General features: G+C 48.6%; 49 protein-coding genes (1 of these 49 cut by a window edge). 3 read left to right on the forward strand and 46 right to left on the reverse strand.

Annotation, left to right across the window (positions count from 1 at the left end):
- From ybeY to rsgA, 13 genes are all read right to left on the reverse strand, one after another.
- Positions 1–163, reverse strand: the beginning of a protein-coding gene (gene ybeY / locus ACKTT9_RS24370) for an rRNA maturation RNase YbeY (RefSeq protein ID WP_127452390.1). 365 nt of this gene lie to the left of the window's left edge; 163 of the gene's 528 nt are visible here — the first part of the coding sequence; it begins with the start codon at positions 161–163; its stop codon lies off the left edge, out of view.
- Positions 164–196: 33 nt separating this feature from the next.
- On the reverse strand, positions 197–2425 hold the full coding sequence (locus ACKTT9_RS24375) for an HD family phosphohydrolase (RefSeq protein ID WP_407873105.1): 2229 nt from the start codon (positions 2423–2425) through the stop codon (positions 197–199).
- A gap of 40 nt (positions 2426–2465) precedes the next feature.
- Positions 2466–3431: a PhoH family protein gene (locus tag ACKTT9_RS24380; RefSeq protein WP_407867933.1), complete on the reverse strand. Its 966-nt coding sequence runs from the start codon at positions 3429–3431 to the stop codon at positions 2466–2468.
- A 6-nt stretch (positions 3432–3437) separates the two neighbouring features.
- Entirely contained in the window at positions 3438–4631 is a 1194-nt protein-coding gene (yqfD, locus tag ACKTT9_RS24385) for a sporulation protein YqfD (RefSeq protein ID WP_407867934.1), read from the reverse strand.
- Between the two features lie 28 nt (positions 4632–4659).
- Entirely contained in the window at positions 4660–4938 is a 279-nt protein-coding gene (gene yqfC, locus ACKTT9_RS24390; protein ID WP_145656990.1) for a sporulation protein YqfC, read from the reverse strand.
- 159 nt (positions 4939–5097) lie between these two features.
- Positions 5098–5556 carry a hypothetical protein gene (locus ACKTT9_RS24395; RefSeq protein WP_407867935.1) on the reverse strand — a complete coding sequence of 153 codons (459 nt, stop codon included), beginning with the start codon at positions 5554–5556 and terminating at the stop codon, positions 5098–5100.
- 15 nt (positions 5557–5571) lie between these two features.
- The gene (floA, locus tag ACKTT9_RS24400; RefSeq protein ID WP_407867936.1) at positions 5572–6564 is read right to left on the reverse strand and encodes a flotillin-like protein FloA; all 993 of its coding nucleotides are present in this window, start codon (positions 6562–6564) and stop codon (positions 5572–5574) included.
- Positions 6565–6576: 12 nt separating this feature from the next.
- Entirely contained in the window at positions 6577–7251 is a 675-nt protein-coding gene (locus ACKTT9_RS24405) for an NfeD family protein (protein WP_407867937.1), read from the reverse strand.
- A gap of 137 nt (positions 7252–7388) precedes the next feature.
- On the reverse strand, positions 7389–7832 hold the full coding sequence (locus ACKTT9_RS24410; protein WP_127451853.1) for a GatB/YqeY domain-containing protein: 444 nt from the start codon (positions 7830–7832) through the stop codon (positions 7389–7391).
- Positions 7833–7840: 8 nt separating this feature from the next.
- Positions 7841–8014, reverse strand: coding sequence for a 30S ribosomal protein S21 (gene rpsU, locus ACKTT9_RS24415; protein ID WP_029195880.1), 174 nt, complete (start codon positions 8012–8014; stop codon positions 7841–7843).
- Between the two features lie 114 nt (positions 8015–8128).
- Positions 8129–8479, reverse strand: a complete 351-nt coding sequence (locus tag ACKTT9_RS24420) for a histidine triad nucleotide-binding protein (protein WP_127451851.1) — start codon at positions 8477–8479, stop codon at positions 8129–8131.
- A gap of 162 nt (positions 8480–8641) precedes the next feature.
- The gene (locus tag ACKTT9_RS24425; protein ID WP_407867938.1) at positions 8642–8953 is read right to left on the reverse strand and encodes a hypothetical protein; all 312 of its coding nucleotides are present in this window, start codon (positions 8951–8953) and stop codon (positions 8642–8644) included.
- Positions 8954–9035: 82 nt separating this feature from the next.
- On the reverse strand, positions 9036–10097 hold the full coding sequence (gene rsgA / locus ACKTT9_RS24430) for a ribosome small subunit-dependent GTPase A (RefSeq protein WP_407867939.1): 1062 nt from the start codon (positions 10095–10097) through the stop codon (positions 9036–9038).
- A gap of 191 nt (positions 10098–10288) precedes the next feature.
- Here rsgA and ACKTT9_RS24435 point away from each other — a divergent pair, with 191 nt between their 5' ends.
- Entirely contained in the window at positions 10289–12211 is a 1923-nt protein-coding gene (locus tag ACKTT9_RS24435) for an FAD-dependent oxidoreductase (protein ID WP_407867940.1), read from the forward strand.
- A gap of 64 nt (positions 12212–12275) precedes the next feature.
- Here ACKTT9_RS24435 and ACKTT9_RS24440 read toward each other — a convergent pair whose 3' ends face one another.
- From ACKTT9_RS24440 to ACKTT9_RS24480, 9 genes are all read right to left on the reverse strand, one after another.
- Entirely contained in the window at positions 12276–14222 is a 1947-nt protein-coding gene (locus ACKTT9_RS24440; RefSeq protein ID WP_407867941.1) for a stalk domain-containing protein, read from the reverse strand.
- Positions 14223–14351: 129 nt separating this feature from the next.
- Positions 14352–15449 (reverse strand): hypothetical protein, encoded by a 1098-nt coding sequence (locus ACKTT9_RS24445; protein ID WP_407867942.1) that lies wholly within the window; start codon positions 15447–15449, stop codon positions 14352–14354.
- 152 nt (positions 15450–15601) lie between these two features.
- Positions 15602–19075 (reverse strand): AAA family ATPase, encoded by a 3474-nt coding sequence (locus ACKTT9_RS24450; protein WP_407867943.1) that lies wholly within the window; start codon positions 19073–19075, stop codon positions 15602–15604.
- The gene (locus ACKTT9_RS24455; protein ID WP_407867944.1) at positions 19062–20249 is read right to left on the reverse strand and encodes an exonuclease SbcCD subunit D; all 1188 of its coding nucleotides are present in this window, start codon (positions 20247–20249) and stop codon (positions 19062–19064) included. The genes ACKTT9_RS24450 and ACKTT9_RS24455 overlap by 14 nt, the downstream gene beginning before the upstream one ends.
- 15 nt (positions 20250–20264) lie before the next feature.
- The gene (gene addA, locus ACKTT9_RS24460; RefSeq protein ID WP_407867945.1) at positions 20265–24227 is read right to left on the reverse strand and encodes a helicase-exonuclease AddAB subunit AddA; all 3963 of its coding nucleotides are present in this window, start codon (positions 24225–24227) and stop codon (positions 20265–20267) included.
- Between the two features lie 25 nt (positions 24228–24252).
- A complete protein-coding gene (addB, locus tag ACKTT9_RS24465) occupies positions 24253–27780 on the reverse strand; it encodes a helicase-exonuclease AddAB subunit AddB (RefSeq protein WP_407867946.1) in 3528 nt (1175 codons plus the stop codon).
- A 178-nt stretch (positions 27781–27958) separates the two neighbouring features.
- On the reverse strand, positions 27959–29077 hold the full coding sequence (locus tag ACKTT9_RS24470; RefSeq protein WP_407867947.1) for a citrate synthase: 1119 nt from the start codon (positions 29075–29077) through the stop codon (positions 27959–27961).
- Positions 29078–29168: 91 nt separating this feature from the next.
- Complete coding sequence (locus tag ACKTT9_RS24475; RefSeq protein WP_407867948.1) at positions 29169–29414, reverse strand: hypothetical protein; 246 nt, start codon at positions 29412–29414, stop codon at positions 29169–29171.
- A gap of 617 nt (positions 29415–30031) precedes the next feature.
- A complete protein-coding gene (locus tag ACKTT9_RS24480; RefSeq protein WP_407867949.1) occupies positions 30032–31408 on the reverse strand; it encodes a class I SAM-dependent rRNA methyltransferase in 1377 nt (458 codons plus the stop codon).
- Positions 31409–31526: 118 nt separating this feature from the next.
- Here ACKTT9_RS24480 and ACKTT9_RS24485 point away from each other — a divergent pair, with 118 nt between their 5' ends.
- On the forward strand, positions 31527–32531 hold the full coding sequence (locus tag ACKTT9_RS24485; RefSeq protein WP_407867950.1) for a Na/Pi cotransporter family protein: 1005 nt from the start codon (positions 31527–31529) through the stop codon (positions 32529–32531).
- On the opposite strand, the gene deoC is transcribed toward ACKTT9_RS24485, so the two are convergent.
- From deoC to prmA, 5 genes are all read right to left on the reverse strand, one after another.
- Positions 32494–33174 (reverse strand): deoxyribose-phosphate aldolase, encoded by a 681-nt coding sequence (deoC, locus tag ACKTT9_RS24490; protein ID WP_407867951.1) that lies wholly within the window; start codon positions 33172–33174, stop codon positions 32494–32496. The two genes, ACKTT9_RS24485 and deoC, sit on opposite strands and share 38 nt — an antisense overlap.
- Positions 33175–33293: 119 nt before the next feature.
- Positions 33294–34634, reverse strand: a complete 1341-nt coding sequence (gene mtaB, locus ACKTT9_RS24495; RefSeq protein ID WP_315952248.1) for a tRNA (N(6)-L-threonylcarbamoyladenosine(37)-C(2))-methylthiotransferase MtaB — start codon at positions 34632–34634, stop codon at positions 33294–33296.
- Between the two features lie 5 nt (positions 34635–34639).
- Entirely contained in the window at positions 34640–35407 is a 768-nt protein-coding gene (locus ACKTT9_RS24500; protein ID WP_157322307.1) for a 16S rRNA (uracil(1498)-N(3))-methyltransferase, read from the reverse strand.
- 117 nt (positions 35408–35524) lie between these two features.
- Positions 35525–36196: a site-2 protease family protein gene (locus tag ACKTT9_RS24505; RefSeq protein WP_407867952.1), complete on the reverse strand. Its 672-nt coding sequence runs from the start codon at positions 36194–36196 to the stop codon at positions 35525–35527.
- Between the two features lie 10 nt (positions 36197–36206).
- On the reverse strand, positions 36207–37181 hold the full coding sequence (gene prmA / locus ACKTT9_RS24510) for a 50S ribosomal protein L11 methyltransferase (RefSeq protein WP_127449803.1): 975 nt from the start codon (positions 37179–37181) through the stop codon (positions 36207–36209).
- A gap of 237 nt (positions 37182–37418) precedes the next feature.
- Here prmA and ACKTT9_RS24515 point away from each other — a divergent pair, with 237 nt between their 5' ends.
- On the forward strand, positions 37419–38225 hold the full coding sequence (locus ACKTT9_RS24515; protein ID WP_407867953.1) for a glycerophosphodiester phosphodiesterase: 807 nt from the start codon (positions 37419–37421) through the stop codon (positions 38223–38225).
- Positions 38226–38296: 71 nt separating this feature from the next.
- On the opposite strand, the gene ACKTT9_RS24520 is transcribed toward ACKTT9_RS24515, so the two are convergent.
- From ACKTT9_RS24520 to ACKTT9_RS24610, 19 genes are all read right to left on the reverse strand, one after another.
- On the reverse strand, positions 38297–38572 hold the full coding sequence (locus ACKTT9_RS24520; RefSeq protein WP_407867954.1) for a hypothetical protein: 276 nt from the start codon (positions 38570–38572) through the stop codon (positions 38297–38299).
- A 1-nt stretch (position 38573) separates the two neighbouring features.
- Positions 38574–38723, reverse strand: a complete 150-nt coding sequence (locus tag ACKTT9_RS24525) for a YfhD family protein (RefSeq protein ID WP_127449809.1) — start codon at positions 38721–38723, stop codon at positions 38574–38576.
- Positions 38724–38801: 78 nt separating this feature from the next.
- Positions 38802–39590 (reverse strand): hypothetical protein, encoded by a 789-nt coding sequence (locus ACKTT9_RS24530; protein ID WP_407867955.1) that lies wholly within the window; start codon positions 39588–39590, stop codon positions 38802–38804.
- Positions 39591–39607: 17 nt separating this feature from the next.
- On the reverse strand, positions 39608–40831 hold the full coding sequence (locus ACKTT9_RS24535; RefSeq protein ID WP_407867956.1) for an ABC transporter permease: 1224 nt from the start codon (positions 40829–40831) through the stop codon (positions 39608–39610).
- A complete protein-coding gene (locus ACKTT9_RS24540; protein WP_407867957.1) occupies positions 40828–41505 on the reverse strand; it encodes an ABC transporter ATP-binding protein in 678 nt (225 codons plus the stop codon). The genes ACKTT9_RS24535 and ACKTT9_RS24540 overlap by 4 nt, the downstream gene beginning before the upstream one ends.
- Positions 41506–41588: 83 nt before the next feature.
- On the reverse strand, positions 41589–43319 hold the full coding sequence (locus ACKTT9_RS24545; RefSeq protein ID WP_309491763.1) for an alkaline phosphatase: 1731 nt from the start codon (positions 43317–43319) through the stop codon (positions 41589–41591).
- A gap of 243 nt (positions 43320–43562) precedes the next feature.
- On the reverse strand, positions 43563–44675 hold the full coding sequence (dnaJ, locus tag ACKTT9_RS24550) for a molecular chaperone DnaJ (protein ID WP_127449817.1): 1113 nt from the start codon (positions 44673–44675) through the stop codon (positions 43563–43565).
- Positions 44676–44783: 108 nt separating this feature from the next.
- Positions 44784–46628, reverse strand: a complete 1845-nt coding sequence (gene dnaK / locus ACKTT9_RS24555) for a molecular chaperone DnaK (protein WP_407867958.1) — start codon at positions 46626–46628, stop codon at positions 44784–44786.
- Positions 46629–46704: 76 nt separating this feature from the next.
- Positions 46705–47280 (reverse strand): nucleotide exchange factor GrpE, encoded by a 576-nt coding sequence (grpE, locus tag ACKTT9_RS24560; RefSeq protein WP_157321707.1) that lies wholly within the window; start codon positions 47278–47280, stop codon positions 46705–46707.
- 60 nt (positions 47281–47340) lie between these two features.
- Positions 47341–48882, reverse strand: coding sequence for a TCP-1/cpn60 chaperonin family protein (locus ACKTT9_RS24565; RefSeq protein WP_157321709.1), 1542 nt, complete (start codon positions 48880–48882; stop codon positions 47341–47343).
- Entirely contained in the window at positions 48879–49907 is a 1029-nt protein-coding gene (gene hrcA, locus ACKTT9_RS24570; RefSeq protein WP_407867959.1) for a heat-inducible transcriptional repressor HrcA, read from the reverse strand. The genes ACKTT9_RS24565 and hrcA overlap by 4 nt, the downstream gene beginning before the upstream one ends.
- A 111-nt stretch (positions 49908–50018) precedes the next feature.
- Positions 50019–50492, reverse strand: coding sequence for an N-acetyltransferase (locus tag ACKTT9_RS24575; protein ID WP_246068928.1), 474 nt, complete (start codon positions 50490–50492; stop codon positions 50019–50021).
- A gap of 159 nt (positions 50493–50651) precedes the next feature.
- Positions 50652–51803: a radical SAM family heme chaperone HemW gene (gene hemW / locus ACKTT9_RS24580; protein ID WP_407867960.1), complete on the reverse strand. Its 1152-nt coding sequence runs from the start codon at positions 51801–51803 to the stop codon at positions 50652–50654.
- A gap of 133 nt (positions 51804–51936) precedes the next feature.
- Positions 51937–53751, reverse strand: a complete 1815-nt coding sequence (gene lepA / locus ACKTT9_RS24585; RefSeq protein ID WP_407867961.1) for a translation elongation factor 4 — start codon at positions 53749–53751, stop codon at positions 51937–51939.
- Positions 53752–53827: 76 nt separating this feature from the next.
- A complete protein-coding gene (locus tag ACKTT9_RS24590; protein ID WP_407867962.1) occupies positions 53828–54241 on the reverse strand; it encodes a hypothetical protein in 414 nt (137 codons plus the stop codon).
- Between the two features lie 59 nt (positions 54242–54300).
- Positions 54301–55527 carry a stage II sporulation protein P gene (spoIIP, locus tag ACKTT9_RS24595; protein WP_407867963.1) on the reverse strand — a complete coding sequence of 409 codons (1227 nt, stop codon included), beginning with the start codon at positions 55525–55527 and terminating at the stop codon, positions 54301–54303.
- 461 nt (positions 55528–55988) lie between these two features.
- Positions 55989–56150, reverse strand: a complete 162-nt coding sequence (locus ACKTT9_RS24600; protein ID WP_407867964.1) for a hypothetical protein — start codon at positions 56148–56150, stop codon at positions 55989–55991.
- Positions 56122–57099 (reverse strand): TIR domain-containing protein, encoded by a 978-nt coding sequence (locus ACKTT9_RS24605; RefSeq protein WP_407867965.1) that lies wholly within the window; start codon positions 57097–57099, stop codon positions 56122–56124. Before ACKTT9_RS24605 ends, ACKTT9_RS24600 begins: the two co-directional genes overlap by 29 nt.
- Positions 57096–57569: a TIR domain-containing protein gene (locus ACKTT9_RS24610; RefSeq protein WP_407867966.1), complete on the reverse strand. Its 474-nt coding sequence runs from the start codon at positions 57567–57569 to the stop codon at positions 57096–57098. Before ACKTT9_RS24610 ends, ACKTT9_RS24605 begins: the two co-directional genes overlap by 4 nt.
- Between the last annotated feature and the right edge of the window lie 102 nt (positions 57570–57671).

The raw sequence follows: 57671 nt of genomic DNA on the forward strand, positions 1-57671 counted from the left end.
GCTCTTGGATCGCTTCATCATCTACGAATGTAAGGGCAACTTCACCGGCTGTAACGCCTTCAAGCTCACCAGCTAAACGCAGCAGTTCCTCAATTTTCTCTATAAAAGCCGGTGTGATCTCTTTCACTTCCTGCTCGCTGCTCCATTCAAGCGTTAAATCCATACTTGCCATATGCGGCACCCTCCTGTCAATTCATTATGTCCCTGTTTTCTTAGGCGACAGTTCGTTTGGATACTCGATCCTCGCATGGAAAATACCCAGCAAGGTCTCGTTCAACGTTTTGGCGATTTTATCCAGTTCCTTGAGCGTGATGTCACATTCATTGAATTGGCCATCATCCAATCTGGATTTGATGATTTTGTGCACCATGGAATCGATTTGCTCCAATGTTGGATTGCGCAATGAACGAACGGCTGCCTCAACACTGTCAGCAATTCCCACAATCGCGGCTTCCTTGGACTGTGCTTTCGGCCCCGTATAACGGAAATCCTCTTCGCGGATCTCCTTCTCGCTGCCTTCTTCTTCGGCTTGTTTTACTGCTTTGTGATAGAAAAAATGCAGCAGCGTTGTGCCGTGATGCTGTTCCGCAATATCTCTGATCGCTTTGGGCATTTTGTAATCCTTCAGCATCTCAACGCCATCACGAGGATGGGCGATAATGATGGATTTGCTTAAATTCGGATCAATGCGGTCATGCGGGTTCTCAATATTGGTCTGATTTTCGATAAAATAACTTGGTCTCTTCGTCTTGCCGATATCGTGATAATAAGAGCCGACTCTGCAGAGAAGTCCGTCTGCACCGATGGATTCAGCAGCCGCCTCAGATAAATTGCCGACCATGACACTGTGATGGTACGTTCCAGGTGTCTCCGTAAGCAGCTTCCGCAGCAAGGGATGATTCGGGTTCGAAAGCTCCACCAGTTTAAGCGGTGAAAGAATGCCGAAGGCAACCTCGAAAAACGGCAGCAAGCCAATAACGAAAACAACCGTTAATAATCCGCCTGCAGCGGCAAAAGAAAGCGAAAAGATCGCTTCGCGCTGCTGGAAATGATCTTCCAGAAGCAGCATGGAAGTGATTGTAAGCATTGCGAAAAAGGCAATCATCAGGCCTGCTTTCAAGATTGTAGCGCGCTGACTGGCTCGTTGAATCGTAAATACCGCACTGAAACAAATAACCAAGGACACTAATCCGTACCGGAAGTCAAAAAGAAGCGTATGCTCCGCATTAAAAATAATACTTGCCATTAGAGAGAATAAGACCGATGAAATAAAAGCCAACGGAGAATCCAATAAAATGGCAATCAGAATACTTCCTAATGCAGTCGGTGCCAGGTAACCGATAAACGGATAGTCCAAGTTTTGGACAAGTGAGATGATTTTCATACACGTGATATTGATTAAAAAAATCAAAATCAGCATCAGAAGCTGAGAGTTATTGTATTTAATAGCTAGCTGGCTCTGCCGAACGAACATAGAAACAACAAAAGACAATAAAGCGGAGAGAATCGCTAAACCAATTTGGGGCAAGTGATTCGCTTTACTTTTGAGCAATTCCAGTTTGTCCAGTCTTGCATAAATCTCTTCGGTGATGACATCTCCGACCTTCACGAGCACATCATTTTTGTTGATGTACACCGGCTTAACATTCTCCCTAGCTTGTCCTTTGGCATCATCGGTACCCTTCTGATCAAAGAACTTATTCGGCGTAATAACGGCCCGGGCAATCTCTGTAACCATTTCGCGCATCGTATTTTTCGCCAGGTTCGACGTATTCACCATCTCGGCAACTTTGGCCCTTGCCGTCTGAGCGTCAAGAATTTGATCGTTCATCAATTTCGCAACGATATCCTTGGTTACAGGGAGCATCGCCGTCAAGTCATCCTTCGTTAATCGGGGAAGCTTGAAGTAAGACTCCTCAGGCAGCGGATACTGCTGCTCAGCTAAGCTCTGTTGAATCTGCTCAATCAGCGTTTCATTGTACTGAGCGCTTGTGCTGAGCGATTTGATCGACTGATTCTCCAAATCACTGATCAACTGCGGAATGACACGACGGAAAATGCTTACTTTGTCATCGAACTTTACTTCATCATCGGCATTAATTTGTAATAATTTATCATAAATGGCGTCAATCATCGCATCATTCTTGAGATTTACGATGCGATAAACAGGCTGAACCCGCTTAGCCGCATCTTCTTTCGCTTGTTCCGTTGCAATCGCGTTCTCAATTTGCCTTGGCGCATAAATCGTGGTTTCACTGGTAGTTCCCAGCTCAATGTCATAGACCTGAGGAACAAGCTTTGCATAAAGAGATATATAGAAAACTAAAGCCAGCAAGAGAAACAACAGTATCCGAATGCCCGTACTGTATTTCCATCCGTTCAGCTGGTAATGAAATTTACCTTTCATTTGCACTTCATTTTTCATCACGGAAGGTCATTCCTCTCTACCTGACAAACCAGCACAGTTACTTTTCCTTCTCAGCATTGTAGGCCACAATGATCTTCTGAACGAGTGAATGTCTCACAACGTCCTGCTCATCAAAGTAAATAAAGCCAAGCTCCTCAATCCCATCAAGAATTCGAGCAACTTCTACAAGTCCTGATGACTTGCCGCGGGGCAAATCGATTTGCGTTACGTCACCGGTAATGACCATTTTGGATCCGAAACCGAGCCGTGTCAGAAACATTTTCATTTGTTCAGGTGTCGTATTTTGGGCTTCATCTAGGATAATAAATGAATCGTCCAGAGTTCTCCCGCGCATATACGCCAGAGGAGCAATCTCGATCAGACCGCGCTCTAAAGATTTCGCTACCTGATCAGGTCCCAAGACATCATTAAGAGCATCATACAATGGGCGCAAATAGGGGTCAACTTTTTCCTGTAGATCGCCGGGCAAAAAGCCCAGACTTTCTCCTGCTTCAACCGCCGGCCGTGTTAAAATGATTCTTTTGACAGCGCCTTCTTTCAGACGCGTAACGGCGAGTACGACAGCCAAATAGGTTTTGCCTGTACCGGCAGGTCCAATCCCAAATACGATATCCTTCTTCTTGATCGTCTCTACGTATTTCCGCTGTCCAATCGTTTTGACGCGAATCGGTTTACCGCGGTGCGTAGTCGTAATCTCACCTTTGAACAAATCCAGCAATTGATCCGCTTTCATCTGCTTGGCGAGCTCAACGGCATACAGCACATCCCGCTCTGTCAACGTGTAGTTATTGCGGATAAGCTGCAGAAGAACCTCAAAAAGCTGCTGAAGCGAATTCACTTCCGCAGCCGGACCTTGAATCGTTATTTCGGCTTCACGCGTAAAAATTTGCGCGTTAATCTCTCTCTCAATCACATGCAGAAACTTGTCCTGGGGACCAAACAATGCCAGCCCTTCGTTCGGGTTTTTCAATGTTAGTTTTACGGATTGTGCGTTTTCTACCAACAGGTCTCATTCTCCTCGTATGACAATTGGTTGCTCTTCGGCGATATTTTCTTCGACTTCAAAATGCACGTCTATATAAATTTTACCATTCTCTGATTTTTCATGCAAAATTTTTTCACCTACGAGTCTAGCATCTGGCCCAGTAGCGCCGAGTAACTTCGCTCTAGCCTGCTCCAGGCCTGTCTTTTTCGCGATCGCGGGATCAATGGGCTCTTCTACGATTTCAACCTCCATGACCTTTTCATGCAGCCAACCGATAGGCAATGTAAAAGAGCGCCAGGCCAAAGTTTTACGTTCCGGAATCGTTTCAAAATGCTCATATCCCAGTTTTCCATAACCGCTAACTTGTAAAGCTCTCGTACCGAAAACAAGATAATTGCGATTAGTCGCTTCTCCCGTATATGCTTTATAGGTTTTCGTAAGCGGCGATTCGATTCGGGAGGTATACCAAACGACGCCTCTTACCTTCCCGCTAGCAACGACCACTTGGCTATTCTGCTCATCTCCGATCGTGCCCGAAATAAGCACGTCCCCTTTTTTCACATACGTATTGGGCTTGACCATCGGTTTGCCTTTCTCAGATAAAATCTCTGTCACAAGCGCGTTTTTAGTGGCAACGAGATTTCGCGGATTCTTAAGACCCGGTTTATCCGGTATCGTCGCTTCGACGACTTTAATGGTGATATGAGTACCGCGTATTTCGACGCCAACCCATGCTGTTCCAGGCAGCATCCCTTGTATCTCTCGCGACAAATCCTCCGCCTTTTTCAGCCGGAATTTCCACTGATACATATGAATGCCTTGTTTGGAGGCCGCTTGCAAAATTTCCGCTTCCGAGATCCGGTCATTGCCCTCCACGGTAATTTGCCAGACGAGGGAGGTCAATACGTATAGCCCGATAATAAATGCGGCTATCCCGCCAAGAAAGACCTTCCTGCGTCCCAATCTCTCCATGAAAAAAGGAAGCCCGTACCGCTCTAGGACATGCACCCGGCAGCCTGTCCGTTTGAGCAGCGGCTTAAGCTTGAAGAAATCTTTAATCAGAATATTAAGTTCGAGCTTGCCGTCCTCGGCAGCTTGAATATCCCAAATGGAGAACGCCTTCTCCATCATGGGATTAATCAACTTTTCACATCCAGTTCCCCGAATTTGAATGCGCACATACCCGCGCAAACGGGCAATGAACATCGATTGTTTCATAACCCAGCTCCCCTTCCTGGTCTTTCATCTATGGTATATATCTGACATCATCGATCAAGCCTTCAATAAAAACTTCCTCCGAGAGAATCGCTCGAATGACCAAGTTTTTACCGAACACTTCTAGCGTCCCTTTCGTTAATTCAAGCTTTAAGTTTTCACTGGAAAAATGGAGTACGCCCCGGTGATTCTCCACATAAAGCTGCACGTTGCCGATCATCGTGATTCGCGGCAAGTCCTGCACCACATCCTGGGGAAGATCCAGAATTTTGGCCGTGAACTGGTTCCATTTGCGGCTCAAGCGACGCATAGCTGGGCACTACCCCCTCTGACTGGATGATCATAACGACAGAAAAGTCGCATAGCTTTCTACCAAATTATGCGGTTTGCCCGGGATTTATGTGAAAAAACTGGAAAACAAAAAGCACCTTTCCCGAATGCTCGAGAGAGGTGCCTGCTGCTTTGGCTGCTATCTGCGATAAGGCTTTTTTGACCGTGGAGGGCCCAGAATTTCGGCCCACACTACACCTTGCAGAAGCTGATCTTGGTTAGGTGACTCTGGAAATGGAGCTGGTGCTGTAAGATCACCAGCATATACGGACGAGCCGCCTATTTCCGCCTGCTTGGGAGAACTGAAAGGAGAACCTTTCGTCTTCGGATTAGACGATGGATTTTGAGACGCGCTAGGACGACGGAGTTCGTCTCGTAAGCCTCCAGAAGGCTGGGATGGAGCATTGACCTTCCGCTCCAGCTCCCTGGCCTCAGGACGCCTCTGAGCTTGGCCAGGGGACTCCCCAAATGTCGGCATGCCCATTCGCTGCCCTTTTTGACTCGCTCGGCGCCCTTTGTTCTGAAGTTGATACAAAAAAGTAATCGCAATAATAACCAAATACCAATGTTTAAATAAAAATACAATGAGCTGTTCCACGCAATCACCTCATGCCTAGGAGTCTTTCTCGCTCTTCCCGTCGTTAATTTTACCGAGCGTTGCGCGCATTTGGGTGTCTGCATCAATATTTTTGAGATTCATATAGTCCATGACCCCGAGTTTGCCGCTACGCAGTGCTTCTGACATCGCAAGAGGCACCTGCGATTCCGATTCAACTACTTTCGCACGCATCTCTACGACCTTAGCTTTCATCTCCTGTTCAGCCGCAACCGCCATGGCCCGTCTTTCCTCGGCTTTCGCTTGGGCGATACGCTTGTCAGCTTCCGCTTGTTCCGTTTGCAGATGTGCACCGATGTTTTTCCCAACATCAACGTCTGCAATATCGATAGACAGAATTTCAAAAGCCGTACCGGCATCCAATCCTTTGCCAAGAACCGTGCGGGAAATCAGATCCGGATTCTCAAGAACATCTTTATGTGAATCGCTGGAACCAACCGTGGTAACAATCCCCTCGCCGACACGGGCAATGATGGTTTCTTCCCCGGCGCCGCCGACTAAACGTTCGATATTAGCGCGTACCGTTACTCTGGCAATAACCTTGACTTCAATCCCGTTCTTGGCAACTGCTGAAACATTCGGAGTTTCAATGACACGTGGATTGACACTCATCTGTACGGCTTGCAGCACATCACGGCCCGCCAAATCGATTGCTGCCGCACGTTCAAACTCCAAATGGATTTTGGCCCTATGGGCGGCAATCAGAGCGTTCACAACTCTGTCGACATTACCGCCGGCAAGGAAGTGGCTTTCCAACTGATTAATGCTTAAATCAAGACCGGCTTTGGTCGCTTTAATCATCGGGTTCACGATTCTGCTTGGTGTAACACGGCGCAGTCTCATGGCGATTAAAGTAATAATGCTAATCCGCACTCCTGATGCTAGGGCTGAAATCCACAACATAACCGGAACAACACTGAGCAGTATTGAAAGCGCAATAATGATGATAGCTGCAAGCAGTACCAAATATAACCCTGGTTCAATATTCATTCATTTTACCTCCTAAAGATGATTTGCATGATTAGTTTCAATCTCTCGCACAACAACACGGGCTCCTTCAACCTCTACAACGATAATTTCCTTGGCATTCGAAATAAAGCTCCCGTCCGTCACGACATCTACGCGTTCTCCATGAATGATCGCTGTGCCAGCCGGCCGCAATGGCGTTACCGCTTGCCCGGTAAGCCCTATTAAATGCGTTCTGTCCGGGCTGGACGTAAAGCCCTTGTCCGTTGTCAGCTGCTCCTTCAAAATAAAACGATTCCACACCCCGCGGTGTTTAAAAGTTTTAATGGCAAAGGCAATGACAACGATGGCAACCAATAACGCGATTCCCAGCATGACCGCGGCATCCATAGGGTTCGAAGAAGCGAGCAGCACCCCGCCAAAAAGGCATATGGCACCCAGCACACTCAGAATCCCGAAACTGGGAACGACCAGTTCCAAGATAAGAAGCACTAAGCCAATCCCAAACACGGCCAAGTCGCCGAACCCGGCAAACCCCGCCAAGTAAAACCCGAGAAAATAAAGTGCAAAACCAGCTACCCCTGCTAACGCAAGTAAACCGCTGCTGAAAAAAAGAAGCTCTAAAGCAATTCCAATAATACCGACCATCAATAACACGGTCGCAGTAACGGGATGGGTCAGAAAGGCCGATAAGTTTTCTGCAAACATCATCTTCCACTCCTTTCCTGATTGTTCCTTATCATTAATATGTACGTCTTACCCAATAAACTGTTTCGTTTTGCCGGAAAATAAAAAGACCGAGAGGATATTGTATCCGCTCGGTCTTGTCATTCAAACATAATTAAGTATTATCCCAATAATTGTTGGACCAACTGATTTATAAGCTTACCATCAGCGCGTCCTTTAACCTGTGGCATCAATGCCGTCATCACTTTGCCCATATCCGCTTTGGAAGAAGCACCAATTTGCTGGATGGTCTGCTGTACAATGGCTTTCACTTCTTCCTCAGAAAGCTGTTGCGGCATGTACTCAGCTAGAATGACAAGTTCTGCCTGCAGGTTCTCGGCCAAATCATCTCTGCCGGCCTTCGTAAATTCTTGGAGGGAATCCTTACGCTGCTTGATTTCACGAGTTAGTACGTCAAGCACTTCATTGTCATCTAAGGATCTTTTCAGATCAATCTCAGAATTCTTAATTGTTGATCTAACCATTCGAATTACAGAGAGTTTGAACTTGTCCTGACTCTTCATCGCTTGCTTCATATCTTCGTTCAATCGATCGCTTAAGCTCATATTGCCTCCTAGAACTTTCTCTTGCGAGCAGCCTCAGATTTAAGCTTACGCTTAACGCTAGGCTTGTCATAATGTTTACGTTTCTTAACTTCTGCTAGAATGCCATCCTTAGCGATGGAACGCTTAAAGCGACGAAGTGCAGCATCTATAGTTTCGTTCTTACGAACTCGAGTTTCTGACAACAGATTTCCCTCCCTCCGAACAGACCATCTAGGATCAAACGGTTCATCAAATCTCATTATAGGTGATAGTAATTAGGGTGTCAATCGAATAGTTAGGTTTCCCTAAAGTTAACCCTAATTATGTACGCCTAAAGGAGCTAAACGCGCCCCGCCCATCAAGTGATAATGGATATGGTGAACAATCTGTCCCGCATTTGCACCCACATTTGTGATGACACGATAACCTGACTCTTCAACGTCTAGTTCTCTAGCAACTTGCGCCGCAGCCGCTTGCATTTGCCCAATAGTAGACCAATCTTCCGCTTGAGCATCTGCTAGTGAGGCGATGTGTTTCTTAGGAATAATAAGCACATGGATCGGGGCGGCTGGTTGAATGTCATGAAATGCTAGAATTTCCTCATTCTCAAACACCTTTTTCGAGGGCAATTCCCCCGCAACAATTTTGCAAAAAATACAATCACTCATAAATGGGCTAGTCCCTCCAATTTCTTAAACATCTATACGTTTAATTTTATCGGAAATACGTGAAAAAATCCAACCCATTCCGTCCTATTACAAGGAACAATAGCAAAAAAAAGAAACCCCGCAGCTGCAAGGCGAGATTTCTCAATAAAAATTGGATTTCTATTAATAATAAGGAAGTAATGATAAAGCTAGTAAACCGGCTAATGGCAGTACTTGCCTTGCAAATCTCCGGCGTCCAAATCCATATCCGTAACCAGGGTACGGGTAGCCATAAAAGGGAAACGGATAACCGCCGTAGGGCAGGAATGCTCTCATTTGTTCATGATCCATACCGCCGATTGGCACAGCTAAGTATAAATTGTCGTCATCCACATTCTCGACAATGCCATCATAAACGGCACCGTTCGTCATCGTTACACTGACATAACGGTACATATGTTTTTTGCAAATCTCATGAATTTCAGGATGTTTCATGGGCTCATGCCTCCTTTTTTCTACAGCATATTCAGCTATAGGCAAAAGGCTACTTTGCACACATGAATGATTTGCAAACAGCTTAACGATTGATTTGGCTTTTCAAAGACTGATGGATCTTCTTCCATTTCGCTTTCTCGGCAGCTTGAAGCCCTTTATCCTCTTTGCGCGCCAAATAAGCGAGCTCCTTCTGCAATTTTATATAGTTGGAAAACCGTTCTTGCGGAAGTGTGCCATCCTCCAATGCGCCTTTTACAGCACATTTGGGTTCATTCTCATGTCTGCAATCCTGGAAATAACACTGCTCTGCCAGCTCTTCAATGTCTTGGAAGGAAGTGCTCAAACCCTCTGAGGCATCCCATAGCTGCAGTTCGCGCATGCCGGGCGTGTCGATGAGGATACCTCCTCCAGGCAGCGTAATCAATTCGCGGTGAGTCGTCGTATGCTTCCCTTTGTCATCGCCTTCACGGATATCTCCCGTTTCTAAAATTTCTTTGCCATAAATGCGATTCACTAAGGTAGATTTGCCCACACCTGAAGATCCGAGCAGCGCAACTGTTTGACCAGGTGTTACATAAGCAGCCAATTCTTCAAGTCCTCTGTTTTCGGCAGAGCTGATGATATGAATAGGTACACCTACCGCAACTGCCGCTACCTCCGCCGCAAGTGCTTCCGGATCTTCGCATAAGTCCGCTTTGCTAAGGACAACTACGGGATTAGCCCCGCTTTCCCAAGCGAGCACCAAATACCGTTCTATACGCCGAACATTAAAATCCAGATTTAACGCAGTTACCAGAAATACAGTATCTACGTTAGTAGCGACAATTTGCTCTTCCGTGACTTGACCGGCAACTTTCCGGGAAAACTTACTCTTGCGCGGCAGAACAGCATGGATGGTTGCCCGTTGTTCCTCTTCACGCACAGAGACAACAACCCAATCACCTACAGCGGGGTAGTCTTCGCGACGCACGGCAAGATGCCGCATCTTCCCTGAAACCTCTGCGAGTGCTTCACCGGATTCTGTTTGAACGCGGTACATATGTTTATGTTCCAAGGATACACGTCCAGCTTGGTATCCTTCTTCCTGGTAAGGTTCAAATGCTTTTTCAAAAAATAAATTCCAGCCTAATTCTTCTTTGGTCAAGTGTAAAATTCATCCTCTCATGTGGTTCTAACAAGAAGTATAGACTACGGATATCACCATCACACGGTAAACAATCATTTAGATTGTTTTTTCCTGATAAACAATTTATACATCGGTCAATTCGCTTGTAGACTATCGGTCTAATTTTGCATATAATAGGAATAAATCGATAGTTGGAATGGAGTGAGCGGATGAGCCAATTCATGAGGGCAACCACCCGCAAAAAGCGTGATGTCATGATGGACGTCGCCTTATCGATGTTTATGGAAAAAGGCTACGAGAACGTGTCTGTTGACGACATTATTGCAGCAACCGGAACGTCCAAAGGTACTTTTTACCATTATTTTAAAAGTAAAGACGCCATCATCGCCGACCTTTACAGCAAACAAATCCAACTGATTCAGGAATGGGTGAAAATGACTCCTTCCAAGGTGCAGTCGCTTGAAGGGCATATCAACCGCCTATTTTTAGACTTAGCGTCTAATATTCGCGTTTCACCACTTCTCATCCGTAGTTTACAAGCCTTATCCTTACAAAATGAAACCGTAAAAACGGAGGAACAGCGTCAGCTGAATGTACTCTCTGAGAGCTTGCTGCATTGGCTGCCTGAACCGAAAAAAGTAGAACTGCTCGTGTGCATGTATAACGGCACGATTCGCACTTGGTGCAACCAGGAGCATTCTGATTTAGTCGATATGATGAAAAACAACTTAGCTTGGATGTGGGTAGGCATTCGTGTAAGCGAGCCTAACGCACCGCTGCAGCTAGAACCAGTCCCCAAGGAGGAACACAAAATGAAAGTAGCTATTATTGGTGGAGGCTTAGCCGGATTAACCGCGGCCGCTTATTTATCGGAGAATCCGCATATTGAAGGTATCCTTTTTGAGCGCAGTCCGCAGCTTGGAGGCCGTGCATTTACTTATGAAAAAGCAGGATTCACACTTAACTACGGCGCGCATGCCATTTATGGAATAGATCGTCATACCATCACGAACATGGAACGAGAATTGGGTTTGTCTTTCTCATCCAAACAAGTTGATAAACGAAAGGTCGTTTATGCGAAACACAATCAACTGACTACCGCTCCGCTAGATGCCATCAACCTTCTCAAAACGGATTTGCTTAGCACAGCGCAGAAAGTTCGATTCGTCGGGGAAATTGCCGCCATTATTGCAAACATTCATAATTTGAAAAATTATGCTACTTTAGCTGATTATCTGGCTGAATCCAATGCGGACGAAGATGTCAAAGAGCTGTGGGAACATCTCGTTTGCTCCAACTTCTTCATCACTCCTGAAGATGCGCGCAATGTATCCGGCGCGGTGATCAGCGAGTACTACCATAACCTGTTCCTTTCTTCCAAACCGGTTAACTATATCCTTGGAAGCTGGGCCGTCATCACCAACCAACTTAAGCAAAAACTCACAACATCAGGCAGATGGGAAATCGCCATTCAAGAAGGCGTGGAAAGCTTGCGTTATGCAGACCGCAAATTCGTTCTTCAAACGAAAAACCGGGAAGAATCCTTTGATAAAGTGATTTTTGCCATGCCGGTACAGCAAGTCGTCAAATTGCTGAAAGGCACGGCTTGGGAGCCTTTCTTGGCGCCATATGAGTCCAACACGGCGACTGAAGTTATGGTATACGACGTAGGACTTAGCAAGGTGGTTGCAAGACCGTTCAGCTATATTAGCGACATGGACAACAAGCTTTTTATCAGCGATGTTTCCGCAACGGATCACACGTTAGTGCCGGAAGGCGGACAGCTGCTGCAAGGTATCGCCTACTTGAGCGATCAGTTCGAAAGCGACGAACAACGCAAATCCTATCTCGAGAATAAAAATACACAGATGGAAGCTTTGTTCGATAAGCATTATCCGGGCTGGCGCGATTTCACTGCGGTGAAAAGGGTGTCCAAGAAAGCGATGGTATCCAGCGTCAAAAACATTTCGACGAACCATCTCCTCCCTATTCGCGTCGAAAATGTGCCTTTCTACTTCTGCGGAGACGGTTGTACGGGCAAAGGAGAACTCGCAGAACGTGCATTCTCAAGCGCACGCACGGCTGCCTTAGCGGTTGTTCAAGAAGTAGAGCAAGCTCTTCAAAGCGTATAAAACTATGAAAAAGGCTCCAGCACTGACGTTAAGTCAAGGCTGGAGCCTTTTTTGTTACCTGGCGCTATTTTGTTGAAATGGTGACCGTCCGGCTGCCGCCATCCCAAGCCACTTTGCCGCCAAATGTTTCTCCCACGAATCTAGCTGGAGCAAGTGTATAGCCATTTACGAGCCGCGCGGGCTCTTCCAGCTGAACGGCTTTACCGTTCACATAGACCGTTTTCTGATCAAGCGTTAAGCGTACAGTTGTGTTTCCTTTTTTGGCGTTCACTGTTCTTGTTGCTGCTTCGTACTCCACTTTCGCTCCCATGGCTTCAAAGATGGCGCGAAGCGGTGTGAATGTAGATCCATTAACGATGGCCGGAGCCTGTTCGAAAACTTGATCTTTTCCATCAATCTCGACAGAAACCTGAGATGATATGCCAAAAGTACGTAGGGAGACTTGCTTGCCTGCTTTGTTTGACACACGGATTTGAAGAACAGAGCCTTCGGGAACTTCTCCAGCACGCAATTCCAATCCATAGGGCAGTTCAGTTTGAGCAGCAATGACTCGTCCGTTGAGAATATATTCGACTTTCCCTATGTAAACCTCGGGTATTTTGATAAAAGGGACGAATTTGGTTTTTTTCGTAAAGGACTGATGGTCCGCATCGACCGGTACATACCCAACCCCATCCGCCGGCTGAACGGAATCGCTCACTTTCGAGAGCAAATAGGGATTGGCAATCAGATTGGAGTAGTAATTTTGGATATCTGATGAGCTGGACAAGGAGTAATCATTTTTGGCGTTATTCATTCCTTGATTCACATTAAAGTAAGTAATGGCTTTTAGTCTCGGATATTTGTAGGGCATAATTTCATAAAGCCGCTGCAAATTCAGCTTCGCCCATTCTGTAAAATCTTCTCCAGCCGCATACTGGTAGTGCGGAACTCCCGTTTCACTAAGCATTAACGGCTTCCGATCGGAATACGTGTTGTATAGCCTTGTCAGTCTCTCCACATTACTTGTAGCTAACATAGAAGGCAGCGACGGGTCTCCGTTTTCATAAGGCTCAATATATAAACTGACGCCAACCCAGTCAACATAGTCGTCACCCGGATAATACGGATCGATATCATTCGCAGGAACGTCCCCAGGGCTCCATACCATCGCCACATTCGGCGCTTCAGCCGCAAATACATCATGCAGCATGCGGAATTTCGCGATATATTGAGCGGGGTTCCCGTGCCATTTGACCCAAGCGCCATTCATTTCGCCCGCAAAACGCAAAAAGATCGGGATACCCGCGGCTTTCGCATCCTGCGCCCATTTCCGCAGATATGCTCCATCCGCTACCGGATCCAAACCGTCATCAGGCTCCCAAGCGATCTGCAGCGCACCGCCTGCTTCCTTGGCTCTTTTCGCGTACATAGCCGGAAAGTTCTGACCCCAATGCGCATAGGCCAAATAGATTGCGTGCTTTTTACCATAAACAGATTCCGTCTTCGAAAAGGTGTTGCCCACTTTGGGATCTTGTTCCGAATACATCCCCAGATATGTACCGAAGGCGGGTTCAAACTTGGCCAATTTGCCGTTCGATGGTACTGTTAGCTCCCGAATAGCGGACTGATCGCGCTCCTGTCTATATAGCTCAACAGTTGTCCGAATTTGATCCGCACGCTGCAGCTTAACGGCTCCCCAATCCCGGCCTGCTTTGACCCAGTACTCATTTTCCAGTTCGTAATACTGGATGGCTTGTTCATAATCTCGGGTGGCATCGAAATACGCAGCTAATTTCCCGTAAAAAAGCGCTGCATTCTCCCATTCACCGGAGCTCCCATAGTGATCCGCAAGAAACTGCCAATGCGAGACAGCCTCCGCCTCATTGCCGCCGGCAACCAGAGCTTCTGCTTTTTGCCAGTGATCCCATACGATATCTGCATGCGCAGGCGCAGGCGAGCTAGCCAGACTGGCAGCCAATACACCAACAACGAGCGACAGGATGCTGATTCTTTTATATATTTTTTTCAAGAAAAAATAACTCCCTTCAGCTTTCAGGTAAGTACTATGCCTATACTTCATACGTAGACATGAGCGGAAAGTAGCACTAACGGGCAAAAAAAAGAACCGGAAAGGACTTGCATCCTTTCCAGCTCTGTCTTACTTCGAAATAACGCGCACGGCGCGAATACGTTTGCGTTGTCCTACAGAGAGAGGCTTCACGAGAGGACGACTTCCCCGCACCGCATGCCCTCTAATTACGCCTGCTTTGAATGTGCCTCTGGCCGCAGGAACAGCGGTTCGCACCCCATAGCGGGACATGACGACATCGATCGGATTACTGATCGAAAGCATGCCATTATCACTCCCGGCGAAATTAAGCCCCGCAGCAAAGTTATCACTCGAACGCAGCCATACCGATCCAGAATCGCCCGGAAGGGAAACTGGCCCTTTAGTACCGCGAATGACCAATTGATTGCGGAACGTCAGATCGCCAAGTGCCCCTCCATAAGTCACTCGCACGTCAGCATGATTAGCTTCAATCATTCCTCTGACAAATCCGCTTGTACGGCCTGACTTCATTAACTGCAAACCGACAGGGTAAGTTTTCACATGACCTGGCACCGTAATCAGCCGACCCGATGCACTGATTAAATATCTCGGATTCAGCAAGCTGTTCGAAGTTGGCTTTGCAAGCGCAGAATCCTGAAAGTTGACTCCGTTAGGGATTAATTTGGTGAACTCAAAGAGCCTTCCTAGCGTATCTTCTGGCGCTTGACCGCCGTCCGCGGGGCCAGGTTGTACGGTTATAACCGACGCTGATGTATTATTTTTGACCAGTACATGGTTATTGCTCAAAATATACAGCTGATTGTTTTTCGTTACGATAAGGCCGCCTGTTCCTGTAGAATCCGGATCTACTTTCCCCAAGCTTACACCACCGGGAACAGGACGATGTTTACCTTGATAGCCGCCAATTTTCGCTGCTTTCGGTTTTGGAACTGCTACATGCCGTTTGAATTCGCCAGCAGAAACAAACCGAATGGGTACTGACGAACCCGCTTTGGCAAGCGTGCCCTTGAGGCTGTTCATACTAGAGGGAACAATTTTCTTCTGGGTGTACACGACGACACCTGAACCCAGTGCAGGTTTGTTTGGGTCCGCATAACCAACACCAACGGCAACAACTTCCGCACGCTTCAACAAAACAGGTGAAATTCTATTCTTATGTTTCAAAGCCTCATGAAAAGTAGCCATTCACCATTCTCCTCTTCGTAAAAGATGTAGCAGTGTATGCCAACTTGTACGAATCGGCTTGATGATTTTACCTAACGCATAGGAAAGGAGACTAAAAAAGGCAAAAGGCATATTGTGATAAAGACAAAAGACATATAGTAAAGGCTCGTGCGCTATTGCTCCTCGAGTACAATACGGCTTCCACGTCCGGACGGCTCCGCCGGTTGAACGATTAATTTGCGAGCTAGACGAGCTCGCAGCTCCGGCACGTGCGAAATGACGCCCACCGCCAAGCTGTCCATATGAAGTTTTTCCAAAGCGCCAATGACCATATCCAGCAATTCCTGATCCAAAGTGCCGAAGCCTTCGTCAAGAAAGAAAAATTCCAACGGATATTCGCCTTTGAGCTGAATTTGCGCAGAGAGCGCGAGCGCCAGGGCTAACGAAGTCAGGAAGGTTTCGCCGCCAGACAGTGTGCTAACCGGGCGTTTGACGCCTCCATTGGCATCATCACGGATGACAAACCCGCCGCCGGAGTCGACTTCAATCGCATACCGTCGCCGCGTCAATTCACCCAGCCGCTCAGAAGCAGCGCGGCTGACCTGCATCAGCTGCTCTTCGGCCAAATACTCGACGAAGGCGTTCGCCTTCAGCACAGCTTGCAGCTTGCCCAGCCGCTCCAGCTGCTTCGCCTGCTCCGCGCGCTGCGCTTCGAGCTCGCACCACCGCGCGTGCCGCGCCGCCAGCTCGCTGGCGCCCTGGGCCGCCTTGGCCCGCGCCTCCAGCGCAGCCTCCGCGGCGGCCTTCGCGGCGCTCAGCAGCGCCTGCGTCTGCGCCCACGCGTCCGCGCTCAGCGCGCGGCCCTGCAGCTTCGCTGCCAGCTGCGCCAGCTGGGCGCGCAGCGCCTGCTCGCGCTCGCGGTGCTCCGCCGCGAGCTGGGCCCACTGGCGGCGCTGCTCAGGCGCCAGCGCCGCTGCTACGGCGGCTTCGCGCGACGCGAAGCCGTTCTCCGCGAGCGCGCCGTGCAGCGCGCGCTCCGTCTGTGCCAGCTGCCGCGCGGCAGCGGCAGCGGCTTCGGCGGCGGCGCTGTAGCGCTGCGCCGCCAGGGACTGCTCGCGCTGCGCAGCAGCGTGCGCGAGCTTGGTTTGCTGCGCGGCGAGGCGCAGCTGCTCCAGCGCGGAGGTCGCCTCCGCGATGAGCTGCGGCACAGCCGCGCCGGGCGCGCGCTGCGCGAACTGCGCGAGCTGCCGCGACTTGTCGGCGGCGAGCTGCGCAAGGCCCAGCAGGCGCTCGTGCAGCTGCAGGGCGGTCCGATCCTGCTCCGCAGCGGCACGCTGAAGCTCATCGATCTTCACGGCCAGCTCGTCCAGGAAGGGCACGCTTTTCTCAATGCGTGCGCGAAGCTCCTCAGCCAGCCTTTCTTTGGCCAGCAATTGTTCTAGTTGCTGATCAATCTCTTCCCAAGAAAGCTCAGCATATCTAACCTGCCACTGCTTCAATCGTTCGTTCATTGTTGTTTGGACAGCTGTCAGTCTAGCTTCCGCTTCAGTTAATAGACTCGCAGCTGCTTGCTGCTGCGCGGCTGCTTGCACAGTTTGTTGCTCTAGTGCACTATACTCTTTGGATAAAACTTGAAACGACTGTTCGAATTCATCCGCACGGGAGATGATCACTCCCCATTCTTTTTCCATTTCCATCCATCGATGTTCCAAGCCGGAGAGTCCAGATTCTTCATGCGACTCAGCCACACGGGGAGATACAGCTCCTTCCAGACCTGCCGCCGCTTCCTTCCAGACTTGCCCAACCTCGTGGTCAGCCAGTGGTGATTGTGATGGTTGCGACGCCAATTCAACAGCTTGCTGCATAACAGCTGTCATTCGATTTAAACGCTGCTCATGGGTATATAATCGCTCCTTGACCCGTTGAAGCAGTGCTTCCCCATGTTGAAGCTGCAGCTCGATATCTTCTCCATTCGCCAGTTCTGCCGATGGGATGTGCTTGGAAGGATGCTCGGTTGCTCCGCACACTGGACATTGTTCTCCATCCGTTAGCTCACCGGCCAAAATAGCGGCAAGCGCATGACGTTCTTGCCTTTTCCAACGCTGCTTCATTTGCGCCAGCTCATCTTGCAAGGCAGGAATAAAGGCATGGGATAAAACATTCTGCTGCTGCCCCTCCGAGCTGACTTCACTTGAACGTTGGAGCCATCCGTGCAGCTTGTCCATCATTGCTTTCTGTTTACCGGCTAGCTGCAATTGATTTTGCTCAATCGCAGCATGCGAACGCCCTCTCTCTTCGAACGACTTTTGAGCGTCTTCCTTCTGCAGCTGGAGCTGTTCAATCGCCTTTTTCTCCTGAAGTGCTTTATGTAACAGCTGCGTAGTCGCCGTATTGGTCTCCACCTGCTTGAGTTGTTCCTTCAGTTCCGATTGTTTTAAAATCGCTTTTTGCTTCGTCTCATTACTCTTCTTTAGATCTATTTGCAGCGCTGCTAACGCAGTTTTCACTTCATTTTCTTGGAGCTGGGCAAGGTTCACTTGCTGGTCAACTTGATCCAGCTCCTGCTGAATAACTAATGCCTGCTGCAATTGGTCTAACCTCAGTAACAGAGGACCTTCCTTCAACGAAAGCTCTTGCTGTGCTTGTTCATATCGCTCCGTTGCTTGCTGGTACGCTGCCTCTGTTGCTTGTTGGCCCGCTTTTGCAGCCTCCAACTTCGACTGGCCGCCTGTGACGTCTTTGACAGCTAATTCATGCTGTTCCAGATAAGGTTTAACTTTTTCAGCTTTCTCCGCATGCCCCAAGAGAAGCTCTTTCTCGCGTATTTGCGGCTCTTGCTCCTGCAGTTTTTGCGCTTCCGATTCAAGCACGGTTTGTTCCTGCTGCCAATGATAAATCTGCTTGTGCTCCTCATAACACTTTTCCTGTTCATTCAAGTGCAGGCGGCTTTTCACCGCTTCGCTTTCAGCTTCTTGAAGCCGTTCACCCGCTGCTTGCAGCGCTTGCTCCGAAGCGTCGCCTAAGCCTATCTGTTCGGCCGCAAGCTGTTTCACCAGGCTATCCGTTTCTTTCACTTTGAAGCTTACTTTGGCGCTCAACTGATCCCCGTACTGTTCAAGATGAAAAAGCCTTTGCAGCATTTGCCTGCGATCTTTGCCAGTCAACGTCAGAAACTCAGCGAATTTTCCTTGTGGCAGCACGACGGCTCTCGTAAAATCCTGCATAGACAACCCGAGAATATGCAGCACTTTCTGATTGACTTCACCCGCTTTATCCGCAAGTACAATCGTCTCCTTGTCTTGCAAATGCAATAATCGGGCGATCGTTCCGTTAATGGACATTTCCGTGCCGCGCTTGAATTGCCGCTCTACGCGATAACGTTCGGTGCCCGCTGCATTCGTGAGCTCAAAAGTGAAAGAAACGAACAGCGTCTGCTCTGCATGATTCATGATTGCTTGCGTGCCGCCGCTGGCCCGCTCGACTTTACCGTACAAAGATAGCGTGATGGCATCGAGAATGGATGATTTCCCGCTCCCTGTCGGTCCAAAAATACCGAACACACCCGCTCCTACCAGCTGGTTAAAATCAATCGTTTGCAGTTCACGATAGCTTTGGAGCCCGGACATTTGCAGCTCAATTGGACGCATATTCAGGTCCTCCTAGTTGTTCCTTTTCCTCCAGCAGCTCCAAGAACAGCCGAATCAGCTCAGGCTCTGGCTGGGCGCCTCCGGTTTGCCGGGAGTAGAAGCGTGTGAAGTGCTCCTCCATGGACAAATCCGCCTTCGGCGCTGCTGCCCTGACTGCCTCCATCTCCGGATAAATGGGCCGAATGTGTATGAAACCGTCATACGCTTTGCGCAGCGATTGAATTTGTTCAATCGACATCGCTTCCGTCATGTTGATCTCCAAGTCGATCCATGCGGAAGCATCCCGTTTCTCTTCCAGCCATTGGTGAACTTGCCCGATCCCCTCTTTAGCTTTCCAACTGACGAGCGGGCGTCCAGAGGTCAGAAAAATTTCCTTCGGCTCAGCCGCCTGTCCAGGCTGCAGATCGAGCACCGTTACGGACTTGGCTTGTCCGGCCTCCGAGAAGCTATAGGCAATTGGCGATCCGCAATAGCGGATCGGTGAAGATGCTTTTACATTCTGCGGTCTGTGCAAATGCCCTAGCGCTACGTACTGCGCCCCTGCTGTCAGCGCTGTTGTATCTACGGTGTATGCTCCGCCCACTTGAATCGGTCGTTCCGATTCCGTTTCGAGGCCTCCGAGCACATAGAGGTGACTCATGATCAAATTAACCGTCCCCGCTTCAAAAGCAGCGGCCTGTTTACGAATAAGCGCCCCCACTCGTTCGGAATACTTGCTCCGCAGCGCTTCCTCCTCCGCTACATCCGAGAGCAGCTCCTTAAGACGCGACTCCGATGGATACGGCAGTGCAATCAGACGAGCAAGCTCGCCCGTTCGAGCGATTCCTATCGATTGAATCTCAGGCACAGGCAAACCGATCAATGTTATGTTTTGTTTTCCCGCAAGCGGTGCTGCTGCAGCGACGCGATCCGGATGGTCATGGTTGCCTGCGATGATGGCTACATGACGTTTGCCGCCATCGGCGAGACGGGCCATACTCTCATAAAAAAGCTGTTCCGCAGCTGCCGGAGGATTGACACTGTCATAGACATCGCCGGCGATCAAAACCAAGTCAATCTCTTGGTCTTGTACAATACCTACCAGCTCATCCACAAAAGCGGACTGCTCCTCCAGACGGCTTCGTCCTTCCAACGTTCGGCCAAAATGCCAGTCACCCGTGTGTAAAATTCGCATACCTCATCCTCCATCTTACATTTCGAGCAGCTTTGCTCCATCAAAGAAATACAGAAACTTTCCATTCACCGGACGTTTCCAAATATGTTCCACGGCACGCGTGTAGAGGGAAATTTGCTGCTCATACCGCAGTTTCAGCTCCTCATCGCTGCTGCCTTTCACTGCATCCGTTTTATAATCAACCAGAACCAGGCCGAGTTCATCCTCGAATAAACAATCGATGACCCCTTGAATTAGTACCGTTTCACCGCTCGTGGAACGGTTCGTTCCCGTGTAAACCTCGTCTGCCTGCAGCCCATAGCTGAAGGGCACCTCGCGTTGTACATTCCTGGCCTGAAGCATCCGTTGTCCAACTCCGGTCTCGAAGAAGCGCAATACTACCGGTATATCCACCACTTCACTTTGCTCAGCGGTCAACGTTTGCTTCGTTAGCATTTCTTGCAGTGTCCCCCGAATGCTTGCCTCCGTCGGTGCTTCCTGCAGGGAGAGATTTTGCATGACGGCGTGAACGACAGTTCCTTTTTCTGCTGCTGACAGCTTCTTCTCTTCCATAAATTTAGGCCTGCGCCAAATCATGGACCTTCCGTTCCCGGAAGTCGGCGCCGCAGCTCCAGGAGCAATAACTTCTGTTGCAACTGGCATTTCCATTTCATCGGAGATTCGATTCAGCTCCGACAACCGCTTCATTTCGGAAACCGTCGTCTTCGCAAAAAGTTTAGGTGCTTCTGGGAACGAGTACGACCATGACAGCCGGTCATCCAGCCACTCCTGCCATTCCCCCGATGTCGTTACGGTCTCAATTCGGCGAATGCTGTCCATCCGATCTCCGTCAGGGGCCACGTTGTTTTCTTCCAACGTTTCATCCGTCAGCAGGCTTTCTGGCTTAATAACCGTCAGCTTCCATGCTGAAGGATCATTCAATAATCGAACCCCTGATGAAGCTTCGCTAATGCCCAAACGCTCCCTCCAGAGACCGGCGTGAGGATGCCGCAGCAGCGCTGGACCTACCCAATCCAGATAACTTTTGGCTTTCGCCAGTTCAAAATCGGGCAAATACCATTCCGTTCTGGACAGATGTCTGCCCCATCCGCGCAAGAGCTTATCCAATGATTTGACTGTCCCAAGCAAATAAAGCTTCTCTCTGGCTCTTGTCAATGCTACGTAGAGCACTCGCATTTCTTCCGCAAGCAGCTCCAGTTTCATCCTTCTTTTAATCGCAAGGGAAGGCAGGGTTGGATAGCTTACACGCAATGTCGTATCTACAAAACGCGGACCGAACCCAAGCTCTTTATGCAAAAGAAACGAATCGTTCAGATCCCGTTGGTTAAACATTTTGGCCATCCCCGCCACGAAAACAACAGGGAATTCCAGCCCTTTACTTTTATGAATCGACATGATCCTTACAACGTCTTCCTGTTCTCCGAGCGCTCGCGCTGTGCCTAGATCCCCGCCGCTTTCTTTCATTCTTTCAATAAAACGAAGGAATCGGAACAACCCGCGCAAGGATGTGCTTTCATATTGTCTGGCACGATCGTACAACGCCCTTAAGTTAGCCTGCCTTTGTACGCCCCCTGGCAAACCGCCTGCGAAGTCGTAGTAGCCTGTTTGTCTGTAAATATGCCAGATTAAATCTGCCAAAGAGCCTTGTCTCGCCTCGGTCCGCCACGTTTCCAGCAGCTCCAGGAAGTAGTTCAGCTTTTGCAGCAAAACCTCATTTTCTTCGGTCTTCTCGCTCCCAGCGGCCTGAAGCACAGAGTCGTAGAAAGGTACCGATTTATCTGCAATGCGAATCTGTGCCAAATCTTCGGCCGTTAACTGCACAACCGGTGACCGCAGTACAGCCGCAAGCGGTACATCCTGATACGGATTATCGATGACTTTCAAAAGGGATAACATGACTTCCACTTCTGTTGCGGAAAAATAGCCAGTACTTAGCTCTGCGTAAGCAGGTATGCCCATCTTTTTGAGTTCTTCAATGAGGATAGGCGACCACATCTGCGTGGCACGCAGCAGGATGACGATATCCCGGTACGTGACAGAGCGGTCACCGCCGGTTCTTTTATCAAATACTTGAAAAGCTTCCTTGCCGCCGGTACCCATCAGCCCCTGAATTTGGCGGGCGATGGTTCGCGCTTCCAATTGCGCGGTTTCCAGCTCCTGCGCTTCCAAAGCAGGATCAACAGCAGCACCTTCGGGTGAAGCTTCAGCATTTATCTCTTCATTTTCTTCCGAATCCGCTGAATAAGATTCACCCGGGTCTGGCGCATCTGTTCCTCGATCAATGATCAGCATTTCGACGGAACAATCCGAGGCAGATGGCGGATAACCCGCTCCATATACGAGCTCAGCACGCTCATCATAAGCGACTTCGCCTACGGTTTCGTTCATCATTTGTTTAAAAATAAAATTGACCGCGTCCACGACTTCGATACGGCTGCGGAAGTTACGCGCCAAATCAATTCTGCCGCCTGCGGACGTTACTTCTAATGGCTCATCTTTATTAGAGCGGTAAGCTTTATATTTTTCAAGAAAGAGACCTGGCTCCGCAAGCCGGAATCGGTAAATACTTTGCTTCACATCGCCAACCATGAATCGATTTCCAGGGTTTGAGTTCGAAATCAATTCTACAATCGCTTCCTGCACACGATTCGTATCCTGATATTCGTCGAGCAGTACTTCAGCAAATTGCTTCCGATAAGCCTGCGCTGCCTCAGATGGAACCAATTCACCGGGGATGGAGCCAGGCGCGCTTAGAATTTGTAAGCAGTAATGTTCCAAATCAGCAAAATCGATCAAGCCTTTCGCTTGCTTACCTGCCTGATAACGATGACCGAAATCCGCAACCAAATCTACTAACGTATGCAAAAGCGGCGCCATGTCGGCAATTTCCTGATGGAATTGCTCCGGGGTTCGGCCGAAAAGCTCCTCTTGCATTTTGTTAATTTGCTCTTTAACTTTATTGCGGAGCTCCTTCACTTCTTCCTGCAGCGCTTTGTCGTAGTCGTCACCTTTGCATGCTTTGAGCTTGCCAAACTCGACGGTTTGAAAACCCCGATACAGAACGGACCACGGATATGTTGTCGTTTCCAGCAGATTATTTACGAGCAGCAAATCCTCTCGCAAGTTGTCCAAATAAGGAGCTGGGCCGCCTGGCGAATCGGCGATCTCTATCGCCTGCCGCAATAAGTCGGCGGCTCCTTCCAACTCCAAAACGAGGTCGCGTATCAGACTCTGCTCCCAGATCCCGTAGTCTGCCGGCGCCGACGCAGCGGCAACATACGGCAGCGCCTCCTGTATAACGGCGGCTGCCTCATCCGGCACCTCCTGCGGCGCAGGCTCCGGCGCTCCAAACATCGAGGCCGTCGCTCTGAGCCAATGCTCCGGCCACGGATGACTGCGCGACACATCATACAGCTTCTGAATAAGCTGCATGATCGCGTCGTCGTTCCGCTCGCCGCTAAACGAATCGACCAGCCGCCAGAAGGCGCTGTTCTCTCCGCTTGCGGCGTAATATTCCTCAAGCATCTCGCCAAGCAGATCTTGGCGCATAAGCTCCGCTTCCGTCTCATTCGCAATCCGGAAACCGGGATCAAGACGAATGAGGCTGAAGTAACGCTGCACAACTTCCAAGCAGAAGGAGTGGAGCGTTGTAATTGAGGCGCGCCCCATCAGCGCGATCTGCTTGCGCAAATGCTGCGAATGCGGCTGCTTCATCAGCTCTTTCTCCAGCGCTTCGCGTATGCGATGTTTCATTTCCGAGGCCGCCGCTTTGGTGAAGGTTGCGACCAGCAGCCTGTCTACATCGATAGGCTCCCACTCATCGGAAATTCGCCGGATAATTCGCTCCACGAGTACGGCGGTTTTGCCTGATCCGGCCGCAGCGGCAACGAGCATATTTTGACCCTTGAGGGTAATCGCGTCCCATTGATCATCCGTCCACGTACTGCCGGGAGGCTTGGGCTGTTGTTGTTTATTCACTTCGTTGCACTCCTTTCCGTCTTCGTCACGGGTTAACGTTTTGCTCCAATTCGGACCAGAGCTGGTCTTTCCCCCGCTGTCTCAAAACGTGAATTTCATTGCCTTCAAACAACGGATCAAACTGACAAATTGATTTATAAGAGCAGTGCAAGCAGGCTGTTTTTTTGCCAAGCCGATAAGGAGCAATGTCGACATGACCATCGGTAATGCTCGTTCCGATTCCTTTTACCTGCTTGCGCACATATTTCCTAAGCGTGTCCCACTGTTCATCCGTAGCGACGGAGGAGCTTGAATAGAAGCTTCCGTCCTTCTTCAAAGCAACTGGAATTAACTGCGAGTGCCCTGCGCTTTTTAACAGTTCACTATCCATCAATCCAGCAACTTCAGCGTCTGCCGTGATCAAACCTTTCATTTTAAAACGTTTCCGAAGTTCTTTCTCGACGGCCGCAGGGTCCAGCGCATTTTTTTGCTGCAGCATCGGGTTATGCACATGGAAATAAAGCACGCCCGCCGGCTTCGCCGCAATGCCCAGCCAACGCTCTGCGTGTGTAATAATGACATCCAAGTAGGTGAGCATTTGCAGGGATAGCCCGTAATACACTTCAGATAACTGCAAAGAAGTTGAGCTTGATTTGTAATCAATGACTCGCAGCAATACGCCTTGCTCGCCATCCGCTCGGTCCACTCTGTCGATACGTCCAATGATCTCCATTGTGCAGCCATTCTCTAAATCAAAGGTTAAAGGCGGCAGTTCTTTGCCCGGGCCGAAGTCGATTTCCAGACCTAGCGGTTCAAACTGGCCTTGTTTCGCATGTTCACCTAGAACAACAGCCGCTCTGCCCACAACTTGCTTCAATTTTCTCGCGATATAGGCATATCTGCTGGAACTGAGCAAAATTTCCCCTTGCAATCTGGGGGCAAGCTCATCCACAACCTGTGCGGAACGCTCCATGCATTCTTCTGCTGACAGCGATCCCCAATCCAGTTGATCCTGCTGCAATCTTTGAACAAATTGGTTCAATGCGGCATGAAACAATTGCCCGATATCCGGGGCATCCAGCCGGTAGACGCGTCTTTCCTGCAATCTCAAACCGTGAGATACGAAATGGGAAAAGGGACAAGCCACATATTTCTCCATGCGTGACACACTCGCCCGCAGATTTTGACCGTATAACAGCTTGCTCGTTTTGGAAGATATTTTGTTCTCTTTATTCGTGTAGCGCAGTGCCTGAACGACGGATTGCAGCTTCATCTGCCACTCGGGCTTATCTGCATACCAGTTGTAGGTCTCCCACCACAAATCCGCCATACGGCCGCCCAGCATCCAGTGCTTCATACGTACAGCCAGATAGGAGATCGCCTGATTCGGATGCGCCATATAAGCTGCCTGCTCATTATCCGGAGATTCAGCAGCCGGTTCAGCGAGCAAAAGCGGTGTCTCGGTTCCAGGGAACAGTTGACGCATTTGTTTGATCAGCTCGGATGGCAGCAGCGATTTGCCCTCTTCATCTGCCAGTGGATAGCTCATCCACAGTCTTTTACCCGGCACGGTTAACGACGTATAGACGATAAACTGCTCATCCAGCAGCTTGCGCCGGCTTCCATCCGCCATCGGAAGGCCGGATTCCATCAGAACGCTCCGTTCCGCTTCCGTCAGAACCCCTTTTTCCGGCATTTGGGCAGGGATTACGCCATCGTTCACACCTAATATGTAAGCATAACGAATACCGCTTGAGCGGGTCCGATCCATGCTGCCAATTAATAATTGATCCATCGAAGGCGGCACTAACCCTAGCTTCATGCTTTCCATGCCCGTCTCTACAAGGCTGTTAAAAATCTCAAGGGACAGCTCATCGTCCCCCATCGTCTCCACGAGCTGGTCCAGCATCTCCATGACACTGTTCCACATTTGGCCATGCTCACGGGCTTTCTCCGGCTTGCCATCCTGAATCGCTTGCTGACTCCAAGCTTCCAATTTTTCGGGAGCCTGAACGGCAATGAGAAGTTCATATAGAGCCTCAACTTGCGCTTTCACTGACCCGGCTTGCTGCAAACGTTTGGCAAAAGCAAGAAGCGGCCTAACCACCCACTCTTTGCTTCTATTCAAAGCGGCTAATTCAGCCGTTTGCTCTTGTACACCTTCATCCGCTTCTTCCAGATTGGCCCGGAACTTGTAGCTCCATGGCTTACCATCCGTCCACCTGTAGCCTTGAATACCGAAAGCGAGCACATAGTTTTCCAGCTTATCCAACTCTGTTCGCTGATCAGCCGCCTCGCTCGGCAGAAGCAAATCCGTTTTGACGCAGCGGAATACGGCGTCGTAATGCCAATTGTGTTGGACCACTTCCAACGCCGAACGAATGAATTCAACCAATGGGTGATGCAGAACGGTCCTCTTTTGATCAAAAAAGTGCGGAATTTCGTAGTCGGTCAGTACCGCTTTTAATAAATCCTGATAGCCTTCCATATTTCGAACCATGACGGCAATTTCACGCCAACGTACGCCATGCTCACGAACCAACTGCAGCATATCCCTGACTGCGCCTTCTACTTCAGCACGACGGTGGACAGCTTCTGCAATTACGAGCTGATCGCTGGTTTTCTCATGCGCTGCCGGTTTATAACGTTTAGCTCCGCCGCCAATCCGACGGTCAAAGTTGCGCTCCAAATATCCGAGTAACGGACTATCGTCATAACGTGGCGAACGGTCCGGTGCCAATAGATGAACCTCGGCTGACGGCAGTCCAAGCTGCCATATAAGCTCCTGCAGCCGAACCATCGTCGTTGCCGTAGGGTGAAATAGATCCAACTCATCCGGCGCATCCCCGGCTTGCAGCTCACGATCGAGACACAGCGTAATCGTCACCTGCTTGCAGGTCGAAAATAATGCGCCAAGCACGGAAAACTCCTGCGGCGTAAAACCGTGAAAGCCATCGATCCAAACCGAAGCAGACCGCAAATAAGCGGAATTCGGAATTTGCTCCGCCAGCAGGGTTAAATAATCTTCACCGTCCAAATACTGCCGGGACAGCTCAGATTCAAATTGGCGGTAAATCAGCTGAATGTCATGCATTTTATCTCGCAGCAAACCGCTTTCCCCAAGTACGGAAGCCCGTTTCTGCTCATGCTCTTCGAGCTGCTTAGCCGTTACACAATACCTTTTCATCTCCGTAAAAAGTTGGTTCAAACGATCTACAAAACCCATTTGCTCAGCCGAGTGGCCAAATAAGCGGAGCTTTTCTTTTTGTTTATGTAAAATGCTTGTAAGCAGCAATTTCTTCCCCATATCATCAATCGGCAGTCTCGCTGTACCGCCTTCTTCTTGCATGACACGCCATGCCAAACGGTGAAAACTTAGCACTTGGGCGCGAATCATTCCCCGAATGCCGGGATCGGACACAATGGCATGCTCAGCCTGAAAGGTCGCCTGCTCCGGCACTAATAGCACGAGCGGGTCACCCTCCGGCTCTACCGCCAACTGCTGTTTCATTTCTATCAAACAACGTTCACTTTTTCCGCTGCCGGCTCTGCCGATCACGAAACGAATAGACATACAGGGCCTCCTTCAAGCTGATTTCAAAAGATATCAATCTTATCTATTCTATCATACTTTTGGTAGAAAAGAGGCGTGGCAGATGATGGGCTTAAGCTGGCATAACAAAAAAGCCTATCCCCTTGGCTTGAAAATTCATGACATGGAGAAAGGCTTTTATTTATAAGTCTTCAGTTGGTTAAGCATGATTCCGCAGTGACGGCGGCAATTCGCCGATATAAACGGATTGCGGCCGAAAAATACGATTACAACTCGTTTGCTCCAACAAATGAGCCGTCCACCCTACCATTCTACTCAGAGTAAAGCTAGGTGTGAAGAGGGCCGTCGGAAGCGCAATAGCCCGCATCACGGCTGCAGCATAAAATTCTACGTTCACGTACAATTTCCGGCCAGGTTTATATTCATTTAGCAGCTCGACAGCTACCTTTTCTACGTGGATGGCCAAATCGAACCATGGATCCTCAGCAGCTAACTCGGTCATGAGCTGGCGAAGCGCTTCTGCTCTGGGATCGTTCGTTTTGTAAATGCGGTGACCAAAGCCCATGAGTTTTCGACCGGCCTTCAGCTCATCACGCAGCCACACCTCCGCCTGCTCTTTGTCTCCAATCGCATCCAGCATATGAAGCACTTCCGATGGCGCTCCTCCGTGCAAAGGCCCTTTCATTGCGCCTATGGAAGCACAGAGCGCAGATGCAAGATCGGATTGTGTCGATAACACAACACGTCCGGCAAAGGTGGAAGCGTTCATCCCATGCTCCATAGCTAAAATCAAATAAGCTGTTAATACCTTCACATGAACCTGCTGGGGCACGGAACCTGTCAGCATGTACAAATAGTTGGCCACATGATCTAACTGCGGGTCAGGCTCGATGGGCACTAACCCTTGCGATCTCCGATAGTGATAAGCAATGATTGTTGGCAGCATGAGAGTATTCGTAAGAATCTGCTCAAAATGCAGCGGCCATTCAGCCTCCTGATGGCTGATTGTACCTAGAACAGAGGTAGCTGTGCGAAGCACGCTCATCATTTCACTTTCCTTGGGCAGCAAATCCAGTACCGCCTTCAGTTCAGCAGGGATGCTGCGGTGTTCCGCCCATCGCTTTTTGGACGCGTTGAGTACGTCCGTGGAAGGAAGCTCACCATGCCACAATAAATAGGCGACTTCCTCAAAACTGTTGTGCAGCGCGAGCTCCTTCGCTTCGTATCCGCGATACACCAGAACGCCATTCTGACCATCAACCAAGGACAATTCTGTTTCTGCGGCTATAATGCCGTCCAAACCGGTTACGGATGCCATCTCGTCATTTTCCTTTCGCAGTGAAGTGTGAAATCGCTTTTCTTCATCATATTCGGAAATGACATGTTCATCCAATTCGCATTTTCTTTCGTTATGATAAATGAAATGTTTCATTTGAAATCAAGTGATTATATTTGTTTATTTTAAAAGCAGTGCTGACCTTTGATTCACTGGATGAAATCCAACGAACACAGTGATTTAATAGCTCAATTATTGATTTGACTGGATAAAATCCAATGAGATCGGTTAATCGTGGTGTTGTAGCGCCAAATAATGCCATTACGTTGGATTTTGTCCAAGGAAATGAGCAATTTAGAGCTACTTTTGGCGTTTTCATTGGATTTCATCCATTGAAATCCCTAATTCCTAGAGAGATTCCTATTATGGGGTCACTAAAGGGAACTAGAGTCCGCTATTATCAGAAAAAGGAGCCTGATGACTATCTAAATGGAACTACAGGCCTCTATTCCACGAATTCGACCGAAATGCCTGTCACAGGGTCAGATAAGACCCTGTAGTTCCACTCGTCGAGGAAGTCTGTACGATATCCCCGAAATAGAGGACGCCAGTTCCTTATGATCTGCCCTAGCGGAATTCTCCGCTAGTCTTTTCTTTCTATGTCTGGTGAGGTGGAAGGCTGCAGCATGTAGAGTAGAACGGTTGGGTCGTGGAAGGTAGGTAAAGTAGCTTGATTTATTGTGCAAGAGCCTCTGCTACGGTTAGAGGGAACTACAGGGCGCTATTTCTCGGAAAATGCATGTTTTCCGGGTGAAAGGGAACCGTGGGTCCCTTATTTCTGCACAATTTGCGTCTCGCCCAATGAATGGCCAAATAGCGAACTGTAGTTCCCCTAATTTGCGAGAAATGTGCATTTGCAATGAAATAACGGTCCCTAGTTCACTGAAAGCCCGTCCAACAAAAAAGCGGGGCCACATTGGCCCCGCTCCACTCAACTTATTTGCTTCGCACTTCAAAAATCGCGAATTTCAAGTAATGCCCCTCATCCACGCCGAGAATGCGCGGATGGTCCATGCCCGCTCCGCGGAATTCAACTAAACGCAGGATCTTGCCCGCATCCGTCGCCGCCGCATGAATCGTCTCCAGGAAAAGCTCCGGATGCATATGGTACGAGCAGCTCGCCGTCACAAGGTACCCGCCTTCATTCACAAGCTTCATGCCGTGCAGGTTAATATCTTTGTAGCCGCGGCATGCGCCCTCAACTGCGCTTTTCGTTTTGGCAAAAGCAGGCGGATCGAGAATGACTACATCCCAAGTCCTGCCGCCTTCAGCAACCGGTTTGGATGTATCAATCTTTTTCCCTTGTGCGCCGCTGCCGGCATTGGCTCGTACTTTCCGTTCATCCAAGCCTTTGACTTGGGTCCGCAAGTATTCAAATGCATCTGCGACTACGAACTCGACGCGATCTTGGAAGCCGTTCAACCCGACATTTGTTCTCGCGCTCTCAATGGCATGCTCGGAAATGTCCAGGCAGGTCACTTTTTTCGCGCCGAATTTACATGCATTGAGTGTAAAGCTGCCGGTATGGGAGAAGCACTCCAGTACGGAGGCGCCGTCCCAGTAAGGGAATGTCACGACTTTGCCGTTCGCATTGACAGGCAATGTTTGCATGGCTCCCTCATGTTCGACTTCACGAAGCTCGATACCGCTTCGATGGCCCCAACCTGTCATCAAGGGAGCGATGGCAGCGCGATTTTCTCTTTGGTCGAAGAAATAACCGGTTTTTTGGCCTTCTTCGATGTCTACCCGAATGCGCAGACCATTTTCAAGAATATCCACATGTTTGGGACATTCACCATATAACAGGCCTTTGGTTTGTTCCAATCCTTCCAACTCACGTATCGAAACGTCGCTGCGCTCATAGATGCCTGCAGGCTTTACAACCTGAACGAGTGCAGCAACAATTTGCTCACGGCAGCGATCCATCCCCAGCGTAAGAATCTGCACTACAAGCGTATCTTCGAACTTATCTACAATAAGCCCCGGTAAAAAATCCGCTTCACCATAGACCAACCGGTAAGATTTCGCCTCTTTTACGAAGCGGCTGCGATGCTGCAAGCAACGTGTGAATCGTTCTACAAAAAAGTCTGTCGTCATAGCTTCAAGCGGCTTGTAAGATACAATTCGGACCGTAATTTGCGAAGCTTCATTGTAATAACCCGTCGCTAAATATTGGCCCAGATGTGTTTGCACCGGAACAAGCTGTCCCGGCACAGCTTCTCCGTCTACACGCTCAATTTCACTTTTGTACACCCATGGGTGACCTTGCTCTAAACGAGGTTTACGTTTCTTATGTAAAAATACTGCTGCCATATATCCTTTAGCCGTCCTTTGTGTGATGCCGTTCCGTCTCTTTGGTGCTTGTCATGCTTGTCTGTACGGTCACATATATTGAGTGATAATGAAAAGTTCATTTGCGAGGGAGAATGCTATGATGATAAATACCATTATCCTACCCGTCGTTGCAGGGTTAGTTTTATTTCTCTTCGGCATGAAGCTCATGGAAACAGCGCTTCAACGGTGGGCCGGGCCCCGCCTCCAGCTGTGGCTGGAGCGGTTTACCCGAACGCCGGTGCGCGGCCTCGTCATCGGCACCGTGCTCACGGCGGCGCTGCAAAGCAGCACCGCCATTACGGTCATCGCCATCGGCCTCGTCGGCGCCGGCGTCTTGACCTTCCCGAGAACGCTCGGCGTTATTCTCGGCACCAACATCGGCACTTGCCTCACCACCGAGCTGATTGGACTCAGCCTCGGGGGGATCGGTGTGCCGATCCTGCTTGTGAGCGCCGCCATCTGGATGGCGAGCTGGCTGGCCGGCCCCTTGCCGCCATCAGCGGCGCAAGGGCAAGAACCAGCCGCCGCTGCCGGCGGGCGGGAATGGCTGCGCAGCGTCCGCTACGGAGCGCTGGCGGTGGCGGGCTTCTCTCTCGTGCTGCTCGGCATCGAGATCATGCAAACCATCGGGCCTGCGCTGCAGTCCCGTGGGCTCTTCGCCTGGTTTGTCACCGAAGCCAAGCAAAGCTTGCTGTGGGGCATTATCGCCGGCGCGGCCGTTACGGCTCTGGTGCACAGCAGCGCAGCGGTTATCGCGATGGCCATGGGCCTCGCGGCGATCCAAGGCATCCCCGTCGAGCTGGGCATTGCCATCACAATCGGCGCCAATGTCGGCACCTGTGTGACGGCACTGATCGCCGGGATGAGCTCCTCCCGCGCCGGGCGATACGTCGCCTGGTCGCATATCCTGCTCAACATCGGTGGAGCGATCCTCTTTTACCCCTTCATCCACCAGCTTGTCAGCCTTTCGGCTCTTCTCGCGGATGACGCATCGTCGCAAATCGCTCGTTCGCAGACGATCTTCAATGTCGTCTGTTCGCTGATCGCCTTACCTTTTTGCTATCTTAATATGTGGAAGCGCCTTGAGTTCCGTTCACAATAGCTACACCTGAGCTAGTGCCTAAACGAGTTGCTCCGGCTTCGATCATCGCAACCGCTGCTTGTAGATCTCTAACGCCACCTGATGCTTTAACGCCAATCGTATCCGATACGTTTGCGCGCATAAGACGTACATCTTCTACTGTCGCACCGCCAGGACCAAATCCAGTGGAGGTTTTAACAAAGTGAGCACCAGCTTCTTCCGAAAGCTTGCAGGCCATTATTTTTTGCTCATCGTTCAAAAAGCCGGTTTCCATAATCACTTTAACAATCGCTTTGCCTTTGACTGCATCCACGACTTGCTGAATATCCGAACGAACAGCATCATATTGACCTTCTAGAAGCAGACCGATCGGAAGCACGGTATCGATTTCAGCGGCACCATGTTCAACTGCCTTCGCAGCTTCAAATGCTTTCACTTCGCTCAAGCTTGCTCCAAGCGGGAAACCTACAACCGCGGCAACTTTCACGCCGCTACCTTCCAGCGCCTTGCTAGCTACGCTAACAAACTGAGAGTTCACGCACACGCTGAAAAATTGATGCTCAGCGGCCTCTTCACACAGTTTGTGAATAGATGCCGTACTCACATCGGCCTTCAAAAGGGTATGATCGATATATTTGGCAATTTCTTTCGCATTTAAAGTCATTAGATGCACCTCATCATCATTTTTTGCCCAGCTCTCCAGCTAATAGAGAAAACCTCTATCGCGGCCTACTCAGGAAGCGACCGCGCTTAGAGGTAAATGTTAACGTCTAGACATTTGACTTACAAATTTACAACAGCTGCTGTTTCTAGCACTCGTACCAATTGGCCCTTGCTTTCATTCACGCCTGCTTCCGTCACTTTCACACGGCAAACTTGGCCGATCATGTCTTCCGAACCTTGGAAAACAAGCTGTACATAGTTATCCGAGTAGCCCATGTACAAACCGCTGTCAGGTGCGCCTTTGTAAGCTCGTTCCGGAATTACTTCCAGTACTTGACCTACAAATTGCTGCGCATAAGCAAGCTGCATTTTCTCAGAAAGATCGATCAGCTCGTGAACGCGCGTATTTTTAACTTCCTCATCCACTTGATCTTCCATTCGCGCCGCTGGTGTGCCTGTCCGCTTGGAATAAGGGAAGACGTGCATCTCAGAGAATTTCATGCGTTCCATGAATTCGACGCCGTTACGGAACATTTCTTCGGTTTCACCCGGGAAGCCCACGATCACGTCCGTCGTAATGGCAACGTCCGGCATAATCTCATGCAGGCGCTCAATTTTGCTGGCGAATTCAGCTGTCGTATATTTTCTGCGCATACGAGCCAGAACTCGATCATCTCCAGCTTGCAAAGGAATGTGAAGATGACGGCACATTTTGTCCGAAGATTTCAAAACCTCAATGACTTCGTCTGTAATTTGGCTTGCTTCGATTGAAGAAATTCGAATACGTTTCAAGCCTTCGACTTTGTCCAAATCCCAAAGCAGCTTAGCCAAGCTGTAGTCCTCAATATCTTCGCCATATCCGCCGGTGTGAATACCCGTCAGGACAATTTCCTGATAGCCGGCAGCCACTAATTGCTCCGCTTGCGCAATAACGCTTTGCGGCTCACGACTACGCATTAACCCGCGAGACCATGGAATGATACAAAATGTACAGAAGTTGTTGCAGCCCTCTTGAATTTTCAGAAAAGCTCTTGTCCGATCGGCAAAATCAGGCACATCCAGTTCTTCAAACTGGCGTGTTTTCATGATGTTGCGAACCGCATTAATCGGTTGGCGATCCGTTTCAAATTGCTTCACAATTGGAATAATTTTGTCCCGGTCCTGTGTCCCGATAACCATATCGACACCCGGAATCGCCATGATCTCAGCCGGAGATGTTTGCGCGTAACAGCCTGTTACGGCAACAATCGCCTCCGGATTGCGACGAATCGCACGGCGAATCATTTGGCGGCTTTTTTTATCCCCCGTATTCGTTACTGTACAAGTATTGATCACGTAAACGTCTGCCGTTTGCTCGAAATCAACCTGTTCGTATCCCTCATTTTTGAAAAGCTGCCATATGGCCTCTGTATCATAGAAATTAACTTTACAACCTAATGTATGAAACGCTACCGTTGCCATAACGCTTATCCTCCCATCTCTCCGGTTTCATAGAAAAGACACGTAAGACCTACCATCGCAGCAGTCTCCGTGCGTAAAATACGAGCCCCTAGGGATACGGATCGGAAGCCTGCCTCTTCGGCCTGCTTAATTTCTTGTTCCGTAAATCCGCCTTCCGGCCCTACTGCAATAACGACTTTGCTTCCTTGTCCCAATTTACCCGCGGCGAGCGCTTCCTGGATAGCTGGCTTCAATTGCTGACCATCTTCTTTTTCATAGCAGATCCACGCAGCATCCGCTTCTTTGGCCTGCTGAAGCAGCTGCTTCCACGAATAAACGGCTTCTACCTGCGGCACACGATTGCGATGTGCTTGCTCGGCGGCTTCTTTGGCAATCTTCTGCCAACGTTCCGTCCGTTTCGCTTCCTTCTTGGCGTCGTATTGCACAATCGTACGCTCTGATAAAAAAGGAAGAAACCGGGCTGCCCCGATCTCGGTCCCTTTTTGAATAATCGTTTCCATCTTATCGCCTTTGGGCAGGCTCTGAGCAATCCAGACCTGAACCGCTGACTCAGCGTTCATCGGCAGTTCCTCCACGATTTCCGCGGTGACTTGCCCCTTATCTAACTGAGAAATCCGTACGAGCACTTCGCGATCCAAGCCATTGCTGCAAATCACCTTGTCGCCGATGTCTGCTCGCATCACGCGCATCAAATGATGTGCGTCGTCTCCCTCAATGGTGACCGTCTGATTGTCAAGGTGAAACTGCTCGGGCGGGAGAAAATAACGCTGCATAGTCCAAGCCTCTCTATCTTCGTTCATTTCCATGTCAATTGGATTCCTAGGTCAATCTTCCACTCACCATCATACCTTTTTTGAACCAGAAAAGCTACAAAGGGATGAAACTGGCAGCTACATGCCTAGGATCCAGGCAATTGGTCTAGAAAAGAGCCTCAGGATGTCATAGCCTAATCCCAAATATGGATCTAAAGTTACTCGTCTTAATGGTGCAACGAAAACAACAAGCAAAAAAATCACAGAAGCCCATTGTTCAAATTTAAGTAAAGATTCACTATATCTTAGATTTACTACATCTTGTATAATCCGATACCCATCTAATGGCGGAATAGGAATCAAGTTAAATAAAAATAGTCTGATATTAATCGTTAACATTAACTCAAGAAACAGCGAGATTGCGTCACCAGTTCCCTTGTCCATTCCTTTAATCCAACCGTATTTCTGAAATAGCGCTACTACAAATAAACTGATAAATGCAAGAATCAAGTTGCTTATCGGCCCTGCTGCGGTAACGATAATCCCCATTAAACGGGGGCTTTTGAAATTCCCGCGGTTGACAGGGACCGGTTTCGCCCAACCGAACCCGGCAATGAGCAGCATAATAGTCCCGAAAAGATCCAAATGCACCATCGGATTCAAGGAAACCCTGCCGAATTGATAAGCCGTAGAATCTCCTAATTTATAAGCGCTATATGCGTGTGCGAATTCATGAATGGTAAATGAAAGCACGAGGACCAGAATAACGAAAGGCAGCGTACTCCAGTCATAAAACAATAATCCTCCCATGGATGAACACCTACAGCTTTCTAGCTACGATTACAACCCAATTCGAATCATAGTTTTTCTCTACAATTGTAAATTTGGCAGCAACCAGCGCTTTTTCGACGAGCTCTTCCTTAGCGGTAATAATACCGGACGTTATGTAATAGCCACCTTGCTGCAGAACTTCATAAACATCATCAACGAAAGTAACAATAACCTCTGCCAAAATGTTAGCGACAACCAGCTGCACAGGAATCGTGACGCCAAGCTTGCTAGCGCCTTCTGTTTCGCTTTCTTTCAGAACACCAAGCAAATCACTCAATTTTACCGTAATGTTAGATTCGAGCCCATTCTGTTTCGTATTATCCTCAGCACTGGTCACAGCAACAGGATCTAAATCCACTGCTAAAACATGCTTGGCCCCGAGCTTGGCAGCTGCAACGGACAAAATGCCGGAACCCGTTCCAACATCAATGACATCATCCCCTGGCTGAAGCACCTTCTCCAGCGTTTTCAAGCATAGTGACGTTGTCGCATGTGTGCCTGTTCCGAACGCCATGCCAGGATCAAGCTCCAGAATCAGTTCACCAGGTGAAGCTGTATACTCTTCCCATGTCGGTTTAATCGTTAGACGGTCCGTGATGCGAATCGGTTTGAAATATTGCTTCCATGCGTGCGCCCAATCCTCGTCATCCACTTCTCTAAGCTCATAAGTTGGATTGCCCGTATCAATGTCGAATTCGCTCAGTTGTTCAACCGAAGCCTTTAAATTCGCCATAACCGGCTCCATGTCCGTCCCATGGTAGAAATAGCCTTTGATCACAGCTCTTCCTTCGGGAATGTCGTTAAAAGGCGTTTCATACAGCTGGCCAAATGACGTATCCCGCTCTTTGTTTAGTGTCCCTGATTCTTCAATAGAGACGCCCCCAGCGCCTAATTCATGAACAAAGTTCGTAATCATTTCTATTGCTTCTTCTGTCGTATGTACGGTTAATTCTTGCCAAAGCATCAGTCGTGCTCCTCCTATCGGTTATCACCTTCGCGAAAATAAGCCCATCAGGGCTATTTTTACAAGGATCATTGTACTACACTTCGCTTCTTGGGTAAAATAACCTGAATGTAAGCGCTATATTTTTTTATTTTCTTAATAATCTCCTAATACATTCGTGGTACATTTAATAACAGGTGAACAACAGTTATCAATGGCTATTACCTCACTTATACTATCCTAGAATGGAGTCTTCGCATGGTAAGAACTTTCCTCATTTTTCTTATTATTGTTGGGTTGGAACTCACAGCACCTTTTGCCAGTGCCACCCTGCTGGCTGATAACTACAGCCAAGTGACCGCACACCGCGGCAGCTCCAAGAAAGCGCCTGAGAATACCTTGAGCGCCTTCCGCCAAGCCATTGCGGATAAAGCTGGATTCGCCGAACTAGACGTGCAAGAAACGTCGGACGGAGTCGTTATGCTCATGCATGATGACAGTGCTCAACGAACGACGGGCATCAACAAAAACATGTGGGAAGTCACCTCATCTGAGCTCAAATCTGCCAGTGCCGGCAATTGGTTCAGCCCAAAATTTAAAAGTGACCGAGTCCCTACCCTCGATGAAGTGATCGAGCTGGCCAAGGACCGGATCAAGCTAAATATAGAGCTGAAAAATAATGGGCACGGTGTACAACTTGCTCAGAAGACGGTTCAAATCATTGGTGCTCATGAATTTGAAAAGCAATGCACCGTCACATCCTTTGATACCGGTTTACTTCACACTGTAAAAAAAATGAATCCTCGTATTAAAACGGGGCTTATTATAAGCCAGAAATCAGAAACTTCCTCCCTATGGGAAAGTCAAGATTACGACGTCGTCTCTGCGGCATACCCGCTAGTCAACGATGAATTTATGCGAGAAGCCGCATCGCACAACAAAGAAGTTTACGCTTGGACGGTCAACGACAAACCGGTGATGAAGCGTATGCTTGCGCTCGGTGTCACAAGTATTATTACAGATGCTCCCGATGAGCTCATTCGTTTAATGAACGTCCATAATTAACTTAACTTTTTGCAAAAATATAAAAGCATCGAATACTCGCGTATTACACGGGTAACGATGCTTTTGTTCGTTTATATGGAACCGCCGGCGCTCTCAATAACACGGCATGCTTGATCGTACACAGAGTCGTCAATGACTGCAGCCAGGATAATATCCAGGCCAACTGACTTCATATCTCCATCTACGCTTAACATACCATCCGCCATTGCAGATTCAAAGCCGCGTCCAATCTCATTATTGAACCGATCCACCTGAACTTCGGCAGCTCTTAGCGCTTTAAGCTTGGCTGCTGCACCTTCGGCTTGCTCTGGAGAATGGAAATAAGCAAGGATTGCTTTTTCCGCCATGTTAATTGTCTTCCTGTCTATGATCCGCAGCTTTCGCCCGTTCAGCCGCCTCGAAATCGTCCCGATCGGCAACCTCAGCCGAAAATTCTACATCCTCGTTTTTGGCAACTGGTAAATGACTTTGCTTTTCTTGGTTTTGCTTCGCACTCATCGTTGAACCTCCTGAAAGCTATCATAGTAAAATCCAGTTTTTAGTTTGCCAAAACGAGTCGTTCTTATACAAAACAGCCTATTCCTTTATTTTCTCGAAAGAGGCATCATAGAGCCGAAACATCGTCTTGTAGCCCGATTCATCCAGTTTCACGCCTACATCGAGCTTGCCTGTGATGAGCAGCGGCCCAGAAGTGTATCGAAGTTTGACATCATCCGGCACAAATACGATCATAATTTTGTTCCAATAGGTTTCATCCCCATTATCAAAAGGACATTCTGCTCCCGGTTTTGGTATCAGCAGGAACCAATGCTTTTCAAAGGAGAGCACTTCACCCATGAAGCCTTTGATTTGCACCGTTTTACCACTCATATCCCAGAAGCGATCCGAGGGAGTATCCTGCTTCTCATTGTCAAAAAACTGATCCCAGTTTATTTCGTTGGAAGCTGGCGATGGCTTTACGGTTTTGCTTGGTTCCGTGGCCGCAGGCTTCGGTTGCGGGCTGGAGGACGGCGCAGCATCCGTTTTGACATTCGTTGCATCAACTTGTGGAGGTGTGCTTTGCACAGCTTTAGGAGGCTCCGATACTTTCGGAGATGGAAGCGGTGTAGACTGTGTTTCTGTAATGGTTGTTGTCGCCACAGGTTCTGCAGTAGGCTTTGGCGATTCGGACGGAACGGCTTTGTCCGGCGTAACAGATGGGAGTGGCTGTGCACTTGCGGTTGGAAGTGGAGAAGGCACAGAGCTTTCGATCGTGGTCTGATCCATACTGCCGAACGTTTGACCTGCGGTGTCCATTTTCTTTTGACCGCATCCTGAAACGAGTAGGACGACAGCCAAAACGGACGTGAACAGCATTTTTCTCATTTTCATCACCTCAGACTTCATGACTTGAATAATTGCAATGGATCTACACGATAGGCCTGCAATGCCGGGCCTGCTGAAGCAAGAATGCCAATTCCTAATGTTCCGCCGATTAACAACCATTCTCCCTGCATGAACTGAAAAGATTGCAGCTGCAAACCTGTATATTCAAATACAGCTTCGCGGCTTAAATAACCGCCGAGATGGCCTGCCAGCATGCCCAGAACAAGGCCGATCACCGTCAGCAATAATCCTTCTCCGATCAGCGAGGACCATATGAATCCTTTGGATTTTCCAATTAAACGGAGTAAAGCGACGTCTTTCTTCCGTTCATTCACGGCTGCGACAAGCGAAAGAAGGATGGTGCCTGCGGCAAGCAAAATGCAGATGATCGTTACAACCGTTAGCGCCCCGGTTCCTTTATCGATGACGTTCACAACATCAGCAACCGCTTTGCTTGTATAAATCGCTTGAACATTGTTTATTTGACCGTATTTCGTTTTGATCGATTGTGCACCGAGCAGCGTCTTCGGCTTGATCAGAATGGAGGTGACTTCCCGATGTTCAGCATCCTGCCCCTCATGCACAGCCCAAGCGTAATCCAATGTCGTAAAAACAGCTCGATCATCGGAAGTAAATAATGGCGGTAAGATACCAACTACGGTATATGTAAAATTATGATGATGCTCCTCTTCAGCGGAATCACCTTCGTGATCTTCGCCTTCCGCTTCTTCAAGCCCTTTAATCAAGCCATGCGCGCCTTGGAATTTATCTCCGATATGAAGCCCTAGCGAGCTCGCAATGTGCGATCCAACTATGGTCTCGCCAAGCTTTCCGTACATTTTCCCTTCTGCCATCTGCTTCTCTGTTCCATAGCGGGAAGCAAAATAGCCGGGTTCAATCCCAACGATAGGAAATCCGTTATAGTTATCACCCGTCGTCATCGCATAGGCACGATCAACGGACTCATCCTTTTGAAGCTGGCTGAGCAGTGAAAACGGTACATTCCCTGTAGGAGCGCCTACATGATAATAAGTGTTCAAAGCAAGCTGCGTCGCGCTGCCTTTGGCACCGATCGTTACCTCGAAGGGACCGTAGCCCTTCTCAGCTCCCTGCTCAAGCCCTTCGCTGCAAAGCAGTAAAAACACAACCAAAGCTGCCGTAATCGTTACAGATAAAATGGTTAGCAGTGAGAGTGTTTTACGGTGAAGCATATTTCTCCAGACTAAAGCCACTAATCTCATACGGCATTTCTCCTCGATAGCTCATTAATTTCCCCGATATGAACACGTGTCGGGTACATTTCCGCCAAATGCAAATCGTGAGTAACGGTAACGAGCGTGAGCTTCTCCGTCTCACAAATGTTCAGCAATAGCGACATGACCTCGCCAGCTGTTTCCCAATCTAAACTGCCTGTAGGCTCATCGGCCAGCACAAGCTGTGGCTTAGTCAGGATGGCGCGGATAATGGCCGCTCTCTGCTGCTGCCCTCTCGATAGCTCATTAGGCATATGATGTTGGCGATCCTTCAACCCGACTCTCTCAAACCAGTCGTCAAGCTGGTCTTTCGTCTGCTTCTTTGACCAGCTATCCGGGACAATGAGCTCGACGTTTTGTCTGGCGGTCAATGATGAAATTAAATGAAAATCTTGAAAAATATAACCGACATGCTCCGCACGGAAACGGTCTCTTTTACTTTGTGAAAACGTATGCAGCGGTAGGCCGTTCACACGTATTTCCCCTTCGTCCGGAACCATAACACCGCTGAGCAAATGCAGCAGCGTGCTTTTACCGCTTCCGCTCGGGCCGAGCAAAGCAATGCGTTCCCCTTGCGCAATGCTCCACGAAGGAACACTTAGGATTTGCAGCTTTTGCCCATGCATCGTGAATGACTTTGAAATATTGTTCAACTCAATCATAGCTGTCCTCCAAATTCATAGGTCCAAGATAGGAAAAGAGGACAAGGGAAGCGTGATCCCCTGTCCTTTCTTTGCCATTACTTTTAGTTTTTCACGATGCGCTCGTTGAAGGAATCCCATGTCATCGTTTTGCCAGTCAGCTTATTGAATGCTTCCAGCGGCAGGTACAGCTTGCCATTGTCGACATTGCCAACAAGTGTGCTTTCACTGCCATTTTCCGTGATAGCTCCCGTTTCAACTTGTACGGATAACTTTTGGTTGTCTTTGGAAAGTGTAACGGATTTCGTTGCTTCGTCCCAAACCACTTGAATGTCTAATGCTTCAGCAAGCGATTTCGCTGTAAACAATGTTTTGTTATCGCGAGTTACTTTGAACAATGGGTACAAGTACTTATCTTGCAGTTCTTTTGTTGCTGCAGCTAGGTCAGCGCCAATTACTTTTGCACCGCTTTTGGCAATATCCGTATTATCGATGTCGCCTTTAACCAAAGAAGCGATCGGCCCGTATGCCCATACACCAACGTCTACAGCAGTATGTCCATGTCCCGTCCAGCCAATAGCTAAGCGTTTGGATACAACAGCGTTGTAACCTCCAGCTCGTCCATAAGAAGAGCCGTCACCTTTCAAAATCAAGGCAATTTCCTCGTCAGACAAATCTGTGAAACCAATGTTGTCAGCAACGATTTTACGAACGTCATCAGCTGTTTGAGCAGCTTTCAAAATCGCATCCAAATACTCGTAGGAGTGCTTCTCTTTATTAAACAAATCTACGTTCAATTCATACACATTGTTAATCCCCAAGGACAAACCGCCTGTTTCATGGTCAGCCGAGACAACAACGGAAGTATTCCCGTCTTTTTTCGCGAAATCAACCAATGTTTTGAATGTTGCATCCAGCTCCAGCATTTCTTGAACGTTAGCTGGCAGATCGTTCGCGTGGCCCGCATGATCGATACGCCCTTGTTCAACCAATAGTACGAAACCATCTTTATTTTGGGATAAAATATCAAGTGCTTTTTGCGTCATTTGCGGCAAGCTTGGTGTGCTCGCATCGCGATCCAGTACGTATGGAATTTCGTTCATTGCGAAAAGTCCAAGCGCATGGTCAGCTGTAGCTGGAATTGCATCTAAGCCTGCTTTATCAAACGCTGTTTTGAAGCCTTTTGCTTCATAGTCAGGAATGATATTTTTGTCAGTACGTTTTCCTTTATCGTCTTTCGTTACAAAGTTCGTTTTACCGCCACCGAAAATAACGTTTACTCCGCTAGCTAAGTATTGAGAAGCAATTGCGTTTTGGTTACCGCGTTGACGAACGTGGGAAGCCCATACCGCAGGCGTTGCTCCAGTAATATTGTCTGTGGATACAAGTCCAGTAGACTTGCCTTGTTTCATAGCTGCTTCGATAATGGAACCATAAGGCTTAGCAACATCGCCGTTGGAAACGCTGATCGCATTGTTGTAAGTTTTGTTACCTGTCGAGAAGGCAGTTGCAGCTGCGGCGGAGTCAGTTACAGCACCGGATTCCGACGTGTATGGACCTGCTTGCGAGTATGTAGTTGCTTTACCAACATAGTATCCGCCATCAAGCTCTAAGCGGTCTTTATTTAAAAACTTTTTGGAGTAGTATCTTGCTGCCGTTACTTCAGCCGGACCCATGCCGTCACCGATCAGCACGATCAGGTTTTTGGATTGCGGTTGCTCCGCTGGAACGGAAGTCGGAGTTGTTTCAGCAGCTGATGCTACGCCTGCTACGTTTAGAGCCAGTAAGGAAATTGCTAGACCGGAACCCATGATTTGTTTCAAGCTTTTTTTCAAGGTGTATTCCCTCCAAATATAAAGTATCTCACGTGATCTAGCATAACTTTCATAGATTAAGAGGAAGTTATCGTTACGTATTCGCTATGTAAAAGATTCCATATACTGTTAGCTGAATGTAAACAAGTTGTGAACGTGCAACCAGTAACCCAACAAAAAAACACTCCACTTGGCCTTTTCAACAGATCAAAATCTGTGAAAACGTCAAGGGAGTGCTCATAGCTCTTATTGAAAAATAGGAATTTAGTCGCCCAAGAAAGCTCTTTTCATACGTTCGAAAATCGATTGGTTCTGCTCATGCGTATGCTCACCGGTTTGTTTGCCGAATTGGCGCAGCAAATCCTTCTGATCTTCGCTCAAGTTCGTAGGCGTTACCACGATCACTTTCACGTGTTGGTCACCTTGACCAAAGCCGCGCAAGTGCGGAACCCCTTTTCCTTTTAAGCGGAAATACGTGTCGGTTTGCGTGCCAGCCGGAATTTTGAGCTTAACTTTCTCTGTCAGCGTCGGGATTTCGATCTCATCACCGAGCGCCGCTTGCATAAAGGTAAGCGGCACTTCGCAATAGACATCATTGCCTTCACGCTCAAAGAATTCGTGGGATTTCACGCGAATGACAACGTAAAGATCACCGGATGGGCCTCCACGAGTTCCACCTTCTCCTTCGCCTGATACGCGAAGTTGTGCGCCGTCGTCCACACCGGCTGGAATCTTGATGTGAATAGTGCGTTGTTTTTTCACTTTACCCGCGCCATGGCAGGTTCCGCATTTTTCTTTAATGATTTTACCGGAGCCATTACATTGCGTACATACGCGGCGATTCACAATGCGGCCGAATGCCGTATTTTGTACAACTTCTTGCTGACCGCTGCCGTGACAGCCGCCGCAAGTTTCCGGCTTCGTTCCCGGCTTTGCGCCAGAGCCGTTACACGTATCGCAATTTTCAGTTCGCGGAATATGAATATCGGTTTCTTTACCGAAAATCGCTTCCTTAAACTCAATGGTCATTGTGTATTGCAAATCATTTCCGCGCTGCGGCGCATTCGGGTTACGACGGTTACCGCCGCCACCGCCAAAGAACATATCAAAAATATCGCCAAAGCCGCCACTGAAGTCTTGGCCGCCCATCCCCTGGTTCGGATCAACGTGACCAAACTGGTCATATTGGGCTTTCTTCTGATTATCGCTAAGCACATCATAAGCGTCTTTTGCTTCTTTGAATTTATCTTCCGCATCCGCAGCTTTATTCACGTCAGGGTGATACTGACGCGCCATTTTACGGTAAGCCTTTTTGATGTCTTCTTGCGAAGCATCCTTGCCGACCCCAAGCACCTCGTAATAATCACGTTTACTCATTGTTCCACTCCCATGTTCAAGACTACAAACGGAAAGTCAAAGCCACGGGGAACCCCCTTGGCTTTGACTCATTCGTTTCTACACATCCAGCATTACTATAGGATATGTTTATTTTTTTTGTTCGTCAACCACTTCGTAGTCCGCGTCAACAACATTTTCTCTGCCTTTAGGAGCTTCGCCTGCACCTGCATCAGCTGCACCATCAGTTCCTTGCGCCGCAGAAGCTTGCTCATACAGCTTAACAGAAAGCTGTTGAATCACTTCAGTAAGCTCTGCTGTTGCCGCTTTGATCGTTTCGAGATCGTTGCCAGCTAGAGCAGCTGTTACTTTCTCTTTGGCAGCATTTGCTTTATCGATCTCGCCTTGGTCTACTTTGTCGCCAAGATCTTTGATCGTTTTGTCAACGGAGTACACAAGTTGATCGGCTTCGTTGCGAGCTTCTACAAGCTCTTTACGAGCGCGGTCTTCTTCAGCGTGAGCTTCCGCGTCTTTCACCATTTGTTCAACTTCCGCATCGCTTAAGCCGCTGGAAGAAGTGATCGTGATTTTTTGGCTTTTGCCTGTTCCTTTATCCAAAGCGGATACGTTCACGATACCATTCGCATCGATATCGAAGCTAACTTCGATTTGTGGAACGCCGCGAGGAGCCGGAGGAATATCACCAAGCATGAAACGGCCCAGTGTTTTGTTGCCGCTAGCCATGGAGCGCTCACCTTGAAGCACGTGAATCTCTACGCTAGTTTGGTTATCTGCATAAGTGGAGTACACTTGTGATTTCGTTGTTGGGATCGTCGTGTTGCGATCGATCATTTTCGTGAATACACCGCCTGCTGTTTCGATACCAAGGGAAAGTGGTGTTACGTCCAGAAGAACAACGTCTTTTACTTCACCAGTCAATACACCAGCTTGAACTGCTGCGCCTAGAGCAACAACTTCATCCGGGTTAACGCCTTTGTGAGGCTCTTTACCTGTCAATTTTTTGATCGCTTCTACAACTGCAGGAATACGAGTGGATCCGCCGACAAGAACAACTTTGTCGATTTGGCTAGTGGAAAGCCCGGAATCTTGCAAAGCTTGACGAGTTGGTCCAAGCGTTCTTTCTACCAAGTGAGCGGAAAGTTCTTCGAACTTCGCACGAGTAAGGTTTAACTCCAAGTGCTGCGGTACGCCGTCAGCTACTGTGATGAACGGCAGGGAAACCGTTGTTGTCAGTACGCCGGAAAGCTCTTTTTTCGCTTTTTCAGCAGCATCTTTCAAACGTTGAACCGCTGCTTTATCTTTGCTAAGGTCAATGCCTTGCTCTTTTTTGAATTCAGCTACGAGGTAGTCAATGATGACTTGGTCAAAATCATCGCCACCCAGTTTGTTGTCTCCGCTTGTTGCTTTAACTTCGAAGAAGCCATCGCCTAATTCAAGGATGGACACGTCAAACGTACCGCCCCCAAGGTCATAAACCAGGATCGTTTGGTCTTCTGTTTTCTCCAAGCCGTATGCAAGCGCTGCAGCTGTAGGCTCATTGACGATACGAAGTACTTCAAGACCAGCAATTTTACCAGCATCTTTCGTTGCTTGGCGTTGGCTGTCGTTGAAATAAGCTGGAACTGTGATAACCGCTTGTGTTACCGATTGGCCCAGGTAAGCTTCTGCGTCAGCTTTCAGCTTTTGAAGAATAATCGCTGAAATTTCTTGTGGCGTATAGTCTTTGCCATCGATGTGCTCTTTGTGGTTCGTACCGATGTGACGCTTGATGGAGCTGATTGTTTTGTCAGGATTTGTGATCGCTTGACGTTTTGCTGTTTCACCAACTACACGCTCGCCATCTTTCTTGAAACCAACAACGGACGGCGTCGTGCGGTTACCTTCCGGGTTAGGAATGACGACGGCTTCTCCGCCTTCCATAACAGCTACGCAAGAGTTTGTAGTACCTAAGTCAATACCAATTACTTTACTCATGTTAAAGCTTCCTCCTTTTGCTCCTTGGGAACATTTGAATAGATTCGATATTTTTATTTTTTAAAAATGATAAGATCTAGACGCTAACTTTCACCATAGCTGGTCGGATGACTTTATCTTTAAGGATGTAGCCTTTTTGAAGCTCCTCAACGACAATGCCTTCCTCGTGCTCGTCAGATTCAACCTGCATAACAGCCTGGTGGAACTCCGGGTTGAATGGTTGCCCAACGGCTTCGATCGGCTTCAGGCCTTCAGCCGTCAGCAGTTGATCCATGCCGCGATACGTCATATCCAAACCTTTCGCCAAGGCGTCGAAATCCTTCGTCTCTTTGCTTGACGCTAACGCGCGATCGAAGTTATCTACAATCGGCAAAAGCTGCTCAATCAATTTAAGTGAAGCATATTTAGCAAAGTCTTCCTTCTCCGCTCTAGCGCGGCGGCGGAAGTTGTCGAAGTCCGCTTGAACGCGCAATAAACGCTGGTAGTTTTCTTCGGCTTGCACACGCGCCTTCTCTAATTCACTTGCCTCCGCAGAAGCATCAGCTTGAGTGTCTTGAGCTGCCGCATCTTCCTGGTTTTCTGCGGTTTGCTCGTTGTCGGCTGCGTATGTAGTGTTCACGTCTTGCTCTTCTGTTTTGTTATCAGTACTCAATTGTCCTTCACCTCCTCAACATAATACAACAAAATTTCGTTATCGTCAGTTTGCCCAGCTTTACTCTTCTTCAAAAGGCTGCTTCATCTTAATCACGGTATGAATACGCAGTACAGCGGCAGCAACCTCTCCTGCAGCCTGCAATGCATGAATTTTCACATCTGCGGGGTCTACAATGCCGGCTTCAACAAAATCCGTCACCTGACCGGTGTCGCAATCAATTCCGAGGCTATCGGTTTCCAGTGCGATCTGCGCCGCTTTCAGCTCTTCAACCTTCTCAAGCGGATTATAACCCGCGTTGACAACGATCTGAGCCAGCGGCTTGCGCAGTGCTCCCGCGACAGCGGCTACACCGAAGCCCTCCATGCCCTTCATCGTCTCGCGGACGCGCTCGAGATCATGCGCAACCGCCATCTCTGCGGCGCCGCCTCCGGGCAAGTACCCGCCGCGTACGGCAGCTTGCACGGCCGAGGCGGCATCCTTGGCGATGCGCGAGCGCTCATGCGCCGCTTCGCGCGTCGCCGCGCCGACGATCACGGTCACGTGCTGCTCACCGTGACCACCCGCTACGCGTACGCGCCCCAGGCGCTCGTCGTACGCGGCATAGCCCGCGCGGCCTAGCGCCGCGTCAAGCTCCGGCGCGCTCTTGCGCAGCGCCGTGCGACGCACCGGCCGAGCGCCGGTGTGCTCGCTCAGGTGCTGCAAGTCCCTGCGGGACAAGCGCTGCAGCACGATGATGCCATGGTCGGAGCAGAACTGCTCCGCCTCGGGGTCAACACCGCGGTCGGACGCGATGAGTCCGACCCCAAGCTCCAGCAGCGACGCAAGGTTGCTGCGGAAAAGCTCTCTCAGCTGCATGTAGCGCTGGAAGCCTGCCTCGGTGACCAGCGATTCCTCGCTGACCGCCTCAGGCTCCAAGGCATCATGCAGCACAAGAATGCGGGCATCTCGCCGCTCTTGGTCGAGATGCAGGTTCATCGGCTTCTGGTTCAGCAGAATGCCGGTCCAGACCTCGCTGCTCGCCTCTTCATGGGCGATCACGCTGTCTGCGAAGCGATACCCGTCTTCGCGCAGCTTCGCCTCGCCGACCGCTTCGGCGGCTTGAACGATGAGCCTCGCGATATCCGTCTGCTCTCGGCCCGCCGTAATCGCGATGCGTTTCAGCGCATTATCGCTTAGCCCCGTGATCGCGCGGCTTCGGCGCTCCAAGCTTTCTACCGCCAGCTCGATGCCTTGCAGCATCCCGCTGACGACCTTGGCAACCGGCACGCCGCGCGTTACTTGCGCGACACCTTCCTGCACCAGCGCGCCGGCAAGAACCGTCGCTGTCGTCGTGCCGTCGCCAATTTGCCGCTGCTGGCTCCGTGCGACTTGAATCATCAATCTGGCTGCGGGATGAGAGACGTCCATTTTTTCTAAAATGGTGACTCCATCATTGGTGATGATCACATCACCCTGTCCGCCAACCAGCATGGTGTCCAGCCCTTTAGGGCCCAGTGTGCCCTCAACCGCGGAACAAATAGCCCTAACGGCTGCTGCATTATTAACTAATGTAGAGTAGCGTTCTTCGCCCTCGCTGTGCCCTGTCTTGATACCGCTCATTTGCCGTACCAACGTCCCAGCACGTCTTCCATTTGCTTCGATAAATGATTCATTAAATTAATGACCCTGCCGTATTCCATTCGCGTTGGCCCCAAGATGCCTATGGTACCCAGAGGCTGGCCGCCAATCGAATAGGAGGCCGTAATCAAACTGCAATTATTTATAGCTTCAATACTATTTTCAGCACCGATTTTGATCTCCATGCCTTCATTTGTCGGAGTAAACAATTTGATAAGTGTAGGTGCTTCTTCCAATAGATCAAAAATGCTTTTGACCTTGTCAACATCCTTAAATTCAGGCTGTGTCAGCATGTTGGTCATACCGCTAAGAAACACGCGATCCTTCTCATCACTTTGCAGCACACTTTCCACAACCGAAAGCAGCTCCTGGTAACCATTCACATATTTGCCCAGCTCGCTCGCGACTTCATTATAAAGTCGGGATTTAAACTGGATCAGCGGCACGTTCTGCAATTTGGCATTCAGAATATTGACAACCTTCTCGATGTCGGACATTCGAATACCATCAGGAATCGTAATCGTTTTGTTCTCCACATGCCCTGTATTCATGACAATAATGGCAACAGCAGTCGTCTCAGTAAGAGGGATGATCTGCAAATGCTTCAACGTCGTACTGAATACCTCAGGCCCGAGCACAATCGATGTATAATTCGTCAAGGAGGACAGTACACCGGCAACATGCTGGATAACACCTTCCATCTCTTGAATGCGCTGTGCAAAAGTGCCCTTCATTGAATTCAAATCATTCTCATGCAAAGTACCATGCTGGAGCAGATGATCGACATAGTAACGATAACCTTTGTGCGAGGGAATACGGCCTGCGGACGTATGGGGCTGCTCCAAGTAACCCATCTCTTCGAGATCGGACATTTCGTTACGAATCGTAGCCGGACTAAAACCGACATTGCCTCGTTTCGAAATACTTCTTGAACCAATTGGCTCTGCTGAACGAACATAATCATCTATGATAGCACTCAAAATCATGCGTTGCCGATCCGTCAACATCAAGTACCCCTCCTCTTCACAATCGCTCTATGATCACTTTCGTTAGCACTCGTATTTAGTGAGTGCTAAATCCTAATACAAAAATAACAGACCCTAAGGTCTGTTGTCAAGTCAATCCAATCGTTTGAGTACGGCGATTTCATCGCAGCAATACTGTTTTTTGCAATGCATACAATCTTTCCAAACCTTCTCCGGAAAAATCTCTTTTGGTACAAGGGTAAAACCATTTTTTTGAAAAAAAGCAACCTCATACGTTAGCGCCATTACTTTCACAATGCCTTGGCTTCTTGCTTCTTCAACCAGGAAATCAACCAGCTTGCCGCCAATTCCTTGCCCTTTGAAGCCTGGCGTCATCCCTAGCGAGCGAATCTCGACAAGATCGGGTCCAAGCCTTGTAAGGGAGCCGCAGCCTATTAATGTACCATCATGCTCAGCAACGACAAAAGAGTCGATTTGCTCCTCCAGCATTTCCTTGGTACGCGGCAGCATAATGCCCTGTTTCGCATAGCCTTGTATAATTTCATAAAGCTTATCGATATCGATGATCGATGCTTTCCTAACGGACACTGTAGTTGATGAATTCACTGTCATCCCACCAATCGCAACAAAAATGCACAAAACCCACGCTAGCGTCCTCACAGCCTAACCGCTGCAACGCTTGTGGATTCATGTATAAATATACAACATACCGTATATTTGCACAAGGGATTTTTTGCCCGACTCCGGGTCAAATTCAAGAAGGGCCTAAGTTAAGAAAGAGGCAAACACTTCATTGCCCAGCAGAATGCCATGTTTGGATAACCGATACCCGTCCGGCGTTCGCTCCAACAGCTTTTTCTGTTCCCAGCCTTTAATGTTTTCTCCGAAATGCGCTTCAATCGTGTCTCCAAACTGATCTTGGAAATCGACATTCCGCACGCCTTCCAACAGACGCAAGCCGACCATCATGAAATCTTCCATGGCTTCCTGCCGCGTAACTTCGAATTGCTCCATGATCGGCAATCCTGTTTTTGTCGCATCGATGTAAGGCTGAATTCCTTTCACATTAACGTGACGCTGCCTATTCATATAGCCATGCGCGCCTGCTCCAAGCCCATAGTAGGAGCGATTCCGCCAATACATCGTATTGTGCCTGCTTTCCCGCCCTGGCTTCGCAAAGTTGCTAATCTCATATTGCTTGTATCCTGCTGCTTCCAAACGCTTCATGATGAGCTCATACATATCGACCTCTTCATCTTCACTTGGCAGCGGCAGCTGATTTTTGTTGAACAACGTATGGAACAACGTATTTTCTTCCACTTTTAAACTGTAGATGGAGTAATGCTGCAGATCGAGCGATAAAGCTTCATCCAAAGTCGCCTGCATAATCTCGACGGTTTGTTTCGGCAGACCAAACATTAAGTCGATGGACAAATTGTCAAAGCCGAGCTTTTTGGCATTCTCAATGCTTCTATGCACATCATCTGTATTATGAATACGGCCAATTGCCGAAAGCAGATCGTTGTTAAAAGACTGTACACCAAAACTTATGCGATTGACGCCGCCTTCTTTCATAACCGCAAGCTTATCTTCATCCGTCGTTCCCGGATTGGCTTCCATGGAAAACTCGACTTCCGCCGCGTTAGCCGGAAAATACGTGCGGACCATCCGCAAAAACCGTTCCATTTGATCAGGAAGCAAAACAGTCGGTGTTCCTCCGCCTACGAAAATTGTTTCTACTTTAGCCGGCGGGTTATTTTTTACGGTAAGCTCCATTTCACGTTCCAGCGCATCTAAATACTCCATAACAGGCTGGCCTTTGAGCACATAGGAGTTAAAATCGCAATAATGGCATTTATTTGTGCAAAACGGGATATGAATGTACACAGCAGTTGGAGCTGCATAAGTAACTAACATAAGGGTATTTCCTTTCTATCCTGGACAGCCAAATTCGTCATCCTTGTGGACGAGCGCGTTTGTCTAGGTTATCAACTGATAAGAAGCCAAGGGACAGAGTACTCTGCCACCCCAGCTTCTTATTCACTGCAAACTATTCGTCTATTTTAAGTACAGCCATGAACGCCTCTTGCGGTACTTCCACGCTGCCGACCTGCTTCATGCGCTTTTTACCTTCTTTTTGCTTGTCGAGCAATTTCCGTTTACGCGAAATGTCACCGCCGTAACACTTGGCAAGGACGTTCTTCCGCATGGCTTTAACGGTTTCACGGGCTACGATCTTTTGTCCGATTGCCGCTTGAATCGGTACCTCGAACATTTGGCGAGGAATCAAATCCTTCAATTTGTCGCAAATGATTTTACCGCGGTGATACGCGGTATCCCTGTGAACAATGAAGGAAAGCGCATCGACCTGCTCGGAATTGAGCAAAATGTCCATTTTCACGAGATTCGATTTCTTATATCCAGACAGCTCGTAATCAAAGGACGCATAACCTTTTGTTCTGGACTTCAACATATCGAAGAAGTCATAAACGATTTCGGACAATGGGATGTCGTAAGTTAACGTGACGCGGTTCGAATCCAAGTACTCCATGTTCAAGTATTCGCCGCGTTTGCCTTGGCATAGCTCCATAATCGTACCTACATAATCATTCGGCACAATGACGGAAGCTTTCACGTATGGCTCTTCAACGAAATCAATACGCTGTGGATCCGGATAATTCGACGGGTTATCAATGTCCATGACATCACCATTCGTTAATGTGATGCGGTAGATAACGCTTGGCGCCGTCGTAATTAACGGAATGTTGAACTCACGTTCAATACGTTCCTGAATGATTTCCATGTGAAGCAGTCCCAAGAAACCACAGCGGAAGCCAAATCCCAGCGCTGTCGACGTTTCAGGTTCGAAACGGAGTGATGCGTCATTGAGCTCCAATTTCTGCAGAGCTTCACGCAAATCATTGTAATCCGTTGTTTCGATTGGATACAATCCACAGAAAACCATCGGATTAATCCGTCGATAGCCTGGCAGCGGCTCTGGCGCTTGGCGATCCGCTTCGGTTACCGTGTCCCCGACGCGCGTGTCTCCGACATTTTTGATACCTGCAACGATAAATCCAACATCTCCGACTTCCAGCGATGGAACCGAGGACATTCTTGGCTTGAACGCGCCAACCTCGATGACTTCAAACGTTTTGTTGGTCGCCATCATCTTAATTTTGGAGCCTGCTTTGATCGAGCCGTCTACAACACGCACATAAACAATAACACCTTTGTATGCGTCATAATGAGAGTCGAAGATCAACGCTTTAAGTGGATTGTCAGGATTGCCTTGTGGTGCCGGCACCTTCTGGCAAACTTGCTCGATGATTTCCTTAATGCCGATCCCTGCTTTCGCAGAAGCGAGCACCGCATCGCTGGCATCAAGCCCGATCACGTCTTCGACTTCCTGCTTCACTTTTTCCGGATCAGCGCTTGGTAAATCGATTTTATTAATAACAGGTAAAATTTCCAAGTTATTTTCAAGCGCCAGATACACGTTAGCCAGCGTTTGAGCTTCAATTCCCTGTGCAGCATCCACGACTAGCAAAGCGCCTTCGCAAGCCGCAAGGCTTCGGGATACTTCATAAGTAAAGTCGACGTGTCCTGGTGTATCAATCAGATTAAGGATATAATCAATGCCGTCATCCGCCCGGTAATTCAGTCTTACCGCTTGCAGCTTGATAGTAATCCCGCGTTCCCGCTCCAGATCCATTTGGTCAAGTACTTGCTCCTGCATCTCACGGGTCGACAGCGCACCTGTATATTCCAAGATGCGGTCAGCAAGTGTTGATTTGCCGTGATCGATATGAGCGATGATTGAAAAGTTTCGAATTCTTGATTGTCTTTCGCGAATGTCAGTCATGCTAACGTAATAACCCCCACAACATGCAAATAATTTTCATTATAGCAGTTGTGGGAAGTTGCAGCAATGTACACCCTTATCCTTTGCCCAATATAGCGTCAAAGATCGACACAAACAGCTTAATTCCATGATGCGATGCGATTTGCAGCAGGTCTCCGAGTTTATTTCCCACATGATTCAGAGAGTTGTCGTGGTCGGCTACGGGATCTGCTTGCTTTGCGGTTTCAGGTTTCGCGGTTGAACCTGCATTTATTTTAGCGCCGGCGTCACCTTTGGGGGCTGGAGACGTGGTTGCCTTGCCCGTACTCGCAGCTGCAACTGTCCCCTTCCCAGTTGGCTTCACCGGCTCTTGTGCGGCGGCTTTCGCAGAAGGCTGAGGACCTTGAATTCGTTCCATCCCGCTGGACGCTAAGCTGACACCGAATAAAATGCAGAACAGCAGCAGCAATCCGAACAAGCTCACCTTGATATAAAAGTGCCTCAGCTTCATGAGAAAGCCTCCTTTAAATTTCATAATGTTGCTCTAAGCTTCTTCATCCCTCAAATTGCTTAGGATTGCTTAGGACTTGCCGCCGGAGCGTCAACTTTCTTCGCATTCAAAATCACTTCTGAAATGGCATCAGCCAGCCAATCCGTTGTACGGTAGCACTCCTCCAATGAATTGTAGGGACCGCCTACCTCAATCAATATGTTGTTAGGCGAAAAGTTCTGATTATATAAGCCATTGCCTTCACTAGCTTCTTTCGCATGGATCCCTTTGGAGATTCCAGGATGTTTGGCTTCCAAAACTTGATGAATCTTGTTGGCGAACTCCTCATTTTTTTTCCAATTTGGATTCTTTCCGCCGATGATGAAATACACCTGTGCGTAATCCTTGCCGTCAATCGTAACGGTTGTTTTATTGCGAGCCGCGGAATCGCGATGGAGATCAAAATAATACTGTAGATCAGGATGCTGGGCGGATGCTTCCTGCAATGTTTTCAAGGAATATTTATAAGAGTATGGATATTCAAAATTTTTAACCGTGCTTGGATAAATGGTTTGTGAATGAACAGCTCCAATTCCGTCTTTTTCCAGGTTCTGCGCCAGCCGTTGGCCAACGGAAATGATGTTGACTTTATCGCTGTAAGCTTTGTCCGGATCCGTAACTCCCTTGAGCTCAGGCAGGAAAGATTCATTGCTATGCGTTTGGTAAATGAAAGCTACATTGTCACCTGCTGATTTGGGCGGCTGGCCTGTTTGGCTAACAACCGGCGTTGTAGTACCCGTTGGCGTGGGTTCCGGTGTCGGGCTCGGAGGATTCTTGGCCTCGGCTTCCAGATCCGTAGAGACGGGATTGTAATCCACAGGATCGCTCGGGTTCGCTTCGCTTCCTTTGACCAGGACGGTTGACTTGTTGGCATCCATTCCTGGAACTTCGCTGGCCACCAAACTTTTCGGGTCGCTTGGATTAATGTCCGTCAGGAATTGGAAAGCAAAATGGAAGACATTGTGCTGAGAGAACGTAAACTTCTTCTGGTCTTTATTTAGATGAGGCACTTCCATGCCAAGCATATCGATAAAAAACTGATTCGTGACAGATGCGGCTAAACTTTTCATCGAAGAAACCGGTGAGGTCGTTATGACTTTATTCTGCAGATAGCCTCCTACGCCAACTAAAACAAAAATGGCTAATGTTGCTGCGCTTAGAATAAAGAACGTTTTTCCGACGGAACTGGCGCTCTGAAAGGTTTTTCGAACGTGGCTGAGATTGAGAGTGGCTGAAGTCCATTTCATAGTCTGATTCCTCCTAAACTATCTTAATTCAATCTATGAAACGAGCCCCGTCGATAGAACCCGAAACGATAGAATTTTTTGATAGAAGGAGATAACAGCATTACTTGCACACTTGGCGAAAGGGGCAAGCTCATACAAGCGTTAAGATGATCAACGAAACGATACACCTTTGAGGAACTACAGGCTGCTATTCTAGTAAATTCAACCCGTCGCCGCGTTCGAGCGGAACTACAGGCTCTTATTTGACCGCCTAACCCGTTTTCTTCAAGAAAACGGACAAATAACAGCCCACAGTTCCCCTCCGCGCAAAAAAGAGCCTATTCCGATGAAATAGCGCCCAGTAGTTCCCCTCCCCGGCCAGGGTGAAACCGCTCAAGCCATAGCAGCAATTTTCATGGCGGTGGAGTGCTTAAATAATAAAAAAGAACCCCATCTGGGGTTCTTAAATGTTCCATATTGAGTTAAGCCAGAGACTCGAAATCGAATGATCCTTTGGCTACGATTGTTACCCCGCTTGGTTTGTTAAGAACCGTGGGGCCGTTATATAGTTTGGTCTTATCGGTAGCTTTGTGGGCATGTTTGGCGGTTAGTCGGTTACGAACTTTCTTCATGTGCTTCAGCATAAAGAATCCTTCCTTTCACAATGGATTTGAGTGAAGACACGAGCTTCGCGTTTCTTTCCGATAACTCCATCATAACTTGATGGTGATTACGCTGCGGAATATCCGCTCTTGTTTTGAAATGTATGGAAGAAACGATGGTTGGATGCAGCTTTACGCAATATATATATTCAAACTCGCCGTCTTCTTTGTCCTTGGCTCGCCCTAGGTAGATGTTTGTATCTTTGCCGCGGTAACATTCCGCCAGGTAACTGGTAGGATCATTCACATGAAAGCTGTGATTGTTGCTGACCTGCCCCGCACGGCCAAACTGCTGTAAAGTAACTCCGTCATCAAGAAGCTCAAACAACGTTGCAGCCGTCACTTCTTGAAGCTCGATTATACCACAATTGGTATCAAATGTCTTATGGAATTTGTCTAGAACACGGTCATAATCCACGTTTGAGACACTCAGCGAGTCCAGCGCATCAAAGAGGAAACTGCGAATGGCATCATTTTTTTTCATATCCGAAGGTTTCATACGTTTCTTATGTGCAGCAATACTGCTTTTCATTGGATAAAGATGAGGGCCTGCCAACTCCCCGATCTCTCGATTCGTTTGCGTGTCATCGACCCGCAGAGGGTTATAGCCTTCGAGGTATTCAGGCAGTTCACCGCCGCTCGACATCACAATAAAAGTTCTGCTGTGCCCTAGCTCACCAATGCATAGACCGATGAGTACCAAGAGATTGGCATAAGTCACCTTATGCTGCATGTCCTCGCGACCCAGAATCAGCAGGGCAAAATCTGTTTCTTCAATGTGCTTTTTAAGCATCTTTAATTTATGCTGGGATGCCGTCAGGACACCTTGGTTAATGACGGTGACATCAGCCGTCGAAGCTAGCTGCGATTGATAGAATTCCGCCCAAAGTAGACTTGCAGGCGAACAACCAATAAACATTTTAGGTTTCATTTGATTCTCAATCCTAACTCTTTCAACATTCGTTTCACGGTGTAAGTGGCCGGTCCCAGTCCCGCCATCAAGCCGGATGGATGATTTGCTTTATAAGTAAGCGGTGTCAATCCCAAGAGGTCCGTGGCAATATGGAAGTCTTCTTTTTCCGGGATGAGAAAATAAGTTCTTTCTAAGCCGATTTGCCCGATGAATAATCCAAGCTCCAGGATCACATTATCGCGGACGGTACTGACAACCGAATCTCTCAAAAGCGTTAAATCATTTGGTTGAAAGACAAAGATAGCGAAATCACTTGCTTGAGCCTGCTTGATTAGCGGGGCTAACGTTGTATGTGAAGGCGGGAATAGCAACTGGCTCCAAACCGTGACATCACAGGAAAAATGGAGATTTGACTGTAATGCCTCTGCTACGTCAATACTTTCAGCAGACGACCCAATGAATAGCTTTGCCAGCTGTGTGCTGCTCACAGTACCACTTCCTTATTTTATAGTGATTGTCTGTTACTTCGACACCTGCCATCTTTTTCCTTCCAGATCGTCCTAACAATGAACAAAAGAAAGAACTGTTCC

The organism is Paenibacillus sp. P36 (assembly GCF_045866505.1).
Classification (GTDB): Bacteria; Bacillota; Bacilli; order Paenibacillales; family NBRC-103111; genus Paenibacillus_E; species Paenibacillus_E chondroitinus.

Excerpts from the sequence above, each read along its gene's own strand:
- ACKTT9_RS24375 (WP_407873105.1), bottom strand. The coding sequence starts at position 2,425 with ATGAAAAATGAAGTGCAAATGAAAGGTAAATTTCATTACCAGCTGAAC.
- yqfD (WP_407867934.1), bottom strand. The coding sequence starts at position 4,631 with ATGAAACAATCGATGTTCATTGCCCGTTTGCGCGGGTATGTGCGCATT.
- yqfC (WP_145656990.1), bottom strand. The coding sequence starts at position 4,938 with ATGCGTCGCTTGAGCCGCAAATGGAACCAGTTCACGGCCAAAATTCTG.
- floA (WP_407867936.1), bottom strand. The coding sequence starts at position 6,564 with ATGAATATTGAACCAGGGTTATATTTGGTACTGCTTGCAGCTATCATC.
- ACKTT9_RS24405 (WP_407867937.1), bottom strand. The coding sequence starts at position 7,251 with ATGATGTTTGCAGAAAACTTATCGGCCTTTCTGACCCATCCCGTTACT.
- ACKTT9_RS24410 (WP_127451853.1), bottom strand. The coding sequence starts at position 7,832 with ATGAGCTTAAGCGATCGATTGAACGAAGATATGAAGCAAGCGATGAAG.
- ACKTT9_RS24420 (WP_127451851.1), bottom strand. The coding sequence starts at position 8,479 with ATGAGTGATTGTATTTTTTGCAAAATTGTTGCGGGGGAATTGCCCTCG.
- ACKTT9_RS24425 (WP_407867938.1), bottom strand. The coding sequence starts at position 8,953 with ATGAAACATCCTGAAATTCATGAGATTTGCAAAAAACATATGTACCGT.
- ACKTT9_RS24435 (WP_407867940.1), top strand. The coding sequence starts at position 10,289 with ATGAGCCAATTCATGAGGGCAACCACCCGCAAAAAGCGTGATGTCATG.
- ACKTT9_RS24445 (WP_407867942.1), bottom strand. The coding sequence starts at position 15,449 with ATGGCTACTTTTCATGAGGCTTTGAAACATAAGAATAGAATTTCACCT.
- ACKTT9_RS24450 (WP_407867943.1), bottom strand. The coding sequence starts at position 19,075 with ATGCGTCCAATTGAGCTGCAAATGTCCGGGCTCCAAAGCTATCGTGAA.
- ACKTT9_RS24455 (WP_407867944.1), bottom strand. The coding sequence starts at position 20,249 with ATGCGAATTTTACACACGGGTGACTGGCATTTTGGCCGAACGTTGGAA.
- addB (WP_407867946.1), bottom strand. The coding sequence starts at position 27,780 with ATGTCTATTCGTTTCGTGATCGGCAGAGCCGGCAGCGGAAAAAGTGAA.
- ACKTT9_RS24470 (WP_407867947.1), bottom strand. The coding sequence starts at position 29,077 with ATGGCATCCGTAACCGGTTTGGACGGCATTATAGCCGCAGAAACAGAA.
- ACKTT9_RS24475 (WP_407867948.1), bottom strand. The coding sequence starts at position 29,414 with ATGAAAACGCCAAAAGTAGCTCTAAATTGCTCATTTCCTTGGACAAAA.
- ACKTT9_RS24480 (WP_407867949.1), bottom strand. The coding sequence starts at position 31,408 with ATGGCAGCAGTATTTTTACATAAGAAACGTAAACCTCGTTTAGAGCAA.
- ACKTT9_RS24485 (WP_407867950.1), top strand. The coding sequence starts at position 31,527 with ATGATGATAAATACCATTATCCTACCCGTCGTTGCAGGGTTAGTTTTA.
- deoC (WP_407867951.1), bottom strand. The coding sequence starts at position 33,174 with ATGACTTTAAATGCGAAAGAAATTGCCAAATATATCGATCATACCCTT.
- mtaB (WP_315952248.1), bottom strand. The coding sequence starts at position 34,634 with ATGGCAACGGTAGCGTTTCATACATTAGGTTGTAAAGTTAATTTCTAT.
- ACKTT9_RS24500 (WP_157322307.1), bottom strand. The coding sequence starts at position 35,407 with ATGCAGCGTTATTTTCTCCCGCCCGAGCAGTTTCACCTTGACAATCAG.
- ACKTT9_RS24505 (WP_407867952.1), bottom strand. The coding sequence starts at position 36,196 with ATGGGAGGATTATTGTTTTATGACTGGAGTACGCTGCCTTTCGTTATT.
- prmA (WP_127449803.1), bottom strand. The coding sequence starts at position 37,181 with ATGCTTTGGCAAGAATTAACCGTACATACGACAGAAGAAGCAATAGAA.
- ACKTT9_RS24515 (WP_407867953.1), top strand. The coding sequence starts at position 37,419 with ATGGTAAGAACTTTCCTCATTTTTCTTATTATTGTTGGGTTGGAACTC.
- ACKTT9_RS24520 (WP_407867954.1), bottom strand. The coding sequence starts at position 38,572 with ATGGCGGAAAAAGCAATCCTTGCTTATTTCCATTCTCCAGAGCAAGCC.
- ACKTT9_RS24525 (WP_127449809.1), bottom strand. The coding sequence starts at position 38,723 with ATGAGTGCGAAGCAAAACCAAGAAAAGCAAAGTCATTTACCAGTTGCC.
- ACKTT9_RS24530 (WP_407867955.1), bottom strand. The coding sequence starts at position 39,590 with ATGAGAAAAATGCTGTTCACGTCCGTTTTGGCTGTCGTCCTACTCGTT.
- ACKTT9_RS24535 (WP_407867956.1), bottom strand. The coding sequence starts at position 40,831 with ATGAGATTAGTGGCTTTAGTCTGGAGAAATATGCTTCACCGTAAAACA.
- ACKTT9_RS24540 (WP_407867957.1), bottom strand. The coding sequence starts at position 41,505 with ATGATTGAGTTGAACAATATTTCAAAGTCATTCACGATGCATGGGCAA.
- dnaJ (WP_127449817.1), bottom strand. The coding sequence starts at position 44,675 with ATGAGTAAACGTGATTATTACGAGGTGCTTGGGGTCGGCAAGGATGCT.
- dnaK (WP_407867958.1), bottom strand. The coding sequence starts at position 46,628 with ATGAGTAAAGTAATTGGTATTGACTTAGGTACTACAAACTCTTGCGTA.
- ACKTT9_RS24565 (WP_157321709.1), bottom strand. The coding sequence starts at position 48,882 with ATGAGCGGTATCAAGACAGGGCACAGCGAGGGCGAAGAACGCTACTCT.
- hrcA (WP_407867959.1), bottom strand. The coding sequence starts at position 49,907 with ATGTTGACGGATCGGCAACGCATGATTTTGAGTGCTATCATAGATGAT.
- hemW (WP_407867960.1), bottom strand. The coding sequence starts at position 51,803 with ATGTTAGTTACTTATGCAGCTCCAACTGCTGTGTACATTCATATCCCG.
- lepA (WP_407867961.1), bottom strand. The coding sequence starts at position 53,751 with ATGACTGACATTCGCGAAAGACAATCAAGAATTCGAAACTTTTCAATC.
- ACKTT9_RS24590 (WP_407867962.1), bottom strand. The coding sequence starts at position 54,241 with ATGAAGCTGAGGCACTTTTATATCAAGGTGAGCTTGTTCGGATTGCTG.
- spoIIP (WP_407867963.1), bottom strand. The coding sequence starts at position 55,527 with ATGAAATGGACTTCAGCCACTCTCAATCTCAGCCACGTTCGAAAAACC.
- ACKTT9_RS24600 (WP_407867964.1), bottom strand. The coding sequence starts at position 56,150 with ATGCTGAAGCACATGAAGAAAGTTCGTAACCGACTAACCGCCAAACAT.
- ACKTT9_RS24605 (WP_407867965.1), bottom strand. The coding sequence starts at position 57,099 with ATGAAACCTAAAATGTTTATTGGTTGTTCGCCTGCAAGTCTACTTTGG.